The following is a 49,355-nucleotide window of genomic DNA, read 5'->3' as shown; positions in this document are numbered from 1 at the left end:
CGACAACGGAGCCTGCTACCGCTCCCGCGACTGGCGCGACACCCTCGCGGCAGCCCAGATCACCCACAAACGCACCCGCCCCTACCGGCCCCAGACCAACGGCAAGGTCGAACGCCTCAACCGCACCCTGCTCGACGAATGGGCCTACGCCCGCCCCTACCGCTCAGAGCAGGAACGACGCGACGCCTTCCCCGGCTGGCTGCACACCTACAATCACCACCGCGGACACACCGCGCTCGCAGGCAAACCACCCGCCAGCCGCGTCCCCAACCTCACAGGGCAATACACCTAGCCGTACGGGCCGCCCGGCGGCGTCGGTCGGTGTGGTGGCCGTAGGGGTGGCGTTCACGAGTGGGTGTCCTCCGTGCCCTCGACAAGTCGCTGTCCCCGGGCTGCTGCGTAGTCGGCCGGTCCGCCGTCGAGGACGGTGACGTCGCGGTGGCCGGAGCGCTCCAGGAGGCTGGCGGCGGTCATGGCGCGCTCGCCGTGCCCGCAGGCCACGATCGCGCCGTGCGGAACGTCCGTGGCGGCGGACAGGCCGCCGAGTTCGAGGTGGACCGCGCCGGGGACGTGCCCGGCGGCGAACTCGGATCGCTGACGTACGTCGACGTAGGGGCGGCCCGCGGCGCGGTCGGCGGTGACGAAGGCGGTGGTGGTCTGGGGGTTGCCGTCGGCGAGCCAGGCGTCCATGCCGCCTGCGAGGCAGCCTGCGAGGCGCTCGTATCCGACCTTGTAGGACTGCCAGACGATCTCGCTCAGGTCCTGGTCCGCCTCTCCGACGAAGGCGAGGGGTGCGGTGTCGGGCAGGAGCCAGCCGAGCCAGGTGGCGAACTGGTCGCGCAGCGGGATCGATACAGACCCGGGGATGTGGCCGGCGGCGTAGTCGGCGGCCGGGCGGACGTCGACGACATGACCCCCGTCGGCTGTCAGCGCCCGGACCTGCTGTGCGGCCAGGGCGGGCAGCAGCGGCTGCGCAGTCAGCACCGCCGGGCCGCGCCGGTTGATCTCGCCAAGGCGGTCGAAGTACGCGGGGTAGGTGCCCAGGCTCGCGATCAGCTGGGACACGAAGGTGTCCTCATCCGGTGCGCCGAGCAGCGGGTTGGCCCCCCTCTGCGCGCCGATGGTCGTGGTGCGCTCGGTGCCGGGCGGGGCGGAGCAGAAGGACCCGGCGCCGTGTGTGGGCCACACCGCGACCTCGTCCGGCAGGGCGGTCAGACGCTGCAGCGACCGGTACTGGGCACGGGCGAGTTCCTCGGTGCGCTCCGGGCCGAGGAGATCGGTGCGGGCGGCGGAGTTCACGATCAGTGACCCGCCGGTGAACACGCCGAGCTCGCGCCTGCCGTCCAGAAGCAGGAAGGACAGGTGCTCGTCGGTGTGCCCAGGGGTGGCGATCGCCCGCAGCGTCAGCCCGCCGAGGTCGACCTCCTCGCCGTCGGCCAGGGCGCGGTGGTCGAAGGCGCGCCGCCCGGCGGCGGAGGCCAGGACCGTGGCGCCGGTGTCGTGCCCGAGCTGGACGGCACCGGAGAGGAAGTCGGCGTGCAGATGCGTGTCCGCGGCGAACGCGATGCCCAGACCGCGGCGTTCTGCCGCCGCGTGCAGGGCGCGCAGATCACGGCTTGCGTCGACGGTCAGAGCGCGTCCGTCACCGAGGTCGAGGAGGTAGGCGCTGTTGCCCAGCCCTTCGTCGACCAGTGGGACGAGGTGATCGTCCGCGAAGCCCACGGCGTCCTCCGGGTTCTCGAGAGGGGGTGTGTGGTCACGCCCCCGAGGCCTCTACTACAATAATCCATGGATTTATGGAGGATGTCATGGCGCAGAACACGAAGAGCGCGACGAAGGCCCGGCTGTACGATGCGTTCGCGGCCAGCGGCAAGGCGCTGGCCAGCGGAAAGCGTCTGGAGCTGCTGGATCTGCTCGCCCAGGGCGAGCGCACCGTGGACGCGCTCGCGAGGGCGGCAGGGCTGAATCTGACCACCGCGTCGGCGCACCTGCAGACGCTCAAGCACGCCGGATTCGTCGCAACCCGCCGTGAGGGCGTGCGCATCCACTACCGGCTCGCCGGCGACGACGTCGCCCAGCTGTTCGCACTGCTGCGCAAGGTCGCCGACCGTCACCAGGCCGCCGTACCCGCCGCGCGCGACGCCTACCTCGGCCAGGACACGACCGGCGAGATGAGCCGCGAGGAGCTGTGCGCCCGCGTCGCTGCGGGAAACGTCGTCGTGCTCGATGTGCGGCCGGCGGAGGAGTACCTCTCCGGGCACATCCCCGGCGCGCTCTCCATCCCCGTCCAGGAGCTGGCCGACCGGATCAACGAGCTGCCCGAGGACACCGAGATCGTCGTCTACTGCCGGGGCGGGTACTGCGTCCTGGCCTACGACGCCGTACGGCTGCTGACCGACCGCGGCCGCCAGGCGATCCGCCTCAACGACGGCATGCTGGAGTGGCGCCTGTCCGAACTGCCCGTCGACGCGGCAGACGTGACGTGAGCGGCCCCCACGCCACGCGCCCGCCGCATCCCGGGCTCGCGGACGGCCCCGTGTTCCCGGACCACAACGGCACTACCCCGTCGACCCGCGGGTCGCCGAGGCGATGCTGCCCGCACCTGACGGACTTCTCCGTCGCCCCTCCGGCAGGTTGGTCGACGTCTCCATCGCCACCGCCGGCGCCGCCGGGGGCATGGCCTCCGGCATCACGGCGCCGCCACCGGTTACGCCGCCCGCACCCTCGCCCTCACCGGCGGCATCCTCTCCCTCTCCCTCTCCCTCTCCCTCTCCCTCTCCCTCCTGCCCGCCGTCGCCGCCACCTCCTACCGCCGATGAGCCCGATGAACCACGAGAACCCTGCTGCGGGCATCACCGTCGACGGCACCGGCCTGCTCTGCGTCACCCTCCTGCTGCGCCTCCGCAAGGAGACCGACGACGCACCGCCGGGCACTGTCGTTCACGTCGTCGCCACCGACCCGGCCGCACCGCTCGACCTGCCCGCTTGGTGCCACATGACCGGCCACCACTACCTCGGCCCCGTCTCCGACCCGGCCGGACGACCTGTCTACGCTGTGCGCCTGGCCGCCAACTCGCTGCCCACCCGGCCTGATGCCCCATGGCACCCCACCCGTCCGTAGAGGACGCTTGCCGCGGCCGCGCGGGCGTGTGACCCGCGACCGCCCTGCCGTGGGGGACAGTCGGGAGCAAGCCGTATCGAACCGAGTCGACACGCTTGGTCGTTCACGGCCGAGCAGTTGACTCCGGGACCTTCTGCCACGCCGTGGTGCCGAGCAGACCCGTCTCGCCGATGTCGAGCCCGCCATCCGGCTCCACGGTCTGCCGGGCGTCACCGGCGCGGGCGCCGATCTCCACGTACACCCCGCTGCCCCGCAGCGTCGCCGCGTCGACGGCGGAGTAGCGCCAGACGAACACGCTGCGCGCCGACTCCCCCGGGCGCAGCGGGACCGGGTGCGGGCCAGGGTCCTCGAGCTGGGTGATCGGTCCTGGGCCCTTGAGCACCGTCACGTCCATCGGCCGGTTCTCCGCGTCGCGCACGCGGACGTCGGGGTAGCCGTTCAGCTGCCGGTCACGCGTGCCGCAGTTGGTGATCGTCACGGGCATGGCGCGCAGCCCCATGGCAGTGCTGACCATGCCGGTCGACACTCGTACGCCCGTGGCCGGGCAGCGTTCCGCGGCGGACGGCGGCTCTCCCGGGGCTCCCCGCGAGGGGGCTTGCGCACCGGTCGACGGCCGGGTGCCGTGCGGTCCGGAAACCGGAGGACCTGACGCCCGGGGACCGGGGCGCGCTTCTGCCGTCCGCCCGGGATCGGCCTCCCGCTCCAGCTCCGCCGACAGCCCGCACCCGGAGGCGAGGACGGCGGCCGACGCCGCGAGGATCACGGCACGTCCCACTCCGGTGACGGTCATGGGCGCGATCATGACACGGACCGGCGTCACGCGACTGGGAGTTCCCCATTCCGGTTCCGCACCGGACCCAAGGGCTGTCCCCGGCGCCGGCACCCGTCCCCGTCCCCGTCCCGGCGACCTCGCCGGCCCCGGAGCGGCACCGGTCCCACACGCGCGTCGTGCGCGCACGACGGTGCCCCGCGGCCGGCCGTGCGGGCCGCGGGGCACGGAACAGGCGTCGCGCCGGGGGCGGTCAGCCGCGGGTGGCGCGGCGCCTGCGCGTCACCACGAGGATGCCGGCACCCGCGGCGACCGCGGCGGCCGCGGCTCCCGCGATCACGGGCGTCGCACTGGATCCGCCGGTCTCGGCGAGGGGCGGGGTGCTCGGCTCGGGCGCGGGCGGAGCCTCGGAGCTCGGCGGCTCCGTGCTCGGGGTGTCCGAGGGCTCCGGCTCCTCCGGCGTCTCCGACGGCTTCGGGGTCTCGCACACGGGCGCGGTCTTGGTCTCGTCGTGGGAGAACCGGTCCCCGTCACCGGCCTTCACCACGAGCCGCACCTGCACCTCGGCCTTGTGCTCGGGCAGTTGCAGCGTCTTGCTGAACTCACGCCCGAACGCCTCGACGGGCAGCAGGTCCTTGCCGTCGACGGTGACCGTCACCGTGTTGGTGACGTTGGGGCTGTACGCCTTCAGGTCGACGGTGACCTCGGAACAGGTCACCGTCCACACGGGCGTGTGGGCCGAGGCCGGAGCGGCCGTCAGGCCGACACCGACGAGCCCGAAGGCAGCGCCCGCTATAAGAGCGCCCGAGCGCTTCCACGCACGGGTGGGTGCATTCATCAATCCTCCACGGAGGTCCGAACACGTGGTCTGATGGCAGCGCAGAGTACTCCTCCCGCGAACCACGGTTCACTTCGCCCCCGATAACGACTTGGTTCCCATCGCCCCACCGGGCACGGGCCGTTCGCGCCGGGCGCTTCCCGCCCGCCGCGGGACTGCTGCCGCCGCCGGGGAGCGGGTAGGGTCCAGCCGTGCTGCTCAGGCAACTGGAGTACCTGACCGCGCTGGCGCGCGAGCGCCACTTCGCGCGGGCCGCCGAAGCCTGCCATGTCTCCCAGCCCTCGCTGTCCGCGGGCATAAGGACTCTGGAGCGGGAACTCAAGCTCATGATCGTGCGCCGGGGCCGGCGTTTCGAGGGTTTCACGCCCGAGGGGGAGCGGGTGGTGATGTGGGCCCGCCGGATCCTCGCCGAGCGCGACGCGCTCTGGGACGACCTCGCGGCCATGGACGGCGGACTCACCGGCGTGCTGCGCGTGGGCGCGATTCCGACCGCCCTCACCGCCGCCCAACTGCTGACCACTCCGTTCTTCGACCGGCACCCGAAGGTGCGGATATCGCTCGAATCGCTCTCCTCGCGGCAGATGGTGCACCGGCTGGCCGAGTTCGACCTCGACGTCGGACTGAGTTACGTGGACGGCGAACCGCTCGGCAACGTCCGTACCGTGCCGCTGTACCGGGAGCGCTATCTGCTGCTGACCCCGCGGGACGGTGAACTCGCCGCCCGTACCCGGGCCACCTGGGAGGACGTCGCGCGGCTGCCGCTGTGCCTGCTCTCCCCGCAGATGCAGAACCGCCGGATCCTGGACCGCAACTTCGCCGACGCCGGGGTGCGGGCGGAGGCGTCGATGGAGACCGACACCGTCTCCGCGCTGTACGCGCACCTGGCCACCCGCCGATGGTCGAGCGTGATCGCCCACGCCTGGCTGGGACTGTTCGGCGTGCCCGAGGGCATGTGCCTGGTCCCCATGGAGCGGCCCGCCCGGAACCACTCCGTCGGGCTGGTTCTCGCCGACCGGGATCCCGGGCTCAGCCTGGTGCGCGCGCTCGTCGACGTGGCCCACCGGGTGGACCTGGCAGGCGAGCTCGACGCCGTGCTGCGCCGGTACTTGGCGCCCCGCACCACCTCCGACCAGCAGGTACAACCCCGTTGATAGACCGCGCCTAACACTCCATAGCGAAGAACGCTTGGACGCGCCCGCGAATCCGCACGACAGTGCCCTTATCTGTCGTTCGGTGGAAGGGGCCGGTCATGGCCGTACTGCCCGGGCCGTCGGTGGAGCGACCGACGGAGCCGTCGCCGGAGGGATCGCCGGAGGACCGGGTGCGGGCGATCGTCGCCGCGCACCGCGGTGAGCGCGGCGCCCTGCTGCCCGTGCTCCACTCCGTCAAGGAGGAACTGGGGTACGTCGATCCGGCCGTGATCCCCGTCCTCGCCGCCGAACTGAACCTGTCACGGGCCGATGTCCACGGCGTCGTCACCTTCTACGAGGACTTCCGCCAGAGTCCGCCGGGCCGGCGGACCGTACGGATCTGCCGGGCCGAGGCGTGCCAGGCGGTCGGCGCGGCGGACGTGGCCGAGCGTGCGAGGAATCGGCTCGGGGTCTCCTTCGGCGAGACGACCTCCGACGGCGAGATCACCCTCGACCAGGTCTTCTGCCTCGGCAACTGCGCCACGGGACCGGCCGTCGAGGTCGACGGCCGGCTGTACGGCCGGGTCACCCCCGAGCGGCTGGACGCCCTGCTGACGGCCGAGGGGGCGGACGCATGAGCTCTCCCGTGACCGTCTACGTGCCCCGCGACTCCGCCGCCCGCTCGGTCGGCGCGGACGAGGTCGCCGAGCGGATCTCCGCGGCCGCGGCCGGACACCCCGCCCGTGTCGTCCGCAACGGCTCGCGCGGAATGCTGTGGCTGGAACCGCTGGTCGAGGTGGTGACCGCCGCCGGACGGATCGCGTACGGCCCCGTCGCGCCCGGCGACGTCGAGGGACTGCTGGACGCCGGCCTGCTCGACGGGGCCGCCCACCCGCTGTGCCTCGGCCCCACCGAGGACATCGGCTGGCTCCGGGACCAGACCCGGGTCACCTTCGCACGCGTCGGGGTCGTCGACCCGCTCTCGGCCGAGGACCACCTCGCGCACGGCGGGCTGGCCGGACTGAGGCGCGCACTGGAACTCGGCCCCGAGGAGGTCGTCGCCGAGGTCACCGAGTCCGGACTGCGGGGCCGCGGCGGCGCCGGCTTCCCCGCCGGGGTCAAGTGGAAGACCGTCCAGGAGGCCGGGGAGGGACTCAAGTTCGTGTGCTGCAACGCCGACGAGGGCGACAGCGGCACGTTCGCGGACCGCATGCTGATGGAGGGCGACCCGTTCACCCTCATCGAGGGCATGACCATCGCCGCCCGCGCCGTCGGGGCCCGCGAGGGATACGTCTACGTGCGGTCGGAGTACCCGGACGCGGTGGCCACCCTGCGCGCGGCGATCGCCACCGCCCGCGAGCAGGGCTGGCTCGGCCGGGGCGTCCTCGGCTCGGACCTCGACTTCGACCTCTTCGTACGGGTCGGGGCGGGCGCGTACATCTGCGGCGAGGAGACCTCCATGCTGGAGAGCCTGGAGGGCAAGCGCGGCACGGTCCGGGCCAAACCGCCCATCCCGGCGCTGGAGGGCCTCTTCGGCAGGCCGACCGTCGTCAACAACGTCCTCACCCTCGGGTCCGTACCGATGATCCTCGCCGACGGCGCCAAGTCCTTCGCGGACCTCGGCACCGGCCGCTCCCGCGGCACCCAGGTGTTCCAGCTCGGCGGGAACGTGGCCCGCGGGGGCATCGTCGAGACCGCCTTCGGCGTCACCCTCGGCGAACTCGTCGAGGGCTACGGCGGCGGAACCCGCTCGGGACGGCCGGTGCGGGCGGTGCAGGTGGGCGGACCGCTCGGGGCGTACCTGCCCACGTCCCGCTTCGGACTGCCCATGGACTACGAGGAGTTCGCGGCCGCCGGCGCGATGGTGGGGCACGGCGGCGTCGTCGTCTTCGACGACACGGTGGACATGGCCGGGCAGGCCCGGTTCGCCATGGAGTTCTGCGCCGCGGAGTCCTGCGGCAAGTGCACGCCGTGCCGCATCGGGGCGGTGCGCGGCACGGAGGTCATCGACAGGATCGTCGCCGGCGAGAACCGGACGGCCAACCTCGTTCTCCTGAACGACCTCTGCGACCTGATGACCGAGGGCTCGCTCTGCGCGATGGGCGGGCTCACCCCCATGCCGGTGAGGAGCGCCCTGGAGCACTTCCCCGGCGACTTCGGAGCGACGAAGGAGGCGCGACGATGACCCTGATCAAGGAACCCGACCACGGCACCCCGGCACGGCCCGGCGAGGCGACCGTGGCCGTCGAGATCGACGGCACGGAAGTGCTGGTCCCCGAGGGCACCTCGGTGATGCGCGCCGCCTCCGAGGCCGGGATCGACATCCCCAGGCTCTGCGCCACCGACAGCCTCGAGGCCTTCGGCTCCTGCCGGCTGTGCCTGGTCGACATCGACGGCCGCAAGGGCACACCCGCCTCCTGCACCACGCCCGTCACCCCCGGCATGAAGGTGCGCACCCAGACGCCGGAACTCGCCGGACTGCGGCGCGGCGTCATGGAGCTGTACATCTCCGACCATCCGCTGGACTGCCTGACCTGCCCTGCCAACGGGGACTGCGAACTGCAGGACATGGCCGGCGTCGTCGGGCTGCGGGAGGTCCGCTACGGCTTCGACGGGGAGAACCACCTCGACGAGCCCACCGACAGCTCCAACCCCTACTTCGACTTCGACGCGAGCAAGTGCATCTCCTGCTCCCGCTGCGTCCGGGCCTGCGGAGAGGTGCAGGGCACCTTCGCCCTCACCATCGAAGGCCGCGGCTTCGCCTCCAAGGTCGCGGCCGGCGCAGGCGGCAGCTTCATGGAGTCCGACTGCGTCTCCTGCGGCGCCTGCGTCCAGGCCTGCCCCACCTCCACCCTCCAGGAGCGCTCGGTGGTGGAGCTCGGCATGCCCACCCGCAGCGTCGTCACCACGTGCGCGTACTGCGGCGTCGGCTGCTCCTTCAAGGCCGAACTGCGCGGCGACGAGGTCGTCCGGATGGTCCCGTACAAGGACGGCGGGGCCAACGAGGGCCACTCCTGCGTCAAGGGCCGGTTCGCCTTCGGCTACGCCTCGCACCCCGACCGGCAGCTGAAGCCGATGGTGCGCGAGCGGATCACCGACCCCTGGCACGAGGTCGGGTGGGAGGAGGCCATCGGCCATGTCGCGCGGCGTATGCTCGACATCCAGGCCCGGCACGGAGCCGGCGCGATCGGCGGCATCACCTCCTCCCGCTGCACCAACGAGGAGGTGTACGCGGTCCAGAAGATGGTCCGCGCGGCCTTCGGCAACAACAACGTCGACACCTGCGCCCGGGTCTGCCACTCGCCGACCGGTTACGGGCTGAAGCAGACCTACGGCACCTCGGCCGGCACCCAGGACTTCAAGTCCGTCGCCAAGGCGGACGTCATCCTCGTCATCGGCGCCAACCCCACCGACGGCCACCCCGTATTCGCCTCCCGCATGAAGCGCAGGCTGCGCCAGGGCGCCCGGCTCATCGTGGCCGATCCGCGCCGCATCGATCTGGTGCGCTCCCCGCACGTCGAGGCCGCTCACCACCTCCAGCTCGCGCCCGGCACCAATGTGGCGCTGGTCAACGCCCTCGCCCATGTCGTGGTCACCGAAGGGCTGGTGGACCGCGCGTTCGTGGCGGAGCGCTGCGAGGACTTCGAGGCGTGGGAGCGGTTCATCGCCCGGCCCGAGCACAGCCCCGAGGCGGTCGCCGGGATCACCGGCGTCCCGGCCGAGGAACTGCGCGCGGCCGCCCGGCTCTACGCCGGCGCGCCCAACGCGGCCATCTACTACGGTCTCGGCGTCACCGAGCACAGCCAGGGCTCGACCATGGTGATGGGAATGGCCAATCTCGCGATGGCCACCGGCAACATCGGCCGCGAGGGCGTCGGGGTGAACCCGCTGCGCGGGCAGAACAACGTCCAGGGCTCGTGCGACATGGGCTCGTTCCCCCACGAGCTTCCCGGCTACCGGCACGTGTCGGACGACGCGGTGCGCTCCGTCTTCGAGACGCTGTGGGGGCGGACCCTGCAGCCGGAGCCGGGCCTGCGCATCCCCAACATGTTCGACTCCGCCGTCGACGGCACGTTCCGGGCGCTGTTCGTGCACGGCGAGGACATCGCCCAGTCCGACCCCAACACCCGGCACGTGACGGCCGCGCTCTCCGCCATGGAGCTCGTCGTCGTACAGGACCTCTTCCTCAACGAGACCTCGAAGTTCGCCCATGTGTTCCTGCCGGGCACCTCGTTCCTGGAGAAGGACGGCACCTTCACCAACGCCGAACGCCGGATCAACCGGGTGCGGCCGGTCATGGCCCCGAGGACGGGCAAGCACGAGTGGCAGATCGTCTGCGAGATCGCCCAGGCCATGGGCTACCCGATGAAATGGGACGACGCCTCGCAGATCATGGACGAGATCGCGATGACCACACCGACGTTCGCCGGGGTGTCGTTCGGCAAGCTCGACCGGGTCGGCAGTGTGCAGTGGCCGTGCAACGACAACGCCCCCGAGGGCACGCCCATCATGCACGTGGACGGATTCGTCCGCGGCCGGGGCCGGTTCGTGGAGACCGTCTACGTGCCGACCGAGGAGCGCAGCACCCGCAGGTTCCCGCTGATCCTCACCACCGGCCGCATCCTCTCCCAGTACAACGTGGGCGCCCAGACCCGCCGTACCGGCAACGTGGCCTGGCATCCGGAGGACGTGCTGGAGCTGCACCCGCACGACGCCGAGGTGCGCGGCATCCGCGACGGCGACACGGTGGCACTGGCCAGCCGGGTCGGCGAGACCAGCCTGCGGGCCAGGATCGACGACCGGATGCCGGTCGGCGTCGTGTACACGACGTTCCACCATCCGGCGACCGGCGCCAACGTCGTGACGACCGAGCACTCGGACTGGGCGACCAACTGCCCCGAGTACAAGGTGACGGCGGTCCAGGTCGCCCTGAAGCGGCCCCCGGCAGCGGAACCGGCCGCCACCGGGCCCGTCGCCGCCGGGGAGAGGTGAGCCATGGCGCCTCCGCCCGTCGCCGCCCACGTACGGCTGGCCAACGACATCGCGGCGCAGTTCCGGCACCGGGATCCCGCCGCGGCGGCCGCGGAGATCGCCGCGCACATCCGGGCCTTCTGGGATCCCCGGATGCGCGCCCGGCTCATCGAGGACGCCGAGGCCGGCCACGGCGGCCTGGATCCCCTGACGGTGTCCGCGGCGGCCCTGCTGGCGGCGCCGGCGCGCTGACCCCCGGCCCCGGTGCGGCGGGGGCCGCCGCACCGGGGCGCACGGTGCGTTCACCCCGTGCGCCGTGGCCGCCGTCGTGCTCGCGCGGCTGGTTCGCCCCGCGCACACCGTCGGGTCCTCGCGCCGGTGGTGATCCCGCTCGGCCACGCCGGCGCCGGTCGAGGTCTTCGGCCGCTCCGGCCGCCGGGGCGGAGGGGCCCACCGCTCGGTCCGGGGCAGGCGCCGACGTCCTCGACGGCCGACGCGCCGCCCGCACCGGATCTCCGTGGAAGGACGGGGTGCGGGGAGGGCGCCCAACCGATCAACGACGGGCCGCCCGGCTGGGGCGGACGTACGCCCGGACCGGACTGTGGGGAGGGCCTGCGGGCGCCTCGCTCGCGGGCCGTCGCCGCCCGGTCCTCGTCGCAGCCGCCCTCCTTCCCGCGCCCGGCCGCCGCGAGCGGGCCGTCCGTCCCGCGGCCGAGGGCGGCCCTCGTCCGCACCGGCCCGCCCGGCGGTGAGCGGCGGGCTGCGCGCGCCGGGCACGCCGGGGACCCGAGGCAGGGACGCTCCGCGCCCACCGTGCCGGCGGGGTCGCCGAGGGTGAGGCGCGTGGCCCGATGCCGTTCGGGGACATAGAGAGAACTTCCGAATTGCCCCGATTGGCTTATGTCGTCACCCTTGTACTGGCAGGGCGGGAGCGCATCCGCATGGGGACCTGGCAGGCGCCGGCTGCGAAGTCCTCGGGGTCGCGACGCCAGGCGTACGGGCCGACGGCGCTCGGCGACGCGGGGAGTCGACGGATCATGGACCAGCCGAACCGCCGGACGCGGCGATCGCGCATGGCACACGTCCGGGCCACGACGGCACCGCTCCGTCGGCACGACCGCGGCCGACCGCCCACGGGCCGCGTCGGGAGTACGGCCTGCCCGCCGCGCCGGGCCGCTGCGCGAAGGAGGCCCACCTCCTCGACGGCCCGAAGTGAAGGAGGCGAACACCTCCTCGACGACCCGAAGAAAGGGTGACGGCACGCTCCCCGACCTGTGAATCCGCTTCCGGACCTGTGAACCGCGCGCGCGACGAAGGAGAACCTGATGGCCAAGGCAGTCGGAATCGACCTGGGGACCACCAACTCGGTGATCGCGGCATGGGAGGGCGGCGAGGCCACGGTTCTCCCCAATTCCGAGGGCAGCCGCACGACCCCCTCCGTCGTCGCCTTCACCGACACGGGAGAACGGCTCGTCGGCCAGCTGGCGCGCCGCCAGGCGATCCTCAACCCCAAGGGAACCATCTACTCGGCCAAACGCTTCGTCGGCCGCCGCTACGACGAGACATCCGACGAGGCCAAGGCCGTCGCGTTCGACGTCGTCCCGGACGAGCACGGCAACGCGCGCTTCGACGTGCGCGGCAAGCTGTACTCACCGGAGGAGATCAGCGCGCTGGTGCTGCGCAAGCTGGCCGACGACGCCGGCAAGCAGCTCGGCGAGCGGGTGACCGAGGCGGTCATCACCGTTCCCGCGTACTTCAACGACGCCCAGCGCCAGGCCACGAAGGACGCCGGGAAGATCGCCGGCCTGGAAGTACTCCGCATCATCAACGAGCCGACCGCGGCGGCCCTCGCCTACGGTCTGGACAAGAAGGGCCACGAGACGGTCCTGGTGTTCGACCTCGGCGGCGGTACGTTCGACGTCAGCCTGCTCGACGTCGGCGACGGCGTGGTCGAGGTGCGGTCCACCGCCGGTGACAGCCATCTCGGCGGCGACGACTTCGACCGGCGTCTGGTCGACTACCTGGCCGACAGGTTCCAGCAGGACAACGGCATCGACCTGCGCCAGGACCCCCAGGCGCTGCAGCGGCTGTTCGAGGCCGCCGAGAAGGCCAAGGTCGAACTGAGCTCCGTGACCCAGACGCAGGTCAGCCTGCCGTTCATCACCGCCGACGCGGCCGGCCCCAAGCATCTGACGGAAACCATGATGCGGTCGACGTTCGAGCAGATCACCGCAGACCTCGTGGAGCGGACGCTCGAACCCGTCCAGCAGGCCATGGCCGACGCCAAGGTCACCGCGAACGACATCGACGAGGTCATCCTCGTCGGCGGGTCCACCCGCATCCCGGCCGTTCAGTCCCTCGTCCGGCGGCTGACCGGCGGCAAGGACCCGAACATGAGCGTGAACCCCGACGAGGTCGTGGCCCTGGGCGCCGCGATCCAGGCAGGGGTGCTCAAGGGCGAGGTCAAGGACGTCCTGCTGCTCGACGTGACCCCGCTCTCGCTGGGCGTGGAGACCCGCGGGGGTGTGATGACCAGGCTCATCGAACGGAACACCACGGTCCCCGTCCGCCGGACGCAGACGTTCTCCACCGCCGAGGACAACCAGCCGGCCGTCGACATCGTCGCCCTCCAGGGCGAGCGCGAGATGGCCGCCGACAACCGCGTCCTCGGGCGCTTCCAGCTGAAGGACATCCGGCCGGCACCGCGGGGCGAACCGCAGATCGAGGTCACCTTCGACGTCGACGCCAACGGCATCCTGAACGTCACCGCACGCGACAAGGACACCGGAGCCGAGCAGGGCATCACCATCAGCGAGGGTTCCAACCTCGACCAGGGCGAGGTCGAGCGGATGGTCCAGGAGGCGGAGCGGCACCGCGGCGAGGACACCGCGCTGCGCGAGGCCGTCGACGCCCGCAACGAACTGGATGCCGTGGCCTACCAGGTCGAGCGCAGACTTCAGGAGCTGGGTGACGCCGCGCCGTCGCACGAGAAGGCCAGGGCGGAGATGCTCGTCGGCGACGCCCGGCAGGCCGTGCAGGAGGGGGCGCCCGTCGACAGGACCAGGTCGCTGACGTCCGAACTCCAGCAGGTCCACGCCTCGTTGGCGGCGCACCAGGCCGGCGCCGCCGCGGGAGCCGCGGCCGGAGCGGGGGCCGACGAGGGCGCGTCCGTAGGCGCAGGAGGGTCCGAGGACGACGTGATCGACGCAGAGTTCGACAAGGGCTGAGACCGTCCATGAGCACCGACAAGGAACCGGCACCGCCGCAGGAGCCCACCGGGGCGCCGGCCCCGGAGGCGCAGCCGGACATGGGTGAACTCACCGCCGAGCTGGATGAGTTGCGGGACAACTGGCGGCGCTCCCTCGCGGACCTGGACAACCTCCGCAAGCGTCATGCGCGGGAGTTGCAGAGCGAGCGGAGCGACGAGCGGGCCCGTACGTCGGCGGCCTGGCTGCCCGTGGTCGACAACCTCGAACTCGCCCTCCAGCACGCGGGATCCGATCCGTCCGCCGTGCTGGAGGGCGTCCGGGCCGTGCGCGATCTCGCCGTCGAGGTGCTCCGGGGCCTGGGATACCCCCGCTACGAGGACACGGGCGTCCCGTTCGACCCGGCCCAGCACGAGGTGGTCGGTCTGGTCGACGACCCCGGGGCCGAACCCAACACCGTGGTCCGGGTCCAGCGGCCCGGCTACGGCGAGGGAGACCGGCAGCTGCGTCCCGCGGCCGTCGTGGTGAACAAGCGGCAGGAGTGACCGCCCATGGCGCGCGACTACTACGACGTGCTCGGGGTCGGCCGCGGTGCGAGCTCCGACGAGATCCAGGCGGCGTTCCGCAAGCTGGCCCGCCGCCACCACCCCGACGTCAACAAGGACCCGGAGTCGGAGGAGCGGTTCAGGGAGATCAACGAGGCGTACAGCGTGCTGTCCGACCCCGACACACGCCGTCGCTACGACCGGTTCGGCGAGGACTTCCGGGACGTCCCCGAGGACTACGACGAGCGCGTCGCGGCCGGTGCGGGTGCCCGGGGCGGCGGCGGATACGCCTGGACCGGCGCAGGACCGGGCGGCGACGGCCGCCGCGTCCGCTTCGTGTCCGACTTCGGGGACGGCGACGAGGGCCACGGGGACGGCTCCGGCGTGGACTTCGAGGATCTGTTCGGCGGGCTGTTCGGCCGCGGCGGCGCCCGGGCCAGAGGGCCCGTGCCCGGCGCTGACCAGGAGGCGGAGATCCGGCTCGGCGTGGAGGAGGCCTACCACGGCGGCAAGCGCGTCATCACCCTCTCCGGACCGGAAGGCCCTCGGACGTACGACGTCACCGTCCCCCGCGGGGTCGTCGACGGCCAGCGCATCAGGCTGGCCGGAGAGGGCGGCCGGGGGAGCGGCGGCGGCTCGTCGGGAGACCTGTACCTGCGCGTGCGGATCAAACCGGACTCACGGTTCCGGCTGGAGGGCCGGGACATCCACGTGGTGCTTCCCGTCACCCCCTGGGAGGCGGCGCTGGGCGCCACGGTGCCCGTGCCCACGCCCGGCGGCACGGCCAAGGTCACCGTGCCGGGCGGTTCGTCCGGCGGCCGCCGCCTGCGGCTGCGCGGTGAAGGGATGCCGAACCCCCGCGGCGCCGACGGAGACCTCTACGCGGAGGTCCGGATCATGGTGCCGCCGAAGCTGTCCGACCGCGAACGCGAGCTCTTCGAGCAACTGGCCGCCGATTCCGCCTTCGACCCGAGGAAGCCAGGATGACCCACGACCCCCGGTCCGCCGGGCGGGCCCCCGGGCACCGCCAGGCGACGCCCACGGCCCGGCAGTCGGGCGTGAACGTCGTCGTACGCCGCTACGCGATGGATCCGGTACCCCGACTGGACCTGGACGCCGTCGCGCGCCGCGCCTCCCTCCACCCCGAGGTCGTGCGGCGGTTCGTCGCGCTCGGCCTGGTCGACGCCACCCGGGGCGCCGACGGCCGGCTGTGGTTCGACCAGAGCGCACCCTCGGCACTAGCCCGCATCCAACGCCTAAGGGCCGGACTGCACCTCAACTACGCCTCCCTCGGTCTGGTGCTCGATCTGCTCGACCGGATCAGCGAGCTGGAGGACGCGCTGCGGCGCAGCAACGCCGGCGCCAGGAGTGATGAATCGTGGATATGAACCGGCTGACGCAGAAGTCGCAGGAAGCCCTGCAGGAGGCACAGACGATCGCCGCGCGGCTCGACCAGACCGAGGTCGACGGCGAGCATCTGCTGCTCGCCCTCATCGACCAGCCGGAGGGCCTGGTGCCGCGGCTTCTCGACCGGGCGGACGTCGACACCCGGGCGCTGCGCACGGCGGTGACGGAGTCGCTGGCCCGCCGGCCCAGGGTGACCGGGCCCGGAGCCCAGCCGGGCCAGGTGTTCATCACGCAGCGGCTGGCCCAGGTCCTGGACGCCGCCGAACAGGAGGCCAAGCGGCTCAAGGACGAGTACGTCTCCGTCGAACACCTCGTCCTCGCCCTCGTGGACGAGGGATCGAGGACCTCCGCGGGCCGGCTGCTGAAGGAGTTCGGCGTCACCAAGGAGACGTTCCTCGACGCCCTCACCTCCATCCGCGGGCACCAGCGCGTCACCTCCGCCACGCCCGAGGGTTCGTACGAGGCCCTGGAGAAGTACGGCCGCGACCTGGTGGCCGAGGCGCGCAGCGGCAGGATGGACCCGGTCATCGGCCGCGACGCCGAGATCCGGCGCGTCATCCAGATCCTGAGCCGCAAGACCAAGAACAACCCCGTCCTGATCGGTGACCCCGGCGTCGGCAAGACGGCGATCGTGGAGGGGCTGGCCCAGCGGATCGTGCGCGGGGACGTACCCGACGGGCTGCGCGACCGGACGATCTTCGCTCTCGACATGAGCCTCCTGGTCGCGGGCGCCAAGTACCGGGGCGAGTTCGAGGAACGGCTGCAGGCCGTGCTCGGCGAGGTCAAAGGCGCGGAGGGGCGGATCCTGCTCTTCGTCGACGAGTTGCACACCGTCGTCGGGGCGGGCGGCGGCCCCGAGGGCGCCATGGATGCCGGGAACATGCTCAAGCCGATGCTCTCGCGCGGCGAACTCCACATGATCGGCGCCACCACACTCGCCGAGTACCGCAAGTACGTCGAGTCCGACGCCGCTCTCGAACGCCGTTTCCAGCAGGTGGTCGTGGACGAGCCCAGCGTCGAGGACACCATCTCCATCCTGCGGGGGCTGCGCGAACGCCTGGAGGTCTTCCACGGGGTGAAGATCCAGGACACCGCACTCGTCGCCGCGGCCACCCTCAGCCACCGCTACATCTCCGACCGGTTCCTGCCGGACAAGGCGATCGACCTCGTGGACGAGGCCTGCGCCCGGCTGCGGACGGAGATCGACTCGATGCCGGCCGAACTCGACGAGATCACCCGCAGGGTGACGCGGCTGGAGATCGAGGATGCGGCACTCGACAAGGAGACCGACCCGGCCAGCCGCAAGCGCCTGGAGGAGCTGCGGCGCGAACTGGCCGACCTGCGTGCCGAGGCCGACGCGATGCACGCCAAGTGGGAGGCCGAGCGCCAGGCCATCAGGCGGGTGCAGGAACTGCGCCAGGACCTGGAGCAGGCACGGCAGGAGGCCGAGGAGGCGGAGCGGAACTACGACCTCAACCGCGCCGCGGAGCTGCGCTACGGCAGGATCACCGAACTGGAGCGGAGGCTTGCGGCAGAGGAGGATTCGCTCGCCGCCAAGCAGGGCGAGAGCCGGCTGCTGCACGAGGTGGTCACCGAGGACGAGATCGCCGAGATCGTCGCCGCGTGGACCGGCATCCCCGTCACCCGGCTGCAGGAGAGCGAGCGCGAGAAGCTGCTGCGGCTCGACGAGATCCTCGGCGAGCGCGTGGTCGGCCAGGACGAGGCGGTCAGGCTCGTCACCGACGCCATCATCCGGGCCCGTTCCGGCATCCGGGACCCGCGGCGGCCGATCGGCTCGTTCGTGTTCCTCGGCCCGACGGGCGTGGGCAAGACCGAGCTGGCCAAGGCGCTGGCCGCGGCCCTCTTCGACAGCGAGGAGAGCCTGATCCGCCTCGACATGAGCGAGTACCAGGAACGGCACACGGTCAGCCGGCTGGTCGGAGCGCCCCCGGGATACGTCGGCTACGAGGAGGGCGGCCAGCTCACCGAGGCCGTCCGCCGCAAGCCGTACTCCGTCGTCCTGTTCGACGAGATCGAGAAGGCGCACGCGGACGTGTTCAACACCCTGTTGCAGGTGCTGGACGACGGCCGCATCACCGACTCGCAGGGCCGCACGGTGGACTTCCGCAACACCGTCGTCATCATGACCTCCAACATCGGATCCACCTACCTTCTCGACGGCGTCACCGCCGACGGCGAGATCAAGCCCGAGACGCGTGCCCTGGTCATGGGCGACCTGCAGTCGCACTTCCGCCCCGAGTTCCTCAACCGCATCGACGACGTCGTGCTGTTCAAGCCCCTCGGCATGGAGCAGATCAAGAAGATCGTCGATCTGCAGTTCGACGATCTGCGCCGCCGGCTGGCGGAGCGCCAGATCACCCTGGAGCTCACCGACGCCGCCCGCGAGCACATCGCCGAGCAGGGCTTCGATCCCGTGTACGGTGCCCGGCCGCTGCGCCGTTACATCTCGCACGAGGTGGAGACGCTGGTCGGCCGCGCGCTGATCCGCGGTGACGTGCGGGACGGCTCGACGATCCGGGTCGGCGAGAAGGACGGCGAACTCGTCGTCACCTACGACGAGGACGCGCCCAGCCGGCCGCGTTCCGTGCAAGAGGCCGCGTGAGCCCGATGAGTGCGAGCCCGACGAACACGGACGGCATGACGGTCGTGTGCGCCGACTGCGGCCGCGGGAACCGGGTGCCGGCGGCCGCCGACGGCCGTCCGCGCTGCGGGAGTTGCGCGTCCCCGCTCCCGTGGATCGCCGACGCGGGCGACGCCGACTTCGAGGAGGTCGCCGAGAAGGCCGCGCCCGTCGTCCTCGTCGATCTGTGGGCCACCTGGTGCGGGCCGTGCCGCATGGTCAGTCCGGCGCTGGAGCAGGTCGCACGGGAAATGGCCGGCCGGATCAAGCTGGTCAAGGTGGACGTCGACCAGGCGCCGCGCATCGCGCAGAGGTTCCAGGTGCAGGCCGTACCCACCCTCATCCTCATGGACCGGGGAGAAGTGATCGCCAGACAGGCGGGAGCGGCCCCCGCACCCGCCCTGCGCCAATGGGTCGAGCAGACCGTGCAGGGCCGCCGCTGAACCCGTACTCCCCCCGATCCCCGTACACCGCCGAACGGAGGCCGCCCGTGATGGAGACCGATCCGCACCTCGACATGGTGCGCCCGGTGTCGCCGAACACCCCCCAGGGCTGCGAGGAGTGCCTGCGGCTCGGTTCGCCCTGGGTGCATCTGAGACTGTGTCTCACCTGCGGCCACGTGGGGTGCTGCGACTCCTCGCCGCTCAAGCACGCCAGCGGGCACGCCGAGAACGAGGGACATCCCATCGTGCAGTCCTTCGAGCCGGGGGAGGACTGGCGCTGGTGCTACGTCGACGAGGCCATGGTCTGACGGCGTCCGGACCGGCACGAGGCGGCCCGTCGGTCGCCCCCGGCGCTCCGTCGGGGTGACGCGCTTCGCGCCCGTCCGGCCCCTCGGCAGGTCCCGCGGCGCGAACCCGGCCGGGCGGCTCGTCCCCGTCAGTTCTTGGACCCATTCCTGGTCACTGCGGACATCCCGAACGGTTTTGGATGTCCTGGTTGCCCGCGTGCTCGCCGCGTCCGGCGGCACGGATCGTGTCCGTGGTCCGGGGGTGCGGGGGCGGGGTTCCTCACGCCCCAGGGCACGCCGGTCGGCCTGGACGGTCCGATGCCCGAGCACATCGCTCTGGTGTGCACGGGGCGGTGTCGTCCGTCGCCGGATCGGGTGTCCCTGGACCGTACGCGCGAACAAAGCCTCCTCCACCACGCGGTGATGCTGGGCAGGTGAAGTCTTGGTGTCAGGGCAGTGACGCGGTTCCCGCCCGAGGCCGCGCCCGGCGGTTCCCTGCCCGGCGGACTTCGGCGCCCGCGCCCGACGCGTACCCGTCGATGGCGGGCACGGTTCAGAAGGACCGGTGGACCGGGTCGGGTTCGGCGACGGCCGTCTCGGCGAACTCCTCGAAGTCCATGTTGCCGATCGACAGATTCGCGTGCACGACGTGGACTTCGGCCGGGACGGTCCGGAACTCCCGCGGCGGCGGGGAGTCGATGAGCTCCTGGTAGTACATCGGGTCGAGGTCGTCCTCCTCCTCGAAGACGTCGAGGGCGAGCAGGGCCCGGCCGGCGGACCGCATCGTGACCCGGTCGGCGAGGAAGACCACGCACAGCTCCTCGTCCCGCCTCACCGCGCCCAGGACCTCTTCGGGCGTGCGATCGGCCCATACGGGATCGTCCACGAGGTGGACCGCGGGGTCGAACTCGTCGTCGTCCCCCCATCGCCGGTTCAGGTCCGCGACCACCGCCCGCCAGGCGGCCTCGTCGCCGTAGTCGGTCCTGATGACCAGGGCGTCGAACGCGTCACGTCCGACGATCTCGGGCAGCTCTCTCATGGTCCCCTCCCACGGCACCCGGCACGGATCCGACTGTCCCATGAGCCACCGACAGCGCGCTCCCGCGCCGTCCCGGCGGCCCGGCCGCACAGACCGGTTCCGCGACGGCGGACGGGGCCGATTCACCGTGCCCACCTGGACCGTGGAGCCGCGGTGGTCCTGGTCGGGGCCCTCTCCTGCGCCGGGCGCTTCCGGGGCGAGCATCGGCCGCGGGCCCCGTAGGCTCGTTCTGTGACGTGGCTGCGCGCGCTGAGGGAGATCCTGCGCACCGGTCTGGCGATCGAGCGGAAACGGCTCGAACCCCTGGTCGCGATCCGTGCGGCCGCCGGGGTCGCCATCGTGCTCGGCCTGTCCCTGTGGCTGGTCTCCCCGGCCTACGCCGCGTCCTCCGCGCTCGGCGCGTTCTCGGCCGGCACGGCGACCTTCCAGCGGAGCTGGCGCCCCCGGAAGGTCATCGCGCTCGCCGCGGGCGCCGGTCTGGCCGTCAGCACCTTCCTCGGCTACGTCGCCGCCGGGAACGTCGTCACCTTCCTCCTCCTGCTGGCCCTGTGGTCGTTCCTGGCGGGGATGGCCTGGGCCGCCGGCCCCACGGCGGGCATCGTCTCCACCGCCACCGTCGCCGCCATGCTGGTGACGATCACCCTTCCCGGCAGCCTCGTGCAGGCCGTGGAGCACGCCGTGGTCATCTTCCTCGGCGGTGTCGTACAGGCGACGCTGATCCTGCTGTTCCCCGTCCGCAGATGGGGAGCCCATCGCGACGCCCTCGCCGACGCCTTCGCCGCCGTCGCGGACTACGCCCGCCGACTGCGCCACGACCCCACGGCACCCTTCGACCCGGGGGCGCTGATGACGGCCCGTGAAGCGGCGGCCGTCACCCCGCTGCAGGCGCGGCACCGTCCACCCGCCCTGCACGGCACGCGTGGCCTCGCCGAACGGATCCGCCCCGCCGTCGCCTCCCTCGCCGATCCCGCCCTCGGCGCGCCCGCTGACGGCCCGCAGCGGGATCGTGCCAGGGAACTGCTGGGTGCGGCCGCGGACGTCCTCGACGCCGCCGCCCGGGCGATCCGGCGCGGAACCCGGGCCGAGGTGCCGCCGAGGGTCATGGACGTGCTGCGGATCGCCCCCGCGGGCGCCGCGGACGGGACAGACGCGGTGGACCAGGCGAACCGGCGGCCCGAGGCGGACGGCGCGCCCACGGGCGCCGAGGCCGACGAGGTACTTCGAGGGGCCGCGCGGCAGGCCGCCGTACGGCTCGTCACCCTGCTCCGCGAGGTGCTGGAGGTCGCCGAGTGCGGCGAGCGGCGAGCGGCGCGGGCCGAGGACGGCGAGTCGGCGGAGACCCCCTTCCGGATGCGCCCCACGCTGATCCGGGTGCTGCCCGTCGTCCTGCGCGAGATGCGGCGCGAACTCCGCCCCGACTCCACCGTCCTCCGCCACGCCCTGCGGCTCGCGGTGGTGGCCCCTGTGGGGTATCTGGTGGGCGGCCTGCTCTCCCCGGGCCACGGCTACTGGGTGCCGATCGCCGCCGTACTGGTCATGCGCCCCGACTTCCACCAGACCTACGCCCGTGCCGTCGCCCGGTTCGCCGGCACGCTGGTCGGGGTCGCTCTCGCGACCGGCGTGGTGCAGCTGACCAGCCCCGACGCCTACCTGTCGGGCGGGCTGGCCGTGGTGTCGGCCGCGCTGTCGTACCTGGTGATGCGCACCGGGTACGCGGTTTCGCAGGCCTTCACCGCGGCGTACGTGGTCTTCCTGCTCGGGATGGGCGGCGAGGAGTGGGACCAGACCGTGCCGGACAGGGTGCTCCTCACTCTGCTCGGCGGAATCCTCGCGATGCTGGCCTACCTCGTCTACCCGGCCTGGGAGACCCCGCGGCTGCTCGACCGGCTCGCGGACCGGCTGGCGGCGAACGGCCGGTACGCGGCGGCGGTGGTACGGAGCTACGCGAAACCCTCGGCCCAGGGCTTCGCCGACGTACGGAAAGCCCTGCTCGACAGCAGGGAGGCCGACGCCGACTGGGACGAGGCCTTCGACCGGGCCAAGCAGGAACCGGTGCGGCACAGAGGGCTCAACCGCAGGGAGGCGGAGGACGCCGCGGAGGCCATCAGGGCGCTGGGGCGCGCGGCGATGCTGCTGGAGACCCATCTGCCCACCCGCGACGGACCGCCGGTCCCGGAGGCGGCGCTGTTCGCCGAGGCCGTCGAGGCGGACACCGCACAGGCGGCACGCGACGTACGCGCCCGGAGGAATCCGGAGTGGGACCGGGTGGAGAAGGCACTTGACGCGTGGGAGGGCGACGACGGTGGCGGCGTCCAGGAGCGGGTGGTGCGCCGGGGGGCGGAACTCCAGCTGCGGGCGCTGGAGGACCTGACGACCGCGGTCGACAGGACCCCGCTGGAGCGCGACGTCGACTCGGCCGTGCGGGAGCACCGGGCGCGCGCGGCCGAGGCCGAGAAGGCGGACAGGGCGGGGAAGGACGTTGCTGGGGGGACCGGGCGCTTCGGGCCGCCGTCGGAACCGCGCCGGGAGCGCGACGAGGACACCGCGCCACCACCGGGCAGTCGGTCCTGACGGTGACCGTCGGAGTGCCGCGTCGGTGTGTCGCGTCGATGTGGCGATCCGTGCCGTGTCCGTGCTCCGAGCGGACCCGTCGCTGTGGCGGCGCGAGGCGACCGAGGCGAGCCTTGTATCGAGGACACCCGGTGCGAAAGGCGGCGTCATGGGCGGCCTGGTGGTAGTGGGAGTGGACGGATCTGCATCCGGGCTGGCCGCGGTCGAGGAGGCCGCCAGGGAGGCTCGGTGGCGCGGAGCCGCGCTCCGGGTGGTCCACGCGTTCATCTGGGCCAGGATGCCGGTGCCGCTGGGGCCTTCGCCGTACGGGCCGCCCGCGGGTGGTCTGCGCAACATGGCCGACCGGCTCGTGGCAGAAGGGGTCGAACGGGCCTCGTCCACGGCGCCCGAGGTGGAGGTCGGATCCGCCGTGGTGTCGGGCGAACCGTTGACCGTGCTCGAAGCGGAGTCCCGAGGGGCGGATCTGGTCGTGGTCGGTTCCCGCGGGATGGGCGGCTTCGTCGGGCTCATGGTGGGGTCGACGGCCGTTCACCTGGCCGCGCACGGCCGATGCCCCGTGCTGGTGGTCCGGGAGCCTTCCCATGCCGGCGGTCCCGTTCTGGTGGGGGTCGACGGCTCTCCCGCGAGTGAGGCGGCCGTCGATTTCGCCTTCGCCGAGGCCGCGTTGCGAGGCTCCGGCGTGCTCGCCCTCCACGCCTACACGCCGTGGAACGCCCCGTTGCCTCCGCCGCAGGACCCCTCGATGCCGTACGCGAACCCGCCGGGCGCGGTCACCGCGGCGGAGGAGCGTCTGCTGGCCGAGGCACTGGCGGGCCGGCGGGAGATCTACCCGGGCGTTCCGGTCGAGCACGCGGTCGTACGCGGCGACACCCGGAAGGCCCTGATCGAGGCGAGCGCGTCGGCCCGGATCCTGGCCGTCGGCGCCCGGGGCCGTGGGGGCTTCAAGGGCCTGCTGCTGGGATCGGTGAGCCAGGCCATGCTCCACCACGCACACTGTCCCGTCGCCGTGGTGCGCGGAAGCGGCACCGGCGCCTGAGAGCCCTTCCGCGCACCGGGCCACCGCACCCGGGCACCCGGTCGACCGCACCCCCCCGCACCTGATGCGACCACCAGGCGTCACCTCCCGGCCCGGCATCGCCGAGCGAACGCAGGCGAACCGTCTCCTGCGGCCCTGGCGCCGTGCCGGGCAGACGAGTTGCGGATTGCTTTGAACACTCGGCGGTGCGCGTCCGTATGGAACTCCGCGGGTCCCCCACAGCCGTTCGCGTCCACGCGCGAACCGGCAGAGACGCACAGGAGTTCCATTGAGAAGAAGTGCACGCAGACGCTCAACGGGCGGCAGGAGAGTAGTGGCGGCCTCGATCGCGCTCATGCTGGGCGGCGGTGGGCTGATCGCGGTCAACACCTACGCCTCGGCCGGCGAGGGGTGGGGGCAGTCGCAGAACCAGACCCTCGGAGCCGGTGCCGCCGCGTCCACCATCAAGTGTCCCGAGGTCGCGAACGGGCTCTCGGAGGTGCCGGACGCGGCGCGGCCCGAGGTCGACAAGGAACTGGCCGCGATGGACAGCCAGATCACCGAGGCCTACCAGCGGTTCGCCGAGCAGAAGGAACAGGTCGCACAGGACCCGAAGTTCGCCGAGAACGCGGTCCTCGGTCCGCTGGAGGACAAGCGGACGGCGAGCCTCGACCGTATTTCGACGGCGATCGACCGGGCCGGTGACCGCCCGGAGGGCCTCGAGTCCATGGCGGCCTGCGAGTTGCAGCAGGACGACGCCGACAACGGCGGTCAGGACGGCGGCGACCAGGGTGACGGTCAGGACCAGGGCCAGGACGACGGCGGTCAGGACGGCGGCGACCAGGGCAACGGCAACGGCGGTCAGGCCGGCAACGGCCCGGAGCAGTCCGACTTCGTCGACATCCAGTCCGTCCAGCCGAACGTCAACAACCCGCCCGCTCAGCAGAACGCGTCCCGGGGCACGTTCGCGACCGACTGCGGCGTGAACGAGAACGGCAAGTTCAACCCGGACAACGTGATCGTCGCGCCCGGTGTCGCCAACGGCGCCCACCACATGCACGACTACGTGGGCAACCAGGCCAACGACGCCTTCGCCAGCGACGACGACCTCGCCAACGGGCAGACCACCTGTGTGGACCAGGGCGACAGGTCGACGTACTACTGGCCGGTTCTGCGGCTGCAGAACGGGCAGCAGGAGAACGACGCCAACGCGGACGGCGGCGGCAAGGACCAGAACGTCGGCGAGATCCAGACGCCGTCGCAGGTCACGCTGAACTTCGTGGGCAGCCCGGTGTCCAAGGTGACGGCGATGCCGCGGTTCCTGCGGATCATCACCGGCGACGCCAAGGCGTTCGTCAACGGTGATGCGAACGCGAACGCGTCGTGGAGCTGCACCGGCTTCGAGGACCGCCAGCTGAAGGACAAGTACCCGATCTGCCCCGAGGGCAGCCAGGTGGTGCGGTCGTTCAAGTTCCAGAGCTGCTGGGACGGCCAGAACACCGACAGCGCCAACCACCGCACCCATGTCGCCTTCGCCCAGGACAACGGTGCCTGCCCCAACGGCTTCCAGGCCATTCCGCAGCTCGTGCAGCGCATCGTCTACGACGTGCCGCCGCCGGTCTTCGACGGGGCCAACCCGAGCGTCTTCGCGGTCGACTCCTTCCCGGAGCAGCTGCACAAGCCCGTCACCGACCACGGCGACTTCATCAACGTCTTCGACGAGAACCTGATGGAGGAGCTGGTCGACTGCATCAACGAGGGCCGCGAGTGCGGCCCAGGCGATGCGGGCGCGCCTCCCGCCGACGGCGGCAACGGCGGCGATGACGGCAATGGAGGTGACGGCGGGAACGACGGCAATGGTGGCGGTGGCAACGGGGACAACCCCGGCGACCCCGCACCGCCGAACGACGGTGCCACGGGTGGCCAGGACGCGCCTGACGAGCCGCAGAACCCGGGCGGCGACAACCCGCCGGCCGACGGTGGCGCGGGTGGCCAGGACGCACCCGGTGCCCCCGGAGGGGACGACAAGCCCGGCGCGGCCGCCGGTGCGGGTCAGGACGGTTCGGGCCAGGAGGGTTCCGGCGCCGGTGACGACGGCTCCGGGGAGCAGAACGCCCCGAACGCGCCCGAAGGCGGCGGTGAGGTGAAGGAGCCCGAGGTCCTGGCCGGTTCGTCGGCCGGGTCGAACGGCTCGGCGCAGGCCGGTACGGGCAACGGGAAGCCCGCCGCCCAGGCGACGGAGGACGCGGGCGAGAACGCGCCCGAGCCCAACGGCGACAGCCGGCCCGTGGCGGCCGGTCAGGGTGGCAGTCTCGCCGAGACGGGTGCGCAGCTGTGGCCGTCCGCGGCCGGAGCCGTACTGCTCGTCGCGGGTGTCCTGCTGTTGCGTTCGCGACGTCCGCAGCCTGCGGCGGCCCGCCGTCGCTGACGCGGACCCGCACACAGGTCCCGGCCGGTCCCGTTTCCACGGGGCCGGCCGGATCCGTGTGGGTGGTCGGCGGGCGTCCGCCGGGCAGCGGGCTCAGTCCCGGGGGGCGAGCGCCGGGTCAGGATCGTTCGACGTCACGGTGAACAGACCGCCGTCGGGATCGCGGAGAGTCACCCAGTCCTCCGTACCGGACGGGTCGGCCGGCCCGACGACCCGGCCGCCGTGCCCGACGGCCGTCCGTACGGCGAAGTCCACGTCGGGCACGTAGAAGTACACGTGCCAGCGAGGGCGGATGTGCGGGTCGGGGGCTTCGCCGACCGCGCCGCCGGTGATCCGGGCGACCGCGTCCCCCTGGTGGCGCAGGACGACGTGGTCGTCCTCGTAGGCCACTTGGCAGCAACCGGGCTGCGCGCAGGCCCAGTCCAGCACCTCGGCGTAGAAGATCGCCGCTTCGAAGGCGTCGCGTGTGCGCAGTTCCAGCCAGGCCGGGGCCTTGTCGGTGCCCATGCTCCAGTCGGGGATGGCCTTGCCCTGCCAGATGCCGAACACGGCGCCGTCGCGGTCCGCGGCCAGTGCCGCCCGGCCGGTGCCGAAGCTGAGCGGGCCCACCGCGACGGTGGCGCTTCGCTCGTGGATCCGGGCCGCGGTCGCGTCCGCGTCGTCCACCGCGAAGTAGGGCGTCCACGCCACGGCGACCGCGAGGCTGTCCGCCAGCGCCCCGATGCCGGCGACGGGGGTGCCGTCCAGGAAGCCGACGGAGAACTCCTCGCCGAGTCTCGTGGGACGGAACGCCCAACCCAGCACCTGTGAGTAGAACTCCTCCGCCGCCGGCAGATCACGAGCCATGAGGCTCACCCAGCACGGAGCGCCGAACAGCGCATGACTTGACGTAGACACGACATCCGCCAATCTCCACGTCGCGCGAGCCTGGACACGCGAGACCGGAGTTCTCACGCTACTCCGCTCGTCCGGTCCTCGCCGGACCGTGTCACTCCGAGTGACCGGGGCGCATACGGCCGTGAGGTCCGGCCGCGAAAGGGCGCGCGGTGCCGGCCGGTCCCCGTGGGCACGCGCAGTGCGTGGGAAGCACCCGTGCGGGTACCCGGGCGAAGGTACGGCGCCCGCTCGGACCGGAGCGCGACGGGGCCCCGGTTGGACGTTCCGCCGAACGAAGCCGAACAGACTCCGAATCGAGCCGGCGAATCGAGCCGTTGGATCAAGGCCCGGGTCGGAGACCGGACCCGGGCGCGGAGCCGGAGGCCGATCGACATTCCGGAGGTGGGCATGCCCGAGCTGCCGGACGTCGAGGGGTTCCGCGAGGTGCTGAGCTCCTGCGGCGGCGGTCGAAGGGTGACGAACGTCGAGGTGCGGGACCCCGGGGTGCTTCGCGGGGTCACCGTGCGGCGGCTGCGGAACGAGGTCGTGGGGGAGCGGTTCGGGGAGCCCCGGCGCCACGGCAAGTGGCTGATCGCCCCCATGGACGACGGGCCCGTGCTCGTCTGGCACTTCGGCATGACGGGAGCCCTGGTGTGCGCCTGCGCGGACGAGCCCCCCGACCCGCACGACCGTGTCGTGCTCACGCTGGACGACGAACGGCAGCTGCGCTACCGCGACCAGCGCAAGCTCCAGGGTGTCCAGCTCGCCGGGAACGAGGCGGCCGTAGGGCACATCCTCGCCGACCTCGGCCCCGACGCCCTGGCCGTTTCCGGTGAGGACTTCCGAAGGCTGCTCGACGGACGGCGGGGTGCCGTGAAGAACGTACTGATGGACCAGTCCGCTCTCGCCGGTCTGGGCAATCTGCTGAGCGACGAGATCCTGTGGCGAGCGGGCGTGGCCCCGGACAGGGCCGCCCGAGAGTTGAGCGCGGCGGAGGTCCGGGAACTCCACACGGCCATGCGCAGGGTCCTCGCGTCGTCCGTGCGGGCCGCACGCGTACCTCCCAGGCGCAGCTGGCTGACCGGCCGGCGGGACGACCCCGACCCCCGCTGCCCGCGCTGCGAGGGACGGCTGCGCTCCCGCCGCTTCTCGGGCCGCCGCACCCTGTGGTGCCCGCGCTGCCAGAGCCGGCCCCCAGGGGCGGACCGCGATGTTCATCCCGGGAAAGGCGGGTAGGCGCGCTGCATGGCGGGACCGCCGTCACGGCCGGTGCCGTGCGCGCCACCGCGCGCTGGAGCGTCCCACGGCCCGGAGCGGGCGTGAGCCGAGCGCGGTGGGTTCGTGGCGGGGCCGGGAGCTGCTCGCAGGGAATCGGGCCGGGGCGGTCGGACACCGTGCTGACGGGTGAGCAGGGTGCCGGCGGATCATCGACGGATCATCGGCAGGACGGAGAGCCGACATGGACCAGGCGACGGGGAACCGGAGCGGCGGCCGCCGGCTGCACCTCGCCGGTACGGGCGACGCCCCACCGGGCGCCGGAGCCGCCCCTCCCGGTGGTGAAGCCGGCGCCGCCGGGCCGCCGTCCGGTCCGGCCCGGGCGCTGCCCGAGGACCACACCCAGGCCATCCTGGAGACGACGAAGCACGTGGCAGCCCTGCTGAAGGCGTCGGGACATCCCTTCGCGCTGGCCGGGAGCGTCGCCGCGCACGCCCACGGCGTACCGGCGGGTTTCCAGCACGACACGGACTTCTGCATCCGTCGGGAGGACGTCGACGGAGTGGTCGAGGCGCTGCGGGACGGCGGTGTGGAGATCGTCTCCGCCCCCGAGGACTGGCTGGTCAAGGCCAGGTCGGGCGGCGAGGAGATCGACCTGATCTTCGAACTCGCCGGAGGCCCCGTCACCGACGCCATGCTGGAGCGCGCGCCCGTGCTGGCCGTCGACTCGGTCCGGATGCCGGTCCTGGCCCCGTACGACCTGCTCAGCAGCCTGCTCGCGGCCCTGTCCGAGCACCACTGCGACTTCGCGCCGCTGCTGACGATCGCGCGCACCCTGCGGGAGCTCATCGACTGGGACGCCCTGCGGGCGGAACACGAGGACGACCCGCTGCCGGACGCGTTCCTGTACCTGCTGGAGCGCCTCGGAGTCATCGAAGCCCGGGAACCGAGGGAGGCAGGCCCGTGAAGCCGACCGACACCGGAGAGGGTGCCTACCGCGTCGCGCGCATCCGAGAGCGCCTGGCCGGGGACGACATCGCCGAACTGGGCGTCCGCGTCGAGGAACGCGGCGGCGCCGTGCTGCTGACCGGCACCGTCTCCTCGCCGGAGCAACGCGACGAGATCCTGCGCGCCGTCCAGGACGAAGTGGGCGCCGACACTCCCGTACGTTCCGACCTCGTGGTCGCCTCCACCGCCGCGCCCGACGTCCACGAGGAGCTGCCATGATCCGGATCGCGGCCGTCGGCGACATCCATCTGGGCGAGGACGGCAGGGGCAGGCTGCGCCCGGCCTTCGAAACCCTCCCCGACTGCGCGGACGTCTTTCTGCTCGCGGGGGACCTCACCCGCCACGGCACCGTGTCCGAGGCCGAGGTCGTCGCCGCCGAAGTGGCGGGGTTGCCCGTGCCGGTCGTGGGCGTCCTCGGCAACCACGACTACCACAGTGACCAGGAGGAGGAGATCGCGGCCGTGCTCGGCGACGCCGGGGTCACCGTCCTGGAGGGCGACTCCACCGTCCTCGACATCGACGGCACGAAGGTCGGCGTCGCAGGCACGAAGGGCTTCTGCGGCGGTTACGCGGGACGCAGCGCGGGCGAGTTCGGTGAGCCGCTGATGAAGGAGTTCGTCCGCTACACCCGGCGCTGCGCGACCGGCCTGCGACGTTCGCTGGAGAACCTGGCCGCGGACGGCAGCGATGTGCGCATCGCCCTGACGCACTTCTCGCCCGTCCCCGACACCCTCGCCGGGGAGCCGTCCGAGATCTATCCGTTCCTCGGGAGCTACCTGCTGGCGGAGGCGGTCGACGCGGGCGGCGCGGACCTGGCCGTGCACGGCCACGCGCACCTCGGAGTCGAGCACGGCATGACGGACGGCGGCGTGCGGGTGCGCAACGTGGCGCAGCCCGTGATCGGGCGCGCGTTCGCCGTCTACGACCTCCAGGTGCCGGAACGGACCCGGCCCGGCGGCGGACCCATGGACCTCGAGAAGCCGGGCAGTCGCCGGACATGACGGTGAACAGCCCCGAACCTGATCCGCGTACCGCCCCCGGCCCGGCGCCGGGAGTCCCGGTAGCGCCAGGCGGAACCCGGCCCGACGGGTCGGGCGCCTCCTCGCGCCGATCGACGGGCCACTCGGACCCGGGCCGGCGGGAGAACCGCCCGGGCCGCCCACCCCAGCCGAGCCCCCCGACGCGTCCGCGAGGCTGGGCCGAGGGCCCGCTGGTGGCCGTCTGCGCGCTCGTGCTGCTGGTCGCGGCCTTCTTCCTGGCGTATGCACTCGTCCTGATGCTCTGACCCACGGGCACGGGCGCTTCCGTGCCCCGCCCGATCGACTCCTGCCGGCCTGAGCGTTTCCGGGGCGGCCCGGGCGCTACCGCGCCGGGGCCCGAGTGTCTCCGTGCCGGCCCGGCGCCCGGGTCCGCACCGCCACCCCGCTGTTCGAACATGTCGCCCCGGACTGGGCGTTGACATCCGGGGTACCCGGCGTACCCGTGAAGTCCTGCGAAGGGGAGGGGAAATGGCGGTTCCCAAGACGGCGATGCTCGCCCTCGACTGCGCCGAGCCGGAGGCGCTGGCGGAGTTCTACGCGGCGCTGCTCGGCGCCGAGGTGCGAAGGACGTCCGACCCCGATCTCATCGAGGTCGTCGGCCAGGACGGTTCCGTGCTGGGCTTCCAGCGCGATCACGGGCTGGCGCCCCCGAGCTGGCCCCGCCCGGAGGACGCCCAGCAGGCCCATCTGCTGATCCTGCTGCCCCCGGGGGATCTGGACGAGGCGGAGCGCGAGGCCGTGAGTCTCGGGGCCACCCCGATGGACGTGACCGACCGGGGCACCCCGCGCGAGGCGCGGCTGCTGTCCGACCCGGCAGGCCACTCCTTCCTGCTCAGGGCCCGCAAGTAGCCCCGGACGCGGTGGCGGAGGCGGTAATTCCGCCGGTACGGGGTATGCGTCGGACGTGCCCGTCCGTGCGGCGGACCACCACCCGCGCGATCGGCGAGAGGAGCCGCAGCCATGAGCACGGTCAGGGAAGCCGTCGAGGTCGACGTCCCCGTCAGCACCGCGTACAACCAGTGGACGCAGTTCGAGGAGTTCCCCAACTTCATGGAGGGCGTCGAGGAGGTGAGGCAGCTGGACGACCGGCACAACCACTGGACCACCAGGATCGGCGGCGTCCACCGGGAGTTCGACACGGAGATCGTCGACCAGCTTCCGGACGAGCGCATCACCTGGCGCACCACCGGCGGCGACACCAGGCAGAAGGGCACGGTCAGCTTCCAGCGCCTGGACGACACGCACACCCGTGTGGAGCTGGTGATGGACGTCGAGCCGACCGGAGCCGCCGAGAAGACCGCGGCCATGACCGGCCTGATCGACCGGCGGGTGAAGGACGACATGCGGCGCTTCAAGGACTTCATCGAGAGCCGGGGTGACGAGTCGGGCGCCTGGCGCGGACGCATCCGGCCCACCACCTGACCGCCGGCGCTGCGGTCGGCCGACGGCCCCGGGCCCTGCACGACACGATCGGCGCAGGGCACAGTCACTGCCCGGCACGGGCTGCGCGCCTGGCTCCCGCTCCGTCCGGACGCGGCCTCCGCGGGCTCGGCTTCTCCTGCTCCGTCCGGACGCGGCCTCCGCGCGCGATCGCCCGAATCGCGTCCCAGGTCGGCTCCGGGTGTTCCGCGCGTGTTGTCCGGCGGCGCGCTCACCGCTCGCCGGAAGACGGCGGGAAGGCCAGAGCGCGTGCCAGGGCCGTCTCGATCTCCGCGACCCTCGTGTGCCCGGGGCCGATCACCGCGTAGCGCCACGACCGGCCGTCGGCCGGGGCGTCCCCGTAGAGGACCACCCCTTCGCCCCTGCCGGGACTCCAGGCCAGCCCTTCGGCCCGCAGCTGCCGCAGGGTGTCCGCGAAGCCTCGGGCCGCCGGCGTGCGCCCCGAGGCGACCAGCCAGGCGCGGTCCTCGAACCCGGCCGCACGGGCCAGACGCTCGACCATCGCCTGCGGGGTGGTGGTGGCGGTCCGACGGACGTTGCTCTCGGTCGCGTACAGCGTGCCGTCCGTGGCGACGACCGCGTCGAGCCCGTACGGGCCCGCGTAGCCCCGGGCCGCCAGATACGCCCCGAGGGCTGTGCCCCAGCGCTCGAGCTCGCGTACGGTCCGTCGCGCGACGCCGTGGAGCGGCGACACATAGCCGGTGTACGACCCGGCCGCGGTGCGCATCTCCCCGCTGTGCACCACCCGGGTCGCCGACCCCGGACCGGTGATCAGCTGGACGCTGACGGACCGCGCGACGTCCAGGCACCGCTCCACCACCCAGGTGCCCGAGGTCCCGTTGCCGATCGGGCCGGGAGCGGGGTCGGCGCGGGACAGGAACGTGAGCCCGCAGCCGCCCGCCGAGCGGTCCGGTTTGACCACCACCCGCTCGTACCGGCCGAGCATCGCCCGCACCGTCGCCGTCAGCCCTCCGCCCGGGCAGACCCGCCCGGGCGGAACCCGGATGCCCAGCTCCCCGGCGACGGCGCGGAACCCGGCCTTCGTGTTGAGCCGGTACGCCGTGTCCACGGCGCTCGCCGTCACCCCGGCCGGGCCGTACGGGGCCACTCGCAGACCCAGCCGCGCCGCGAGAGCGACCGTGGCCCTGTCCAGCGCGACCGGCAGCAGCCGAGCGCCCTGACGTTCGGCGGCGAGGGCACCGAGGCGCTCCGTCAGCCCGGCCCGTTCGACGGCGTCCGCCATGGTCATCCCGGGCAGCTGCGGCACCGTGACCACGGTGACGGACCCGTCCGGGACGTCGAGCAACTCGCAGGCGTGGGCCAGGAACTCCGGACCCGGCGGGACGGGGGTGACCAGCACATCGCCGGGCCGTATGAGCCAGACCTTCCGCGGGGCCTGCTCGGCCCAGTGCTCCAGGACGCCGCGGGCCGGCAGGTCCACGGCCAGGTCCGAGAAGAAGTTGGCCCAGATGATCAGCGGGGCGGAGTGCTCCACGCCGCGATGCCTACCCGGAGGGGCCTGCCGCCTACCCGGCCGGAGGAGCGCAGGCGGGCCCCAGGGAGAACAGGCGGGCGGATCCGAGGAGCGAAGACGGGGACAGTGGGTACACGTGAGTCATGAGTGACACAGCGACCGACCTCCGGGCGCCGGCGCTGCCGAAGCCGCGGGGCGCGCTCTCCGAGGCGGTCGCCGGCCGCCTCACCGAGGGAACGCCGCTTCCCGCGGCCCCGGTCGCGACCATGGCGGACCCCTACGGCGACGATCTCCAGCTCGCCCTCTACCTCTGCTACGAACTGCACTACCGCGGCTTCGCCGGAGTCGACCCCGACCTGGAGTGGGATCCGGATCTGCTCGGCCTGCGGCGAGTCCTGGAGAGCCGGTTCCTGACGGCCCTGCGCAGGGACGCCCCGCGTCACCGGACCGTGGACGAGGCCGTGGCGGGGCTGCTGGTCGAACCGGTCCACGGCGCCTCGGTGTCGCACTACCTGCGGCGCGAGGGAGAGCTGTGGCAGTTGAGGGAACTCGCGGCCCAGCGGTCCCTGTACCACCTCAAGGAGGCCGACCCCCACGCCTGGGTGCTGCCGAGGCTGTGGGGCCGGGCGAAGGCAGGGATGGCCGCCGTGGAGTTCGACGAGTACGGCGGCGGCCGGGCGGACCGGATCCACGCCCGGCTCTTCGCGGCCCTCATGGCCGACCTGGGACTGGACACCGCGTACGGCCGCTACCTCGACCCGGCGCCGGCCCCGATGCTGGCGGTGGTGAACCTCATGTCGCTGTTCGGTCTGCACCGCGCGCTCCGCGGCTGCCTGGTGGGCCACTTCGCCACCGTCGAGATCACCTCCTCGCCGGCGTCGCGGCGGATGGCCGAGGCGATGCGCCGCACCGGGGCCGGCCCGGCGGCCGAGTTCTTCTACGACGAGCACGTCGAGGCGGACGCGGTCCACGAGCAGGTGGTGCGGCGCGAGGTCATCGCGGGCCTCCTCGACGAGGAGCCGTCGCTGGAGGCGGATGTCGCGTTCGGCATCGATGCGACCGTGCACCTGGACGAGCGGCTGGAGCACCATCTGCTCGCCGCCTGGCGGGACGGACGTACCTCGCTCAGGGGCGACGGTCTCGCCGTCCCAGCTGGTCAGGGGCACTGAGAACGAGGGCGAACACGCGTCGATGATTGGGTGGATATGGCGGGGTATGCGTCTTATGTGACGCTCATCACCTTGCCCGGTGTGTACGCACCGCAGCACGACACGGACCTCCTCGCCGGGGCACTGCGCCGCGAGGCGCTGCCGCCGAGGGCCCGGGTTCTCGACGTGGGCACCGGGACCGGCGCCCTGGCGGTCGCGGCGGCGAAGCGCGGCGCCAGTGTCGTCGCCGTGGACATCTCCCGGCCGGCGGTGTGGACGGCGCGGCTCAACGCCCTGCTGGCCAGGACGCCGGTGCGGGTGATCCGCGGTGATCTGACCGCCCCCGTCGCGGGCCGCACCTTCGACCTCGTCGTCGCCAACCCGCCGTACGTACCCAGCCCGGGTCCGCCGGCCCGGGGCGCCGCGCGCGCCTGGGACGCCGGGCACGACGGACGACTCGTCCTGAACCGGATCTGCCGCGAGGTGCCCCGGCTGCTGCGGCCGGGCGGGGTGCTGCTCGTCGTGCACTCGGCGCTGAGCGGGGAGGAGTCCACACTGGCCCGGCTTCGGTCGTCCGGACTCAAGGCCGAGATCACGGACCGCCGTCAGGTGGCTCTGGGCCCCGTTCTGCGGTCGAGGCGATCCTGGCTGTGCAGCCGGGGCCTGCTGAGTCCGGGCGGTCAGAAGGAAGAACTGGTGGTCATCCGTGCCGAACGAACCCGCTGAGAAGCCGCGTCGCATCACCGTGCGGACCGACGGGCCCGTGCTCGTCGAGGGACCGGTCGAGATCGTCCTGGAGGACGGGACCGTCGTCTCCTCGGACCGCTTCTGCGTGGCCCTGTGCACCTGCCGGAGGAGCCTTCGCTTCCCCTGGTGCGACACCAGTCACCGGCGGCGCGCCCGCGACTGAGCGAGGCGGTCGCGCCCGCTTCCGGCAGAGGGCACGGGCCGGCCGGTGCGCGGGCTCAGGCCGCCGGACGGCACACCGCGTCCCGGTCGTCCCGCTCCTCGCGGGCCGGGCCGAGCAGAGTCCGCAGTTCGTGCTCGCCGAGCCCGCCCCATACGCCGAACCGCTCACGGGTCTCCAGCGCGTGGCTGAGGCAGGCCGCGCGCACCGGGCACCCGCCGCACACGCGCTTGGCCTTCTTCTCCCGCTCGTCCCGCGCCTCGCCGCGTTCGTTGGGCGGGTGGAAGAACAGGCTGCTGTCGGCGCCCCGGCAGGCTGCCCGGAGCTGCCAGTCCCAGTGGTGGTGCGCGGCGCCGGGCAGGCGCGACACATCCGTCATCGGACGTCCTTTCCCTCGGGTGTCGTACCCGGGTACCCCGCGCCCGTCGCGCCAAGCGGAGCGCCGTGCGCACCGCTTGCGGCCCGGCGCCTGCTCGCTTCGGCAGGCGGGACGCGCCGGTGCGCACGCACCATGGGAACGTGGACAGACCGCCTCCGGAAGCGGACGAGAGCGTGGCGGGCCGGCCGGGGCTGGACCGGGCCGGGCTGCTCGCTCGGCAGCTGCACGAGGCCCTGGCCTCGGCCGGGCACAGCGTCGCGGTCGCCGAGTCGCTGACCGCGGGCCGCCTCGGCTCGGTGCTGGCGGACGCACCCGGTGCAACCGGGACCTTCCGCGGCGGCGTGACCGCCTATGCGACCGAGGTCAAGGCGTCGGTGCTCGGCGTGGACCCACGGCTGCTCGCGGACGAGGGAGCCGTCCATGAGGAGGTCGCCGCGCAGATGGCCCAGGGTGTGCGGAGGCTGATGGCCGCCTCGTACGGCCTGGCCACGACCGGTGTGGCGGGTCCTGCCGATCAGGACGGACGCCCCGTAGGCACTCTGTTCGTCGCCGTGTGCGGGCCGGAAGGGACCGTCGTGGACGCTCCCCACACCGGCAGCGGAAGCAGCCGGGAGGCCATCCGGTCGGCGGCGGTCCTCGCGGCTCTGGAACTGCTCCACGGCCATCTGCGCCCGCCGGGCGCCGCCGGAACCTGACGACTGCCCGCGCCCGCCCGGCCCCGATCCGCGGCAGCCGCCCCCGGCCCGGGTGCGCCGGGGAGACGAACCTCCGGCCGGGCGACCGGTTCGTACCCGCGACCGGCCCGGCCCGCAGCAGGCACCCACCCCGCACAACCGGCCGCCACTCACCCCTCCGCGCCGACCGGGAAAACGGAGCGAACCGGGGCATGCCGGAAGTTGCGCCGGGTACCCGCACCGATGCACCGCACCTCCGCTGGAAGGCGGCAGAGATGAACGGGACGACGCAGCAGGGGGCCGGAGGAACCGGGGGACTGCGGGTCGTGGTCGTCGGAGCGACCGGCAACGCCGGGACGAGCGTGGTGGAGGCACTCTCGGGGTGTCCGGGCGTGGCCTCGGTCCTGGGACTCGCCCGCCGGATCCCCGACTGGCGGCCGGCAGGCACGACCTGGGCGGCAGCCGACATCGATCCCGGCGGGACCGACCTCGTCCCGCTCTTCACCGGCGCCGACGCCGTGGTCCATCTGGCCTGGAAGTTCCAGCCCACCCACGACCCCGTGACGACCTGGCGGACGAACGTGCTCGGGGGCATCCGCGTGTTCGACGCGGCGGCCGCGGCCGGGGTGCCGGCGTTGGTCCATGCCTCCTCGGTCGGGGCGTACTCACCGGGTCCCAAGGCGAGTGCGGTGGACGAGAGCTGGCCCACCCACGGCTGGCCCCAGGCTGCGTACTGCCGAGAGAAGGCCTACCTGGAGCGTTTCCTGGACGCCTACGAGTACCGCAATCCCGCGACGCGGGTCGTACGCATGCGCCCGGGTTTCCTGTTCAAGCGGGAGTCCGCCTCCCAGCAGCGCCGCCTGTTCGCGGGCCGGCTCCTGCCGGCGCAGCTCGTTCGCCCGTCGCTCGTCCCCGCCGTGCCCGATCTGCCCGGGCTCACCTTCCAGGCACTGCACACCGACGACGCCGCGACCGCCTACCGGCAGGCGGTCGTCCGTCCCGTCCGCGGTGCCTTCAACCTCGCCGCGGACCCGCCGCTGGACGCGGCCGGCCTCGCCGCGATCCTGGAGGCGCGACCACTGCGGCTTCCGCTGCCGCCGGTGCGTGCCGCGCTGTCCGCGGCCTGGCGGCTGCGACTGGTTCCCGCCTCGCCGGATCTCTTCGACGCCGTACTGCGGCTGCCTCTGATGGACTGTTCGCGCGCCCGGGACGAACTCGGCTGGAGTCCGCGCCGTACGGCCGTCGAGGCGGTACGCGAGTTCCTCGAGGGGCTGCGCAGCCAGGCCGGGATGGACACCGCCCCCCTCGCGGCGTGAAGCACGGGCGGAGCCGCTCCCGTTGACGCCTTCCGTCAAGCGCCGGCGCCTCGCGGGGCATCCCGACGCGGGCGGCACGCCGCCATCCCGCCCCGGCGGGTCGGAGACCTCCACCGGGGCCGGGACGGCATCCGCCGGGGTTCAGCCCTCGACGACGCCCGACTTGGCGATGCTGATCTTCGCCTGCGTGGCGCCGTTGCGCGAACCCAGGGACTCGATCCGCTTCACGACGTCCATGCCCTCGACGACCTCGCCGAACACGACGTGCTTGTTGTCCAGCCAGTCGGTGACGATGGTCGTGATGAAGAACTGCGAGCCGTTGGTGTTCGGGCCCGCGTTGGCCATGGACAGCTGGCCGGGCTTGGTGTGCTTGATCTGGAAGTTCTCGTCCGCGAACTTCTCGCCGTAGATGCTCTTGCCGCCCGTGCCGTTGCCGGCCGTGAAGTCACCGCCCTGGAGCATGAAGTCGGGGATGACCCGGTGGAAGCCGGAGCCCTCGTAACCGAAGCCGTGCTCGCCGGTGGCGAGCTCACGGAAGTTCCGCGCGGTCTTGGGGACCACGTCGTCGAACAGCGTGAAGACGATCCGCCCGGCGGGCTCGTCGTCGATGGTGATGTCGAAGAAAACGTCGTTGCTCATGGGTCCCATGCTGTCATCCGTGCCCGTGGGAGTTCACACCAGACCCCTCCGGCCCGGTGCGTGTCCGCACCGGGCGCGCCTCGTAGCGGTACGTCACCACCACCCCGCTCACCTGTTCGTATGCGCTCCGAAGGCGGGCGGAGCAGCCGGCCGCGCATCCGGTCCGATCGGTTGCGCAGGGTCAGCATCAGGCGGATTCTGGACCTGACGAAGCCGGCCGGTGAGGGCGTCATGAACAACGCGAGAAAGGCGACCGAGGACGCCGACTTCCGCGGACCGCTCGACGTCACGAGCGCCGCGACGTTCGTGCTCGACGAGCGTGACGTCGTCATCGGCTGGAGTTCCGCGGCGCAAGAACTCCTCGGCTACCGGACGGACGAGATCGTCGGACGGTCCGTCGCCGTGATCCTGATGCCCGGCGGGGCACCCGAGCCCGGCGCCGCACCGGACCGCCGGGCGGCAGCCGGCCGGGCCGCCGACGGGGCGGGCAGCGCGCTGGTCCCGCCCTTCCCCGAGCACCACGTGCTCGCCGCCGTCCACCGGGACGGCCACCGGATGCAACTCGTCACCGCCGTCTGCCTGCTCTCCGGTACGGGGCAGGCGGAGCGCCTCGTGGTGGCGGCCGACCGGGACCGGCTCAGGGAATGGGAGTCCCGGCTGGCGATGCTCCAGGGGCTGGCCACCGAGTCGCCCCTGGGATTCGCGATCTACGACACGGACCTGCGCCTCGTCTGGTGCAACGCCGCCTCGGAGCGGGAAATCGGGCGCCCGCTCTCCGAGACCCGCGGTGAACTGGCCGAAGAGCTCTACCCCAGGGGCAGGTTCGTGACCCCGGGGTACCCCGAGACGCTCCACGCGGTCATGCGTCAGGTGCTCGACACGGGCGAGCCGTTCCTCGATCTGCACTTCCGCGCGGAGCAGCCCAGTGACCCGGGCAAGGAACACCTCTGGTCCTGCTCGTACTACCGGCTGCAGGACGCGGACGGACGTGTGTTCGGTGTGTGTGAGGACGCGTTCGACATCTCCGACCGCTACGAGGCGCAACGCCAGGTGAATCTGCTGGTCGAGGCGGGCCGCAGCGTCGGTACGACCCTGGACGTGCTCGTCACGGCCGGCGAACTCGCCGCGGTGGCCGTGCCGGAGTTCGCCGACCGCGTCGAAGTGGACCTGGCCCCGGCCGTGTTGGAGGGCGAGGTGCCTGGCGGCACGGGCTCCGGGGCGACGGATCTGCTTCGCGCCGCCTCCCGTTCGGCAGAGGCCCCGGACTCCGGCTCCCGGGACGACGGGCGCGCGACGCACGCCACCGGCGCCGCGCCCGCGGGGGACACCGCCGGGGAGCGGGGCCGCCGCCCGCCGCCGGCGACGTACGCGGAGGACTCGCCCCAGCACCGCAGCCTCGCCTCGGGCGGGCTGGTACTGGAGGACGACACCCTGGTCGTCCCCCTCCGCGCCGGGGGCGGTGTGCTCGGGCTCGCCACGTTCGTGCGCGACGGCCGGCGCGCCTTCTTCGACCGAGGGGCGGTCGCCGTGGCGGACGAACTCGTCGCCCGTGCCGCGGTGTCCGTGGACAACGCCCGCCGCTACACCCGGGAGAGGGCCTCGGCGCTGGCCCTCCAGCGTCAGCTCCTGCCCCAGCACCTCCCGTCGAACTCGGCCGTCGACCTGGCGTACCGCTATCTGCCCACGGACGACCTCAGCGGGGTCGGCGGAGACTGGTTCGACGTCATTCCGCTGTCCGGGACGCGCGTCGGGCTGGTCGTCGGCGACGTGGTGGGGCACGGACTGCACGCCGCGGCCACCATGGGCCGGCTCCGGACGACGGTGCGCGCGCTGGCGCCCCTGGACCTGCCGCCCGACGAACTCCTCAAACGGCTCGACGACCTCGTCGGGCAGTCGGCCCAGGACAGCGCCGACGCCCTCGGCACGCTCACCGGCGACGACGACGTCGCGGCCGGAGCCACCTGTCTGTACGCGGTCTACGACCCGGTGTCGCGGCGCTGCACCATGGCACGCGCCGGGCATCTGCCCCCGGCGGTCGTCGAGCCCGGAGGCCGCGTCAGCTTCCCGGACCTGCCGGCGGGGCCGCCGCTGGGGCTCGGCGGGCTGCCCTTCGAGTGCCTGGAGATCGAGCTGCCCGTCGGCAGCCTCCTCGCGCTGTTCACCGACGGTCTGGTCGAGGCCCGCGACCGGGACATCGACAAGGGCCTGGACACCCTGGCGCACGTCCTCGCCGGGGGAGCGGACCACGCGGAGTCCCTGGAGGTCCTGTGCGACCGGGCCATCTCCGAACTGCTGCCCGACGGCACGACCAACGACGACACGGCCCTGCTGCTGGTGCGGACCCGGGAGCTGGACGACCGCAGGGTGGCCGTCTGGAGCCTTCCGGCGGAGCCGGTGGCCGCGGGCCGCGCGCGCGAACTCGTGGCGAACCGGCTGCGCGACTGGGGATTGGACGAACTGGTCTTCACGACCGAGCTGATCGCCAGCGAACTGGTCACCAACGCGGTCAGATACGCGGAAGGGCCCCTGCACCTGCGGCTCATCCACGACCGCACCCTGGTGTGCGAGGTCGCGGACGCCGGCCACACCGCGCCCCATCTGCGGCACAGCGCCGACGACGACGAGGGCGGGCGCGGGCTGTTCATCGTCGCGCAGCTCGTCCAGCGCTGGGGCACGCGCTACAGCAAGGACGGCAAGGCCATCTGGACGGAGCAGGCCCTGCCGGCCCCCTCTCGCCCCCGTCCCGGCGTCGGCGACCGGGCCGACCTCCCGGACGGCCCGGTCCTGGCCCGCTCCTGACCTGCCGGGGCGTTCGCGCCACGCTCGGCCACGCCGGGGTCGTCCGTACGGCGCCGGGCTGGTGCGCTGGGGCTCGTCCGTACGGCGCCGGAGGGACTCGCCCCGCTCACTCCGCCGTGCGCCGGTCCCTGCCGAGGACGGATTCGAGCCCGTGCCGGCGTTCGCCGAGGACCCGCTCGCAGGCGGCAGCCTCCGCGGCCGCGCCGAACGCCTGGGGAGAGCGGGCCGCCGAGCGGTGTGTGGCCACCGCCGCAGCCGTGTCGGCGGCGACCAGTTCGGCGTTGATCGCCATGGCCGCCTGTGCGCCGGACGCCGCCGCCACGGCGACGCTCGCCATGAGGTCCGAGACGTTGCCCGCCACCCACACCCCCTCGACACCCGTCGCGCCCCGCGCGTCGCACTCCACGTAACGGCCCACGCCCATGGGGTGTTCGACGGTCGCCACCCCGAGCCCGGAGAGAAGGTCCCCGCGCGCCTCGAACCGCGGGCCCACGACCAGAGCGGCCACCGGGACCCGCCGGCCCGACGCCAGTCGCACTCCGCGGAGCCGGTCGTCCTCGACGGCGAGACCGGTCACCTCGCCGTCCACCACGGCGATGCCGCGGGCCGCCAGCTGCTCCCACTGCTCCTCGTCCGGATCGTCCGCGGTGTGCAGGAACAGCGTCACGTCCGGCGTCCACTGCCGGAACAGCAGCGCCTGGTGCACGGCCGCGGGGCCGCTCGCGAGCACCCCGACCGGCTCGTCCCGCACCTCCCAGCCGTGGCAGTACGGGCAGTGCAGCACATCGCGTCCCCAGCGCTCGCGCAGGCCCGGAACGGCGGGCAGTTCGTCGACCAGACCGGAGGCCACCAGCAGGTGCCGTGCCCGGTGCCTGCGGCCGCTCGCCGTCTCCACCACGAAGTGGCCGCCCTCCCGCCGGGCTCGCGTCACGGTGTCCGGCACGACCGGCCCGCCGTACCGGCCGACCTCCTCCCGCCCCGTCCGCAGCAGCTCGCCGGGCGGTGTTCCCTCCCGGCCCAGGAGGCCGTGGACCCCGGCGGCAGGAGCGTTGCGGGGCTCGCCGGAGTCGATCACCAGCACGGTCCTCCTGGCCCGGGCCAGGGTCAGCGCGGCGGAAAGTCCGGCGGCGCCGCCGCCCACCACCACGACGTCCAGTTCGGAGAGGTCCCGTTCGTTCGTCTCGTTCATGCCGCCACCCTGCGACCCGTCCGGGCGGACAGGCAATCGTTCTTGCTGTTTCGGCAAATGGGCTCCGGCGCCCCGGGGCGGGCCGCGCCCCCCGGCCTCACGGCGGCACCAGCACGGCCACGCCGGTGACGCCGCCGGACGCAAGGTCGGCAAGCGCCCGGTCCGCGTGCCGCATGGAGTAGCGCACGGCCCGCACGGTCGGGCGCAGCCGCGCGGCCTCGGCGAGGAACGCGCGGCCGTCCGCACGGGTGTTGGCGGCGACGCTGCGCACGGTGCGCTCCTGGAACAGGTGCCGCTCGTAGTCGAGCGGCGGTGTCTCGGTCAGGTGGATTCCGGCGATCGCCAGCGTCCCGCCCCGGTCCAGGGCCTCGAGGGCCTTCGGTACGAGGGTCCCGACGGGCGCGAACAGGATGGCGGAGTCCAGAAGCCGCGGAGGGGAGTCGGGGCCGGCGGACGCGGCGCCCAGTTCCAGCGCCAACTGCTGGGCCTCGGCCGAGCGGGTGACCACATGGACCTCGGCGCCCCGTGCGACGGCGAGCTGGGCGGTCAGATGCGCGGAGGCGCCGAATCCGTAGACGCCGAGCCGCCCGCCCGGCGGCAGCTCGGCACGCTCCAGGGCCCGGTAGCCGATGATGCCGGCGCACAGCAGGGGGGCGGCGTCCTCGTCCGGCAGGCCCTCCGGAAGCCGGTACACGTACCGCGCGTCGACGACCGCGTGCCCGGCGAAGCCGCCGTGGACGTCCCAGCCGGTGTAGCGCGATGCGGGGCAGAGGTTCTCGCGCCCGGCCCGGCACCAGCGGCACCGGCCGCAGGTGCCGGCGAGCCAGGCCGCCCCCACCCGGTCACCGGGCGCGTACCCGTCGGCGGACGGCCCCGCGGCCAGCACGTCACCGACGATCTCGTGCCCGGGGGTGCAGCGTGGCCGGCGGGGCGGGAGATCGCCCTCCGCGAGATGCAGGTCCGTGCGGCAGACCCCGCATGCGCGGACGCCCAGCAGCAGGTCGTACGGTCCGGGCTCGGGGATCTCCCGCTCGACCCGGCGCAGGGGCCCGGAGGCGATCGGCGCGGGGTGTTCGACCACCCAGGCGTACGTCGTTCCGGAACTCGGGAGTGCCGTCATCGCTCTCCTGCCGTGCCGATGCCGGGCCGCAATGCTGGATGAGTCGAGCCGCAATGCCGGATAAATCGTATCGGTGAACGACTCGGCCGGACGGGTGAGGGCTTCGACAGGCCACGGCACCCGTTGTGTGGTTTATTCCTAGTGGCTGTCCCACTCGGCGGTGAGCACACGTATGACGGCGCCGCGACCGGGTAGCCAACGGCGCAGAAACCTCACGCAGTGAAGGAGGTCGCCATGAAGCGAGCCAGGCAGCACGGGAAGCCCGTTCCCAAGGCCGAGGAAGAGCTCGACAGGGAGATCATGGACGTCGCGCCGGAGATGACCGGACGCCGCCGTGCACGCGGTGGCGCGGGGGACGTTCTCAGGACCAAGCGACCGGCCGGGGAAGGTGAGCCCACCGGCAGCCGGCTGCCGTAGACGGCCTTGTGGCGGCGGGCGGTCCGGCTGTGCGGCCGGGTCGTCCGCCGCGGCGTCCCACGGCCCGGGGCCGCGCGCCTGCCCCGTCGATCGCTCAGCGTGCCGGTTCGGCGGCGCACGGTTAATGTGATCGGAAGGTGCGTTCCGCGAATGCGGTCCGGGTCGTCGATGGGTCAACGGCCGTGAAAAGCCCGGTCCTCCGGTGAAAACCGCCGCGTCCGGAAACCGTCTTGCGTGCACACCTCCTCCGAACGGCTGCCGCCGTTCCCGATCCGGCCCGCCCGCGGCCGTCGGAATTCCGCGCATCGACAGGCAGGCAGGTGATCGCGTTGATCGGGTCGAGAAGAACGTCCGAGTACAAGGGCACGTCGTCCGAGGCGATCCTTCATCAGTACGACTTCCTGGGCGAGTTCTACCGGCTGACGCTCGGCCCCGAACTCGTCTACTCCTACGCCATGTGGGAGGACGGCGACACGCTCGAGTCGGCGCAGATCCGCAAGCTGGACCACCACGCGCAGGCCGCCCGGGCGACGGGCGCCGCCCGGGTGCTCGACGTCGGCTGCGGCTGGGGCAGTCTCATGCAGCGTCTGGTGGAGAACCACGACGTGGGCCACGCCGTGGGGCTCACGATGAGCCCCGGCCAGGCGGCATGGATCCGGCAGAAGGGCTGGCCCAACTGCGAGATCCTGGCCGAGAACTGGTTCGACCACCAGCCGGACGCCCCGTACGACGCCATCATCGCGATCGAGGCCATCGAGCACTTCGCGGGCACGACCATGCTGCGGCGCAAGCGCGTCGCCAGCTACCGCACGTTCTTCGAGCGCTGCCACACCTGGCTGCGGCCCGGCGGCCGCGTCTCCCTCCAGGCCAACGCCTGGAACAGCGGCGGATGGTTCACGTCCCTCGTGCTCCCGCCCCGGCGGCCCGCCGGTCAGACGGCGAACGGCGGCAGCCGGATGCGGACCGCCCTGAAGGACGTCCGCGACGGCTTCGACAACATCCGCGAGGGCATGCACGCCTCCCGCAAGGTCTTCCCCGAGGTGTTCCTCCCGACCCGGGGCGAGCTCACCGAGGCGGCCCGCGGGCTGTTCCGGATCCCGGAGGTGCGCAGCGATCCCGACGACGGCGTGAAGACCGTGGCGAGCTGGCTGGAGCGGGCGCAGGCCAACCGGGCCAGAGGCGCGGAGCTCATCGGCGACGACGCGGTCGCCGACATCATCAGGGAGCAGCGCACGGCGCTGAAGTTCCTCCGCGAGCGCCGCTACACCGCGCTGCGGATGGTCTTCGAGAAGGTGTGACGGCCGGGGCGCGGACGCCTGCTCCGCGGGCCCGGCCCCGCATCGGCGTCCCGCCCCCTCGTTTGCCGGTTCCGGTGCCTTGGATAGGGTGATTCCTGAGAAAATGCACCCAAAAGGCGGCACCGGTACCGGGCCGGCAGCGCACATCCGGGGATCGCCGGGGAGTTCCCGGTCCCGCGCTGCGCCCCGCGCCCCGGGGTGAGGCGGTTGCGTGGACATTCACGAGCCGATGAGCAAGCTGCCCGACCAGCCCCTGACGGTGGTCGGGTACGCCGGTGTGCTGCGCGATCTGCTGCCTGTCGCGCTCTGGCGGACCGACGCGGGCGGACGCATCCTCGAGTGGTCCCTGGCCGCCCAGGACGTCCTCGGCCACCTTCCGGAGGACCTGCTCGGCCGCGACGTCAGGCGGACACTCGTGCCCGAAGGCAACTGGGAGCTGGCCGAGCAGCTCTCCCGGCGCGTCCTCGCCGGGGAGACGGTGGTCGGCACCCTGCCCGTTCGCCATCGGGACGGCCACTTCGTGGCGATGGAGATGTGGATCTGCCCCTCGGCGGACCCGCAGGGGGAGACCGGGGTCATGGCGATCGCCGTGGAGACCTCCGCCGTCCTGCGGATGCGGGACTCCCTCGCGGCCATGGAGGGCCTGTTCACCCAGTCGCCCATCGGACTCGCCATGCTCGGCCCCGACCTGCGCTATCAGCGTGTGAACGACGCACTGGCCCGCATGAACGGCGTGCCCGCGGCCGGCCACCTCGGCAAGCGGCCCACCGAGGTCGTGCCCGGGGTCAACGTCGAGGTCCTCGAGTCGCTGATGCGGGAGGTCCTGCAGCGGGGCGAGGCGATGGTCGACGTACGGGGCACCGGCCGCACCCCCGCCGAGCCCGGCCGGGACCGCATGTGGTCCTGCTCCTTCGCGCCGCTCCTCGACATCACCGGCCGGCGGCTGGGGCTGATCGCCTCGCTGATCGACATCAGCGACCAGGAGGAGGCCCGGTCCCAGGCCCGCCGGGCCGAAGGGCGGTTCGCGCTGCTGGCCGACGCCGGCGCCCGGATCGGCACCACCCTGGACCTGCGCCGGACCGCGGAGGAAGTGGTGCAGATGCTGGTGCCGGAGATCGCCGACTCCGCCGACGTCCAGCTGCTGGAGGAAGTGCTCGGCCCCGACGAGGCCGCGGAGTCCGGCAAGGGCATGGTGCGCCGGATGGCCGCCTCGTTCCCCGAGGCCGGAGCCCCCACGGCGACGCTCGTGGCGGGCACCACCTACCAGGTCCCGCTCGGATCGGTCTACGAGCGGGTCATCGCCGACGGCCGGCCCATGGACCTGTTCCGCAGCGACCTGCCCACCCTGTTCCCCGGGACCGGCCCAGGGGACGGGCGGCTGCGCGACTACCTCGGCAGCCGGATCCGCTGCGCGCGCCTGGTGCCGCTGGTCGCCCGGGGCAGGGCCCTCGGCGCGGTGGTGCTCACCCGCATGCGCGACCGCGAGCCGTTCGACGAGCTGGACAAGGTGCTGATCGACGAACTCGTCGCGCGGGCCGCTCTCAACATCGACAACGCCCGCATGTACACCGGCCAGCGTGAAGCGGCGCTCACCCTCCAGCGCAGCCTGTCGATCGCCGCGCTGCCGGAGGTGACCGGGCTCGAGCTCACGGGGCGGTACCTGCCCGCCAGCTGCCACGAGGTCGGCGGCGACTGGTTCGACGTGATCGCCCTGCCCGACGGCAGGACCGGACTCGTCATCGGCGACGTCATGGGGCACGGCATCCACGCGGCCGCCGTCATGGGACAGCTGCGCACGGTGGTGCGGACCCTGGCCAGGCACCACGTCCCACCGGCCGGAATGCTCCACTCCCTGGACGCGGCCGTGGCCGATCTCGGCGAGAACGAGATGGCCACCTGCGTCTACGCGGTCCACGACCCGGTGTCCGGGGACTGCCTGATCGCCCGGGCGGGCCATCCGCCCCCGGCCGTGGTCGCACCGGACGGCGCGGTCGACTTCCTGGACGGCTCTCCCGGCACTCCCCTCGGCACCGGCTGCGCGGAGTTCCGGGCGGAGCGGGTGCCGCTGGAACCGGGCGCCCTGCTCGTGCTCTACACGGACGGGCTGATCGAGGCCCGCGGCAGGGACCTGGACGAGGGCATGCGGGAACTGGCCATCGCGCTGCGGTATGTCGACCGGCCCCTGGAGGACACCTGCGACCGCGTCCTCGCCCGGCTGCTGCCCTCGGCTGCGCGCGACGACGTGGCTGTGCTGCTGGCCAGACGCTCCCCGCGGCGGGCGGCGCGGTGACTCCGGCGTCGTTCCCGGACATGTGGCCCCCCGCCCGCCCGGGAGACCCGGGAGAACGACCGGCACGGCGGGTGGACGACGCCCGTGCGGACGCCACGGGGACCGACCGCGACGACCACCTCTTCGCCGCCGCCGGCACCGCCGCGGCGGTACTGGACGGCGCCGGTACCGTCGTCGCCCTGACCCCGGCCGCCGAGGAGCTGCTCGGCCGGCGGTCCGCCGACGTCTGCGGGAGGCCCGTACGGGAGCTGCTCGCGGACGCGTCCGGCTGGGAGGCCCTGGTCGCGAGGTGGCGCGGCGGGCGGGCACCGGACGCGACCGACGCGCCTGACGCGACCGACGCGCCTGACGCGACCGACCTGCCTGACGCGACCGACCCGCCTGACGAGGGCGGCGCGGCGCCCACCGGCCGCCGGGAGCCCGGCGCCCCGGATCCACCGGCGGGCTGGGAGGGCCGGGTGACGCTCCGGCACGGCTCCGGGCACGATCTGGACGTCGGCTTCGGCGTGCTGCCCCTCGACGAGGGCCGCGGCGAGGGCGCGGCACGCTTCCTGGTCGTCGGCGCGCCGGCCGACGCGCTCGTGCGGTGGCGGCAGGACCGCGCGCTCACCAGGGAGCTGTTCCTGCAGGGCCGGGTGGGACTCGCCCTCTTCGACGCCGGACTCCGGCTGCTGCGGACCAACTCCCATCTGCTGCCCTACACCGGCGTGCCCGTCGACATGGGCGGCCGGCGCCTGGCGGACTTCCTCCGCGCCGAGGACGCCGAGGCCATCGAAGCGCAGTTGGGCGACGTCCTGCGCACCGGGAACCCGCTGATCGGCTTCAGCACCGCCGTGCGCACCCTTGCCGACCCCCGGGCCGGCCGGGAGCTGTCGTTCTCGGCGTTCCGGCTGCTGGAGCCAGACGGCCGGGCGATGGGCGTGGCGACGGTCTTCACGGACGTCACCGACCACCAGCGGGCCCGCGGCCGGCTGGAGCTCCTCTACCGCGCCACGGAGGCCCTGAGCGGATCCCTGTCCGTCATGCGCACCGTCGAGGACCTGGCAGGGGTTCTGGCGCCCACGCTCGGGGACTGCGCGGCCGTGGACCTCGCGGAGACCGTGCTGACGGGCGGCGAGCCGCCCGCGGACGGCCGGCACGCACTCGTGCTGCTGCGGATGGCCGTAGCGGGGGCGGAGGCCGGCGCGCCCCGTACGGGCACGGCGCACGCCGAACCGATCGACGATCCCGAGGGGCGCGGCCCCGGGGCCCCCGCCGGCAACAGCCACGGCGTGCTGGTCACCGGCCTCGGCCGGGACGCCCCGGCGCCTCCGGGCGGTGCGCCGGAGTGGATCGCCGCCGCGCCCGGCGCCCACTCGGCGATGGCCGCGCCGCTGCGCGCCCGCGGCATCATGTTCGGCCGGCTCCTGGTCTGGCGCACCGGGCACCGCCCGACCCTGGACCTGGACGATCTGGCCCTGCTGGAGGAGATCGCCTCCCGGGCCGCGCTCGCGGTGGACAACGCGCGCCGCTACACGAAGGAACGCCGCACGGCCGTGGGCCTCCAGCGCAGCCTGCTGCCGCCCGCGACCTGCGAACGGCCCGCGCTGGAGGCCGCCGGCGCCTATCTCCCGGCCGACGCGGACAGCGGGGTCGGCGGGGACTGGTTCGACGTCATCCCGCTGTCCTCGGCCCGTGTCGCCCTGGTCGTCGGGGACGTGGCCGGTCACGGACTG

45 protein-coding genes and 1 pseudogene (1 of these 46 only partly in view) are annotated in these 49,355 nt (G+C 73.1%); 35 read left to right on the top strand and 11 right to left on the bottom strand.

Annotation, left to right across the window (positions count from 1 at the left end):
- Positions 1-292 (top strand): integrase core domain-containing protein (locus tag BLT82_RS07230; protein ID WP_143041478.1); only part of this gene is annotated, 292 nt, incomplete at its 5' end.
- A 53-nt stretch (positions 293-345) separates the two neighbouring features.
- Here BLT82_RS07230 and BLT82_RS07225 read toward each other — a convergent pair.
- Positions 346-1,722, bottom strand: coding sequence for an MBL fold metallo-hydrolase (locus BLT82_RS07225; protein ID WP_093652996.1), 1,377 nt, complete (start codon positions 1,720-1,722; stop codon positions 346-348).
- Between the two features lie 86 nt (positions 1,723-1,808).
- On the opposite strand from BLT82_RS07225, the gene BLT82_RS07220 reads away from it, so the two are divergent.
- Positions 1,809-2,486 (top strand): ArsR/SmtB family transcription factor, encoded by a 678-nt coding sequence (locus BLT82_RS07220; RefSeq protein WP_093653022.1) that lies wholly within the window; start codon positions 1,809-1,811, stop codon positions 2,484-2,486.
- A gap of 338 nt (positions 2,487-2,824) precedes the next feature.
- Complete coding sequence (locus tag BLT82_RS07215) at positions 2,825-3,121, top strand: sulfurtransferase TusA family protein (protein WP_342029399.1); 297 nt, start codon at positions 2,825-2,827, stop codon at positions 3,119-3,121.
- A gap of 103 nt (positions 3,122-3,224) precedes the next feature.
- Here BLT82_RS07215 and BLT82_RS38545 read toward each other — a convergent pair whose 3' ends face one another.
- A complete protein-coding gene (locus tag BLT82_RS38545) occupies positions 3,225-3,911 on the bottom strand; it encodes a DUF4232 domain-containing protein (RefSeq protein ID WP_280142457.1) in 687 nt (228 codons plus the stop codon).
- Positions 3,912-4,143: 232 nt separating this feature from the next.
- Positions 4,144-4,728, bottom strand: coding sequence for an LAETG motif-containing sortase-dependent surface protein (locus BLT82_RS07205; protein WP_093652993.1), 585 nt, complete (start codon positions 4,726-4,728; stop codon positions 4,144-4,146).
- A gap of 191 nt (positions 4,729-4,919) precedes the next feature.
- Here BLT82_RS07205 and BLT82_RS07200 point away from each other — a divergent pair, with 191 nt between their 5' ends.
- The 12 genes from BLT82_RS07200 (at position 4,920) to BLT82_RS07145 (ending at position 19,379) form a co-directional block, all read left to right on the top strand.
- Positions 4,920-5,879, top strand: coding sequence for a LysR family transcriptional regulator (locus BLT82_RS07200; protein ID WP_093652992.1), 960 nt, complete (start codon positions 4,920-4,922; stop codon positions 5,877-5,879).
- Between the two features lie 98 nt (positions 5,880-5,977).
- On the top strand, positions 5,978-6,496 hold the full coding sequence (locus BLT82_RS07195; RefSeq protein WP_093652991.1) for a formate dehydrogenase subunit gamma: 519 nt from the start codon (positions 5,978-5,980) through the stop codon (positions 6,494-6,496).
- On the top strand, positions 6,493-8,043 hold the full coding sequence (locus BLT82_RS07190) for a formate dehydrogenase beta subunit (protein ID WP_093652990.1): 1,551 nt from the start codon (positions 6,493-6,495) through the stop codon (positions 8,041-8,043). Before BLT82_RS07195 ends, BLT82_RS07190 begins: the two co-directional genes overlap by 4 nt.
- Positions 8,040-10,850 (top strand): formate dehydrogenase subunit alpha, encoded by a 2,811-nt coding sequence (gene fdhF / locus BLT82_RS07185; RefSeq protein WP_093652989.1) that lies wholly within the window; start codon positions 8,040-8,042, stop codon positions 10,848-10,850. The genes BLT82_RS07190 and fdhF overlap by 4 nt, the downstream gene beginning before the upstream one ends.
- A 3-nt stretch (positions 10,851-10,853) precedes the next feature.
- The gene (locus tag BLT82_RS07180) at positions 10,854-11,081 is read left to right on the top strand and encodes a formate dehydrogenase subunit delta (RefSeq protein ID WP_093652988.1); all 228 of its coding nucleotides are present in this window, start codon (positions 10,854-10,856) and stop codon (positions 11,079-11,081) included.
- Positions 11,082-12,154: 1,073 nt separating this feature from the next.
- Positions 12,155-14,056, top strand: coding sequence for a molecular chaperone DnaK (gene dnaK, locus BLT82_RS07175; protein ID WP_093652987.1), 1,902 nt, complete (start codon positions 12,155-12,157; stop codon positions 14,054-14,056).
- A gap of 8 nt (positions 14,057-14,064) precedes the next feature.
- Positions 14,065-14,580, top strand: a complete 516-nt coding sequence (locus BLT82_RS07170) for a nucleotide exchange factor GrpE (RefSeq protein WP_093652986.1) — start codon at positions 14,065-14,067, stop codon at positions 14,578-14,580.
- 6 nt (positions 14,581-14,586) lie between these two features.
- Complete coding sequence (locus BLT82_RS07165; RefSeq protein WP_093652985.1) at positions 14,587-15,567, top strand: DnaJ C-terminal domain-containing protein; 981 nt, start codon at positions 14,587-14,589, stop codon at positions 15,565-15,567.
- A complete protein-coding gene (locus BLT82_RS07160; RefSeq protein WP_093652984.1) occupies positions 15,564-15,968 on the top strand; it encodes a chaperone modulator CbpM in 405 nt (134 codons plus the stop codon). Before BLT82_RS07165 ends, BLT82_RS07160 begins: the two co-directional genes overlap by 4 nt.
- Entirely contained in the window at positions 15,959-18,610 is a 2,652-nt protein-coding gene (gene clpB / locus BLT82_RS07155) for an ATP-dependent chaperone ClpB (RefSeq protein ID WP_093652983.1), read from the top strand. Before BLT82_RS07160 ends, clpB begins: the two co-directional genes overlap by 10 nt.
- Before the next feature lie 5 nt (positions 18,611-18,615).
- A complete protein-coding gene (gene trxA, locus BLT82_RS07150) occupies positions 18,616-19,071 on the top strand; it encodes a thioredoxin (RefSeq protein WP_244291877.1) in 456 nt (151 codons plus the stop codon).
- 50 nt (positions 19,072-19,121) lie between these two features.
- On the top strand, positions 19,122-19,379 hold the full coding sequence (locus BLT82_RS07145; RefSeq protein WP_093652981.1) for a UBP-type zinc finger domain-containing protein: 258 nt from the start codon (positions 19,122-19,124) through the stop codon (positions 19,377-19,379).
- Positions 19,380-19,511: 132 nt separating this feature from the next.
- Here the strand turns inward: BLT82_RS07145 and BLT82_RS37815 are convergent.
- Both BLT82_RS37815 and BLT82_RS07135 read right to left on the bottom strand, forming a co-directional pair.
- Positions 19,512-19,751, bottom strand: a pseudogene (locus tag BLT82_RS37815) (IS200/IS605 family accessory protein TnpB-related protein); the annotation flags it as partial.
- Positions 19,752-19,911: 160 nt separating this feature from the next.
- Positions 19,912-20,397 carry a DUF6924 domain-containing protein gene (locus tag BLT82_RS07135; RefSeq protein WP_093653021.1) on the bottom strand — a complete coding sequence of 162 codons (486 nt, stop codon included), beginning with the start codon at positions 20,395-20,397 and terminating at the stop codon, positions 19,912-19,914.
- 231 nt (positions 20,398-20,628) lie between these two features.
- Here BLT82_RS07135 and BLT82_RS07130 point away from each other — a divergent pair, with 231 nt between their 5' ends.
- From BLT82_RS07130 to BLT82_RS07120, 3 genes are all read left to right on the top strand, one after another.
- Positions 20,629-22,968 carry an FUSC family protein gene (locus BLT82_RS07130; protein WP_093652980.1) on the top strand — a complete coding sequence of 780 codons (2,340 nt, stop codon included), beginning with the start codon at positions 20,629-20,631 and terminating at the stop codon, positions 22,966-22,968.
- A gap of 148 nt (positions 22,969-23,116) precedes the next feature.
- Positions 23,117-24,004 carry a universal stress protein gene (locus BLT82_RS07125; protein WP_167745980.1) on the top strand — a complete coding sequence of 296 codons (888 nt, stop codon included), beginning with the start codon at positions 23,117-23,119 and terminating at the stop codon, positions 24,002-24,004.
- Positions 24,005-24,338: 334 nt separating this feature from the next.
- On the top strand, positions 24,339-26,411 hold the full coding sequence (locus tag BLT82_RS07120; protein WP_093653019.1) for a DUF1996 domain-containing protein: 2,073 nt from the start codon (positions 24,339-24,341) through the stop codon (positions 26,409-26,411).
- Positions 26,412-26,504: 93 nt separating this feature from the next.
- Here the strand turns inward: BLT82_RS07120 and BLT82_RS07115 are convergent, their stop codons facing one another.
- A complete protein-coding gene (locus BLT82_RS07115) occupies positions 26,505-27,257 on the bottom strand; it encodes a VOC family protein (RefSeq protein WP_093652979.1) in 753 nt (250 codons plus the stop codon).
- Positions 27,258-27,695: 438 nt separating this feature from the next.
- Between BLT82_RS07115 and BLT82_RS07110 the strand changes: the two genes are divergently transcribed.
- From BLT82_RS07110 to BLT82_RS07080, 7 genes are all read left to right on the top strand, one after another.
- Entirely contained in the window at positions 27,696-28,523 is an 828-nt protein-coding gene (locus BLT82_RS07110) for an Fpg/Nei family DNA glycosylase (protein WP_093652978.1), read from the top strand.
- A gap of 223 nt (positions 28,524-28,746) precedes the next feature.
- The gene (locus BLT82_RS07105; protein ID WP_093652977.1) at positions 28,747-29,469 is read left to right on the top strand and encodes a nucleotidyltransferase family protein; all 723 of its coding nucleotides are present in this window, start codon (positions 28,747-28,749) and stop codon (positions 29,467-29,469) included.
- Positions 29,466-29,729, top strand: a complete 264-nt coding sequence (locus tag BLT82_RS07100) for a BON domain-containing protein (RefSeq protein WP_093652976.1) — start codon at positions 29,466-29,468, stop codon at positions 29,727-29,729. Before BLT82_RS07105 ends, BLT82_RS07100 begins: the two co-directional genes overlap by 4 nt.
- Positions 29,726-30,511 (top strand): metallophosphoesterase family protein, encoded by a 786-nt coding sequence (locus BLT82_RS07095; protein ID WP_093652975.1) that lies wholly within the window; start codon positions 29,726-29,728, stop codon positions 30,509-30,511. Before BLT82_RS07100 ends, BLT82_RS07095 begins: the two co-directional genes overlap by 4 nt.
- Entirely contained in the window at positions 30,508-30,795 is a 288-nt protein-coding gene (locus tag BLT82_RS37810; RefSeq protein ID WP_093652974.1) for a DUF6480 family protein, read from the top strand. The genes BLT82_RS07095 and BLT82_RS37810 overlap by 4 nt, the downstream gene beginning before the upstream one ends.
- 223 nt (positions 30,796-31,018) lie before the next feature.
- The gene (locus BLT82_RS07085; RefSeq protein ID WP_208867747.1) at positions 31,019-31,399 is read left to right on the top strand and encodes a VOC family protein; all 381 of its coding nucleotides are present in this window, start codon (positions 31,019-31,021) and stop codon (positions 31,397-31,399) included.
- Positions 31,400-31,510: 111 nt separating this feature from the next.
- Positions 31,511-31,972, top strand: a complete 462-nt coding sequence (locus BLT82_RS07080) for an SRPBCC family protein (RefSeq protein ID WP_093652973.1) — start codon at positions 31,511-31,513, stop codon at positions 31,970-31,972.
- Between the two features lie 229 nt (positions 31,973-32,201).
- Here the strand turns inward: BLT82_RS07080 and BLT82_RS07075 are convergent, their stop codons facing one another.
- A complete protein-coding gene (locus tag BLT82_RS07075; protein ID WP_093652972.1) occupies positions 32,202-33,485 on the bottom strand; it encodes a preATP grasp domain-containing protein in 1,284 nt (427 codons plus the stop codon).
- Positions 33,486-33,607: 122 nt separating this feature from the next.
- On the opposite strand from BLT82_RS07075, the gene BLT82_RS07070 reads away from it, so the two are divergent.
- From BLT82_RS07070 to BLT82_RS07060, 3 genes are read left to right on the top strand one after another with little or no spacing between them, the layout of a single operon-like run.
- A complete protein-coding gene (locus tag BLT82_RS07070; RefSeq protein WP_093652971.1) occupies positions 33,608-34,633 on the top strand; it encodes an iron-containing redox enzyme family protein in 1,026 nt (341 codons plus the stop codon).
- Positions 34,634-34,690: 57 nt separating this feature from the next.
- Entirely contained in the window at positions 34,691-35,338 is a 648-nt protein-coding gene (locus tag BLT82_RS07065) for a HemK2/MTQ2 family protein methyltransferase (RefSeq protein ID WP_244291871.1), read from the top strand.
- Complete coding sequence (locus BLT82_RS07060; protein WP_093652969.1) at positions 35,319-35,522, top strand: CDGSH iron-sulfur domain-containing protein; 204 nt, start codon at positions 35,319-35,321, stop codon at positions 35,520-35,522. Before BLT82_RS07065 ends, BLT82_RS07060 begins: the two co-directional genes overlap by 20 nt.
- A gap of 55 nt (positions 35,523-35,577) precedes the next feature.
- Here BLT82_RS07060 and BLT82_RS07055 read toward each other — a convergent pair whose 3' ends face one another.
- The gene (locus BLT82_RS07055; RefSeq protein ID WP_093652968.1) at positions 35,578-35,898 is read right to left on the bottom strand and encodes a WhiB family transcriptional regulator; all 321 of its coding nucleotides are present in this window, start codon (positions 35,896-35,898) and stop codon (positions 35,578-35,580) included.
- Between the two features lie 140 nt (positions 35,899-36,038).
- On the opposite strand from BLT82_RS07055, the gene BLT82_RS07050 reads away from it, so the two are divergent.
- Together BLT82_RS07050 and BLT82_RS07045 are read left to right on the top strand one after the other, a co-directional pair.
- A complete protein-coding gene (locus BLT82_RS07050; RefSeq protein ID WP_342029398.1) occupies positions 36,039-36,593 on the top strand; it encodes a CinA family protein in 555 nt (184 codons plus the stop codon).
- A 254-nt stretch (positions 36,594-36,847) separates the two neighbouring features.
- Entirely contained in the window at positions 36,848-37,888 is a 1,041-nt protein-coding gene (locus tag BLT82_RS07045; RefSeq protein ID WP_244291870.1) for an NAD-dependent epimerase/dehydratase family protein, read from the top strand.
- Positions 37,889-38,029: 141 nt separating this feature from the next.
- Here the strand turns inward: BLT82_RS07045 and BLT82_RS07040 are convergent, their stop codons facing one another.
- Positions 38,030-38,527 carry a peptidylprolyl isomerase gene (locus BLT82_RS07040; RefSeq protein ID WP_093652966.1) on the bottom strand — a complete coding sequence of 166 codons (498 nt, stop codon included), beginning with the start codon at positions 38,525-38,527 and terminating at the stop codon, positions 38,030-38,032.
- 231 nt (positions 38,528-38,758) lie between these two features.
- Between BLT82_RS07040 and BLT82_RS07035 the strand changes: the two genes are divergently transcribed.
- A complete protein-coding gene (locus tag BLT82_RS07035) occupies positions 38,759-41,326 on the top strand; it encodes a SpoIIE family protein phosphatase (RefSeq protein ID WP_244291869.1) in 2,568 nt (855 codons plus the stop codon).
- A gap of 106 nt (positions 41,327-41,432) precedes the next feature.
- Here the strand turns inward: BLT82_RS07035 and BLT82_RS07030 are convergent, their stop codons facing one another.
- Complete coding sequence (locus BLT82_RS07030; RefSeq protein WP_093652964.1) at positions 41,433-42,515, bottom strand: NAD(P)/FAD-dependent oxidoreductase; 1,083 nt, start codon at positions 42,513-42,515, stop codon at positions 41,433-41,435.
- Positions 42,516-42,612: 97 nt separating this feature from the next.
- Positions 42,613-43,635 (bottom strand): zinc-dependent alcohol dehydrogenase family protein, encoded by a 1,023-nt coding sequence (locus tag BLT82_RS07025; protein ID WP_093652963.1) that lies wholly within the window; start codon positions 43,633-43,635, stop codon positions 42,613-42,615.
- 234 nt (positions 43,636-43,869) lie between these two features.
- Between BLT82_RS07025 and BLT82_RS07020 the strand changes: the two genes are divergently transcribed.
- The 4 genes from BLT82_RS07020 to BLT82_RS07005 all read left to right on the top strand — a co-directional run.
- The gene (locus BLT82_RS07020) at positions 43,870-44,052 is read left to right on the top strand and encodes a hypothetical protein (protein ID WP_093652962.1); all 183 of its coding nucleotides are present in this window, start codon (positions 43,870-43,872) and stop codon (positions 44,050-44,052) included.
- A 320-nt stretch (positions 44,053-44,372) separates the two neighbouring features.
- A complete protein-coding gene (locus tag BLT82_RS07015) occupies positions 44,373-45,350 on the top strand; it encodes an SAM-dependent methyltransferase (RefSeq protein WP_093652961.1) in 978 nt (325 codons plus the stop codon).
- Positions 45,351-45,561: 211 nt separating this feature from the next.
- Positions 45,562-47,640, top strand: a complete 2,079-nt coding sequence (locus tag BLT82_RS07010; RefSeq protein WP_093652960.1) for a SpoIIE family protein phosphatase — start codon at positions 45,562-45,564, stop codon at positions 47,638-47,640.
- A gap of 71 nt (positions 47,641-47,711) precedes the next feature.
- Positions 47,712-49,355, top strand: the 5' portion of a protein-coding gene (locus tag BLT82_RS07005; protein ID WP_244291868.1) for a SpoIIE family protein phosphatase. 975 nt of this gene lie beyond the right edge of the window; the window shows 1,644 of its 2,619 coding nt (coding positions 1-1,644); it begins with the start codon at positions 47,712-47,714; its stop codon lies off the right edge, out of view.

Source organism: Streptomyces wuyuanensis, from assembly GCF_900103455.1.
Taxonomy (GTDB): Bacteria; Actinomycetota; Actinomycetes; order Streptomycetales; family Streptomycetaceae; genus Streptomyces; species Streptomyces wuyuanensis.
The sequence above is the reverse complement of the archived record's forward strand: the minus strand, read 5'-3'. Positions and strand labels throughout refer to the sequence as shown.

Bases quoted from the DNA above. Each gene is read 5' to 3' on its own strand.
- BLT82_RS07085 (WP_208867747.1), top strand. From the start codon at position 31,019: ATGGCGGTTCCCAAGACGGCGATGCTCGCCCTCGACTGCGCCGAGCCG.
- BLT82_RS07040 (WP_093652966.1), bottom strand. From the start codon at position 38,527: ATGAGCAACGACGTTTTCTTCGACATCACCATCGACGACGAGCCCGCC.
- BLT82_RS07145 (WP_093652981.1), top strand. From the start codon at position 19,122: ATGGAGACCGATCCGCACCTCGACATGGTGCGCCCGGTGTCGCCGAAC.
- BLT82_RS07215 (WP_342029399.1), top strand. From the start codon at position 2,825: ATGAACCACGAGAACCCTGCTGCGGGCATCACCGTCGACGGCACCGGC.
- BLT82_RS07160 (WP_093652984.1), top strand. From the start codon at position 15,564: ATGACCCACGACCCCCGGTCCGCCGGGCGGGCCCCCGGGCACCGCCAG.
- BLT82_RS07170 (WP_093652986.1), top strand. From the start codon at position 14,065: ATGAGCACCGACAAGGAACCGGCACCGCCGCAGGAGCCCACCGGGGCG.
- BLT82_RS07045 (WP_244291870.1), top strand. From the start codon at position 36,848: ATGAACGGGACGACGCAGCAGGGGGCCGGAGGAACCGGGGGACTGCGG.
- BLT82_RS07070 (WP_093652971.1), top strand. From the start codon at position 33,608: ATGAGTGACACAGCGACCGACCTCCGGGCGCCGGCGCTGCCGAAGCCG.
- BLT82_RS07025 (WP_093652963.1), bottom strand. From the start codon at position 43,635: ATGACGGCACTCCCGAGTTCCGGAACGACGTACGCCTGGGTGGTCGAA.
- BLT82_RS07055 (WP_093652968.1), bottom strand. From the start codon at position 35,898: ATGACGGATGTGTCGCGCCTGCCCGGCGCCGCGCACCACCACTGGGAC.
- BLT82_RS07120 (WP_093653019.1), top strand. From the start codon at position 24,339: ATGCTGGGCGGCGGTGGGCTGATCGCGGTCAACACCTACGCCTCGGCC.
- BLT82_RS07095 (WP_093652975.1), top strand. From the start codon at position 29,726: ATGATCCGGATCGCGGCCGTCGGCGACATCCATCTGGGCGAGGACGGC.
- BLT82_RS07080 (WP_093652973.1), top strand. From the start codon at position 31,511: ATGAGCACGGTCAGGGAAGCCGTCGAGGTCGACGTCCCCGTCAGCACC.
- BLT82_RS07135 (WP_093653021.1), bottom strand. From the start codon at position 20,397: ATGAGAGAGCTGCCCGAGATCGTCGGACGTGACGCGTTCGACGCCCTG.
- BLT82_RS07125 (WP_167745980.1), top strand. From the start codon at position 23,117: ATGGGCGGCCTGGTGGTAGTGGGAGTGGACGGATCTGCATCCGGGCTG.
- fdhF (WP_093652989.1), top strand. From the start codon at position 8,040: ATGACCCTGATCAAGGAACCCGACCACGGCACCCCGGCACGGCCCGGC.
- BLT82_RS07190 (WP_093652990.1), top strand. From the start codon at position 6,493: ATGAGCTCTCCCGTGACCGTCTACGTGCCCCGCGACTCCGCCGCCCGC.
- trxA (WP_244291877.1), top strand. From the start codon at position 18,616: ATGAGTGCGAGCCCGACGAACACGGACGGCATGACGGTCGTGTGCGCC.
- BLT82_RS07030 (WP_093652964.1), bottom strand. From the start codon at position 42,515: ATGAACGAGACGAACGAACGGGACCTCTCCGAACTGGACGTCGTGGTG.
- BLT82_RS07195 (WP_093652991.1), top strand. From the start codon at position 5,978: ATGGCCGTACTGCCCGGGCCGTCGGTGGAGCGACCGACGGAGCCGTCG.
- BLT82_RS07105 (WP_093652977.1), top strand. From the start codon at position 28,747: ATGGACCAGGCGACGGGGAACCGGAGCGGCGGCCGCCGGCTGCACCTC.
- BLT82_RS07110 (WP_093652978.1), top strand. From the start codon at position 27,696: ATGCCCGAGCTGCCGGACGTCGAGGGGTTCCGCGAGGTGCTGAGCTCC.
- BLT82_RS07115 (WP_093652979.1), bottom strand. From the start codon at position 27,257: ATGGCTCGTGATCTGCCGGCGGCGGAGGAGTTCTACTCACAGGTGCTG.
- BLT82_RS38545 (WP_280142457.1), bottom strand. From the start codon at position 3,911: ATGACCGTCACCGGAGTGGGACGTGCCGTGATCCTCGCGGCGTCGGCC.
- BLT82_RS07020 (WP_093652962.1), top strand. From the start codon at position 43,870: ATGAAGCGAGCCAGGCAGCACGGGAAGCCCGTTCCCAAGGCCGAGGAA.
- BLT82_RS07205 (WP_093652993.1), bottom strand. From the start codon at position 4,728: ATGAATGCACCCACCCGTGCGTGGAAGCGCTCGGGCGCTCTTATAGCG.
- dnaK (WP_093652987.1), top strand. From the start codon at position 12,155: ATGGCCAAGGCAGTCGGAATCGACCTGGGGACCACCAACTCGGTGATC.
- BLT82_RS07180 (WP_093652988.1), top strand. From the start codon at position 10,854: ATGGCGCCTCCGCCCGTCGCCGCCCACGTACGGCTGGCCAACGACATC.
- BLT82_RS37810 (WP_093652974.1), top strand. From the start codon at position 30,508: ATGACGGTGAACAGCCCCGAACCTGATCCGCGTACCGCCCCCGGCCCG.
- BLT82_RS07220 (WP_093653022.1), top strand. From the start codon at position 1,809: ATGGCGCAGAACACGAAGAGCGCGACGAAGGCCCGGCTGTACGATGCG.
- BLT82_RS07165 (WP_093652985.1), top strand. From the start codon at position 14,587: ATGGCGCGCGACTACTACGACGTGCTCGGGGTCGGCCGCGGTGCGAGC.
- BLT82_RS07035 (WP_244291869.1), top strand. From the start codon at position 38,759: ATGAACAACGCGAGAAAGGCGACCGAGGACGCCGACTTCCGCGGACCG.